Raw genomic sequence first — 55,725 nt, 5'->3', positions numbered from 1 at the left:
TTCAAGATCTTCACCCTCGCCGCCGCCCTCGACAAGGGCTACAGCGTCGGCACCACCCTCCCGGCACCGAACAGCACCACCGTCAGCGGCTACACCGACTGCAAGGGCAACCACTTCGAACCCTGGACGCTCAGCAACGCCGAGACCTCCAAGCAGAAGTCGGCCAATCTCAACACCGGCACGTGGGAGTCGATCAATACCTTCTACGCCTACCTCGAACAGCGCGTCGGGCTGTGCGAGGCGTCGAAGATGGCCGGCAACTTCGGCATGAAGCAGGCGAACGGCCAGCCGCTGCAGCAGGTGCCCTCCCAGGTGCTGGGCACCAACAACATCGACGTCACGCACATGGCCGCCGCCTACGCCGGCTTCGCCGCCCGCGGCCAGTACTGCACGCCGATCGCCATCACCGACGTCACCGACTCCACCGGCAAGAAGATCAACGTCCCCAAGTCCAAGTGCAGCAAGGCGGTCGACTCCAGCGTCGCCGACGAGGTCACCCGCATCCTGCAGGGCGTGATCACGAACGGCACCGGCCGCGGCATGGCCATCGGCCGTCCCGCCGCGGGCAAGACCGGCACCTGTGAAGCCCACTCGTGCGCGCTGTTCGCGGGCTACACGCCCGACCTGTCCGCGGTCGTCTGGTACGGCGACCCCGCCGCGCCGTTCGGCAACCCGAGCCCCGGCGTCTACGGCTCGAACGTCGGCCCGATCTGGCGGGCGTCGATGCGGGGCGCGCTGCAGGGCACCAAGCCCTCGTCGTTCCACACGTCCGTCAACGACTTCAGCGACCTGGGTCAGGCACGCATCCCGAACGTCCGCGGCCTGTCGGTCCAGGAGGCGACCCGCCAGATCGAGGCGGCCGGCTTCAGCGTGCAGGTCTCGCCGCGCGCCATCGACTCGAACCAGCGCAAGGGCACGGTCGCCTACACCTCGCCGAGCGCCGGCGTGAAGGCCGACAAGGACACCTCGGTCGTCATCTTCGTCAGCAACGGCAACGGCCCGCACAACAGGCCGAGCAAGGGAAAGCGGGGCCGCGGCGGCGGCATCTGGCCGTTCAACTAGCTATCGCCTGGCGTTCGAGGTTCGCGGCCATCCGGCTGAGCGTGCGGACGGTGGCGACGTAGTCCTGCTCGGTCAGCCCGTCGAGCACGGCGCGTCGCGTCTCGCCGGCGCGCTCGGCCACGGCGGCGTGGGCGGCTCGCCCGCGTTCGGTCAGCGCGTACCGGCCGTCCTCGCCGGCGATCCAGCCGCGTCCGGCGAGATCGCCGACGACCCCTTCGAGGGTGATGACCCCTTCGCCCCAGAAGGGGCGCAACGCGTCGCGAAGGGCGTCGGCGGTCAGTGGAGCGTCCCGGAGGGCGTTCATCGCCTGCCAGTGGCGCCGGGACAGCGCGTGCCCCGCCAGCGTACGGTCGGAGGCGGATTCGATGAGCCCGTCGAGATGCTTGAGCCAGTAGCCGATCGGCCGGTCCGCAGGTTCCATGTCGACAGTTACATATACTTTGACAACTACATGTCGAGTGTTATCTATCGGGAGGGCCGGTGCCGGTGAGCGAACCCGTCGAGATGGTCGAGCGGGCCATGGTCCTCCTCCGCCGGCGGATGACGCGGCGGAGCCTCGCCGGCGAAGCGCAGGTCAACGACGCGACCTTCGGCGTGCTCGACGCCGTCGAGGCCGCCGAGCGCGCGGGGACGCCCATCGGCGTCTCGGAAGTCGCGGCCGCGTTGAGCGTCGACCAGCCCCGCGCCAGCAAGCTGGTCGCGGCGGCGGTGGAGGCGGGGCTCATCCGGCGTGAGGCCGACCAGGCCGACGGCCGGCGTACGCTCCTCGTCCGTACGGAGGCGGGCCGTGACCTGTCCGAGCGGGTCCACGACCACCGCCGCGCGAAGTTCGCGGCGGCGATGGCCGACTGGTCACCGGCCGACCGCGCCGACTTCGCCCGCCTGCTGACGCGCTTCATCGACGCGTTCGGATGAGGCGTCCCGCTGCGTCATCCCGCTGCGTCATCCCGTTGCGTCATTCCGCGAGCTGGCGCTTGACCTCACCGGACACGCGACGGCCGTCGGCCCGGCCCGCGACCTTCGGCGTGACGGCCTTCATCACCTGACCCATCGCCCGCGGCCCGGCCGCACCGGTCTCGGCGATCGCGTCGGCGACGAGCGCGGTCAGCTCCTCGTCGGACAGCTGCGCGGGCAGGTAATCCTCGAGCACGACGCCCTCCGCGCGCTCTGCCTCCGCCTGCTCCGTACGGCCCGCGCCGTCGAACGCCTCGGCCGCCTCGCGGCGCTTCTTCGCCTCACGTTGCAGCACCTTGACGACCTCGTCGTCGGACAGCTCACGCGCCTGCTTGCCCGACACCTCCTCGTTGGTGAGCGCCGTCAACGCCATGCGGAGCGTACGGGTGCGAACCTCGTCACGTGCCTTCATCGCGACCGAAAGGTCGGCCTGGAGCTTCTCCTTCAACATGGTCAACATCTAACCGTGCCGTCGAGGGCCTGCGCTTTCCAATAATTCGGCGTGGCCCGTCTGGCACGATGGGTGTGTGCTCAAGAGATACGCCGTCCCCCTCGGGGCTCTGGGTCTTGGTGTCGCCGGCATCGGCTACGCGTCCGTCATCGAACGCAACTGGTTCCGCCTGCGCCGCTTCGACGTGCCCGTGCTCGCCCCCGGCCAGCGGCCCGTCAAGATCCTGCACATCTCGGACACGCACCTGACCCCGGGCCGTCGCCGCCTCATCAACTGGGTCGCCGCGCTGGACTCCCTGGAGCCGGATCTCGTCGTCAACACCGGAGACTCGATCTCCCACCCGGAGGCCATCGGCCCGTTCCTGTCGCTGCTCGGCCCGCTGCTCGACCGCCCGGGCGTGTTCGTGTACGGATCGAACGACATGTACTCCCCGGTGCCGAAGAACCCGGCCCGCTACCTGTGGCGTACGAGCCGCGCCGACTACGCCAAACGCCGCACCGTGCCCGACCTGCCGTACAAGGAGCTGGGCGCCGCCCTCACCGCGGCCGGCTGGCTCGACCTCAACAACCACGTGGGCAGCCTCAAGGTCGGCGACCTGGAGGTGCAGTTCGGCGGCATCAACGACTCCCACATCGGCAAGGACCGCTACGACGAGATCGCCGGCCCGGTGTCCCAGGGCGCGCTGAGCATCGGCGTCATGCACTCCCCGGAGCCTCGCAACCTCGACCGCTTCGCCGCGGACGGCTACCAGCTGCTGCTGGCGGGCCACACGCACGGCGGGCAGCTGTGCGTCCCGTTCTACGGAGCCCTGGTGACGAACTGCGGCATCGATCGCCCACGCGTCAAGGGCCTGCACCGCCACGCGGGCACCTGGCTCCACGTGTCGGCGGGCCTGGGCACGTCACCGTACGCTCCGGTGCGCTTCTGCTGCCCCCCGGAGGCCTCCCTGCTCACATTGGTCCCGGCATGATCACCGACACCGGGGCGCGGGCAGGGGTGAACGTCCGCTAGAGTAGTTCCGGCGCAGGCGTTGAAAGACGACCTGTGACCACCGGGGTGTAGCGCAGCTTGGTAGCGCGCTTCGTTCGGGACGAAGAGGTCGTGGGTTCAAATCCCGCCACCCCGACGCTAGGTTGAGGCAGTTCAGATGGGGTTCTGGAGATATCTCCGGGATCCCATTTGATCTTTTTAGAGGTCGTGGGGAGCCAAAAGGGGAGCCACTCACCCTCAGGCGGACTGCTTCTTGAATACGGCGTTGATGGTTTCGGCGCCCTTGGTGATCACCGGCTTGAGCTGGTGCCGGTAGACCTCCTCGGTGACCGCGGTTCCCGCGTGGCCGCAGAGATCGGCGATCGTCTCGATGGAGACGCCGCTGTCACTCATGATGCTCACGAAGGAGTGACGGAGTTCTCTCGGCGTCCAGTCTTCGCCGATCCCCGCCTTCTTGGTGATGAGCCGGAACGCGCGGCGCACGTTCGCGGCGTCGAGTGCCTTGCCGGTCGGTGAGCAGAAGACGAGGTTGTCGTCCTGCCACAGGTCGCCAGCGGCGAGGCGTTCGGTCGTCTGACGCTTGCGGTGCTCTCTGAGCGCGTCCGTTGCTTCCTGCGGAAGCTCCAGCGTCCGGCGTGACTTTTCCGTCTTCGTGTCGCCGCCGGCTCGTACCGACCGCCACACGTAGATGGCGAAACGGTCGTAATCGAAGCCGGCCTTGATGACGGGTCGCCATTGGCCGTCCGCCCACGCCACGACGTGATCCCACCGAAGGGCTCGCGCCTCCTCCGTACGGATGCCGGTCATGAGGCTGAGGACCACGTACGCGTGGAGCCGCGACGCCTTGGCCTTATCCAGTACGGCCGTGGCCTGTTCGAAGGTCAGAGCCTTGCTCGGACGTCCCGCCTTACCCTTCGGCGTCGTGACCAGTTCGGCCACGTTCCTGACCACCTTGTCGCGGGCCTGAGCCTGCCGGATGGCACGCTTCAGGATCGCGTGGACACCTGCGAGGCTCCGAGTGGCCAGCTTGTCCGTGAGGCCGTCAAGCCACTCGTCCACGTCATCCGCGCTCAGTTGCTTGAGCCTTCGATCGCCGATGAGCGGTATGACGTGCTTGTCGGCGAGGATGCGGTTGGTCGTGACCGTCTGCGGGTCACGACCCTTGAGCCCTTTCGAGAGCCAGTCGTTGACTGCGTCCGCGACGGTGTAGCCCTCCGCCGTCTTGATGCCGGCCTCGAGGTCCGCCACGGCCTTGACCAGCTTCTCCTTGACGGCCGTCTTCGTCTTCCCCTTCCTCTTGATGCGGGTGCGTTTCCCGTCCGGCCCGAAGCCGAGCGAGATGGCTCCGGTCCAACCTCCGTTCTCTGGATAGATGGTCGCTTCGTGCTTCCCGATGATGATCTTCATTCGATCCCTCCTCTCGGGTGCTCGACGTTGGTCGTGCGTGCCCTGGTCCGCGGTCGAGGCGTACCATCGGGGTCGTTGTGACCAGGGCTGTCGCGGCGGGGTCGTTACTCGTCTCCGTGGCGCTCGATGTACTCATCGATTGCCTTCCTGATGATGTAGGCCAGGTCTCGGTCCTGCTTCGTGGCGATGCTTTGCAGCTTGCGGCGGCGTTCGGCATCGAGTCGCAGGCTGTAGTTCTCGGTGACCATGTCTCCCTTTCTGCGGCGGACTGTACCACGCTGCATTGCACTGCACTACGGCGCTGAGTCGTTCCCTTCGAGTGACTCGATCAGCGTGGCCAAGTGTTGATCGGTGATGCGACGTAAGCTTTCCGATCTTGATGCTGCGTAGTTGTCCGGTCCTGAGTAGGTAGTAGACCTTGTCACGACCGACGTGGAGGATCTCCGCGACTTGTTCGACCGTGTACGCCTGCAGGTGCCTCACCTCCTCCCGTCGCGGTCACGCAGTGTGCTTGCTTCTGGGTTGTCTCATGTCTCGTCTCATGTCCCCTTACGTGCAGGCGCGCGTGAGGGTGAGACATTGAGACGATTACGCTAAGTCGTCGTTTGGAGAGGTGGCGCGGTAGTGTCCGCGGCGCACCTGAGCGACGCGCCCGGCGTTCATGAAGTCGGTGAGGCGTCGGTACAGGGTGGGCCGGCTCATGCCGCTCGCTTTGACCAGGTCGAGAACAGCGCACCCGCCTTCAGGCGCGTCTCGTAGCGCCTGCCATAGCCGATCTTCGGCGGTCACCTGCTGGTCCTGTATGGAGTCATCGGCCAGCTGAGGTGGGTTGAGCACGGGTCTTTGCGCGGCGTACCGGCGGGCGGTGGTCGTCACGTCGCTGTCTTCGATGAGGTAAGCACGTGCGCGTTTCGGCGTCGGGTGTTCGGGTGCGGAGATGAAGAACTTGCCAGGCGCGTCGAGAGTGTGTGCGTGCCAGCCGGCGTTGTACATGCCCTGGCCGAGTATGAGGTCGACGTCGCGTCGTTCTCGTACGCGCAGGGAGATGCGTACGTCCATCTGAGAGCGTGCGGCGCCGTGACCCATGGCCTTTTGCGTGGGGCGTTGTGTGGCGGCGAGGAGGTTGACAGCGACGGCTCGTCCTCTGCGGGCGATCGAGTCGGTGTAGGCGGTGGCGGTGTCCGGGAGTTCGGCGTACTCGTCGATGACGATCACCAGGGCCGACCGACTCTTGGTCGGTTCCCAAACGCGTGCTCCAGCGTGGCTGGACTCAGTGGCTCGGCGGTCCAGTTCGGTGACGGCTTCCTTGAGGACGTTGATGGCCTGTTCTGGCGTGGTCGCCAGGCGGCCCAGAGATGGCGCCCACGGGCGTAGCTCCATGCCGCCTTTGAGGTCGATCCCCCACACGACTACGTCCTCACAGGCGACGAGTGCCGCGATGATGACGTTGAGGACACCGGACTTGCCCGATCCCACCACGCCACCGACGAGCGCGTTACGACGCAGCAGCAGCACGGTCGCGGTGGTGGCGTCCTCGAAGACACCCAGCGGGATCGGCTGAGTGATCGAGCGGGCCTCGGGTGCTTGCCAGGGCACCGGGCGCGAATGTGGATCGGTGTGCAGTACCCGCATGAGGAAGTGGTCGGCACGGTTCCGGTCGGCTTCGATCCGTACGGCTCCGGGCCGGGTGCCGAGGGCTGATTCGATCGCGGCCAGCCTGCCGAGAGCGTCGGCGACGGTGTGCCCTCGGCGTAGCGCGATGCGAGCAGTCCAGCCCCAGGCGTCTACGACAGCGGACATCACACGAGAGCCGTTGAGACCGATGGCGTCGGCGACCTGCGGCCAGGCGGCGAGCGTGCGTTCGACGCGGACGCGTGCGCGTCTGCGGCGGTGTGCCCACCACGGCACGGACAGCAGCGTCCCACCGATGAGCAGGAGTTGCGGCAGCGGCCGGTGTCCTTGGCCGTTTGCCGTCGCGACTGCCAGCCACGCGCCGATGCCGGTTGTCACGGCTGCGGCGTAGAGACGCTCGATGGGGCGCGTCAGACCGAGTCGGGGACCGAGGTGTACGAGCAGTGCTGCGCTGACCATCGTGGTCGCGAGGATGCCGGGCCACCATCCAGGATGCGTCCTGTGCAGGAGCCAGCCGGCGAGCGCGGTGAGGTAGGCGGCGTGGACGGGGGCGAGTTCGGAGCGGTAGCGCCACAACCAGCGGCCGATCAGTACGCCGATCATGTCGGGTAGCTGGTCGTCGGAGGTGATGAGCATCATCGGCTGGATGCCGTTGCGGCTCATCTTCCGGGCCTGGCGTCGCATCTGACGGGCCTTCATCGGTCGGCCCTTTGCGCTTGTAGTTCGTCGCGGAGATAGGCCAACGGGTCGTCTTCGCCGTCGAGGTGGGCGCCGAGCGTGGCACGTGCCGCGGCGAGCAGGTCGGCGTAGTCGAGGCGGGTCCGTGCAAGGGTGTTGGCCAGATCGGTGATGTCGGCGAGGGCGGTGTCGATGGTCCGCCAGTAGTTGGTGCGCGTCGGGAGCGTGGTGGCGAATCCGGCGACGATCTGTCTCGCGGCGTCGTTTCGGGTCGTGACCTCCTGCAGATCAAGCCTGGTGTTGCGTGAGGTGTTGGTCACTAGGCATCCCCTCCTTCGGTCGGGTGCGGGTGGTCAGGCGCCGGTGAGCCATTGCACGACGCCGGTCACGAGTTGGCGGATCTGCGGTGCGGCGCTGGTCGCGGCGAGGAAGAACCCGAACAGCAGGCACAGGACGGCGTGCCAGATGCGTAGGCCCATGAAGCGCCAGGCGATGTACGCGCCGGCGCCAAGGAGGGCGACCAACGGGATGGAAACCGTCATTTGGTTGCATCACCTCCCCTAAAGGCAGTCGTTGCGTGACTTGCGGCGCTGCCACCGAGCGCGTGAACGGCATTTGCGGCAGCGCCGGTTGCCCCATTCGGTCAGGGAGCCACACATGCAGCGCCGTCCAGAGAATCCATCCGGGAGTCGCCTCAAATCGCTCACCTCCGCCCGTTCACGAGTGGCGAGATGGTCGTGTTCGTCTTGCGGATGTGGGCGCCCATGACGGACCGGGCGAAGCCGGCCAGCGGGGTCGGCGGTTCGGCGTCGAGGGCGGTCCACGGGGCCTCGCGCCGCGCGCCGACGAGGATGAGCAGGGCGAGGATGAAGACGAGTACGGCCAGGCCCAGGGCGACGAGTACGGCGGTCATCACTTGGTCACCGCCCGGAAGATGCGGCGGAACGTCCGACGGACACGGCGGGGACGTACGGTGCGGCGCCGCCAGGTGTCGCGTGCGCTGCACTTGCGGCAGAGGCTGTACTTCCGCTCGGCGTGGGCGCCGCACGGGCATCGCCAGGGCAGGGGGTCGATCGGGTTGTAGTAGAGGTTCATGGGTGCTCCTCTCAGAGCCCCGTCTCCTCGTATCTCTTATGAACATGGCTAGGCATGTGGACAAGAGGAGTCGCGTTTTACAGCGGCTCGTGATGCTGCCGATTTTCGGCCGAGGAGGTTGGGCTCAAAGCGAATCGGGGACTTGCTTTACGTCCACAAAGATGCGCTTTTGGGTCGAGACGAGCACCAGCCTGGCTGGACGTGTTGATGACGTCTTACTAGGGTCAAGTAGTCCTGAGACGTCCCGTGATGTTGGTCGGTAGATGACAAACGAACGCTTGCGAGCCGCAATGCTGGAGCGCGGCATAACCCTCGCCGGACTCGCCGAGGCGCTCGGCGTCGATGAGAAGACCATCGAACGCTGGATCACCCAGAACCGGACGCCGTACCGACGTCACCGGTACGCTGCGGCAACCCATCTCGGCGTCGAAGAGACCTACCTGTGGCCGGACGCAATCCCCCGCCAGCAGGTCGCCGCGGCGTCCGAGAGCGAGATAGTCAACCTCTACCCGCACCGCTGGGCGATGCCCAGGGACATATGGGGACGTCTGTTCTCACAGGCTGAGGAAGCGATCGACATCCTCGTCTACGTCGCTCTGTTCCTCGCCGAAGACACCGGCATCCAACGGCTCCTGGAGGAGAAGGCCAGAGCCGGCGCGCGCATCCGCGTACTACTGGGCGAGCCCGATTGCGCGGCTGTCGCTCGGCGTGGAGAGGAAGAGGGCATCGGCGATGCCATCGCCGCCAAGGCCCGGAACGCGATCGCGCTGTACCGGCCACTCCGTCAGATCGACGGCGTGGAGTTCCGCCTACACGACACGATCTTGTACAACTCGATCTACCGCGCTGATGACGAGCTGCTCGTCAACACTCACGTGTACGGCAGCGCGGCGTCGAATGCTCCGGTCTTCCACCTGCGCAGCGTGGCCGGCGGGGACATGGTGGCGCTCTATCGTGAGAGCTTCGAGCGCGTCTGGGACGGCGCCAAGCCCCTCACGGAAGACTGAGACGATGCCAGGTCGGATCGACTATCACGACGACCCGAACGCTCCCAAGCCGAACAGCATGGTCCCTTCGGTCAACGTCATCGTGGTGAACGACGACGGGGACATCTTGCTCATCCGGCGCACCGACAACGACAACTGGGCGCTTCCGGGCGGCGCCATCGACCTCGGCGAGTCAGCCGCGCAGGCCGCTGTCCGCGAGACTCAGGAAGAGACCGGCATCACGCCCGAGATCACCGGTCTGGTGGGCATCTACACCGACCCGCAGCATGTGATCCACTACACGAGCAACGATGAGGTACGCCAAGAGTTCTCGATCGTTCTCACCGGCCGTCCGGTGAGCGGCTGGCCGACACCCAGCAGCGAATCCAGTGAAGTCCGCTGGGTGCCGGCCGCAGAGATCGAGGGGTACACGATGGATCGCGCGATGCGCAGACGGATCGCGCGTTACCTGTCGCCGGACAACGCGCCGGAGATCACGTAGTCACCCATCTGCATGTTCTCAATGGCTCGTACAGCGCCGATGAGGCTCGCAGAGGATTGCCGGATGAAGCGGGTGACGAGATGCTCAGGCCCGTACCGGGTCTGAATCTCGCTAAGCCGACCTTCGACCTCGACCGGACGACCGTCCGGAGTGGTGGTCATGTCGCAGTAGGTCAGCGCATCGGAGAGCAACCGGCTCGCCGGGGTGAACTCCGCGGCCAACTCGCCGGCGAGGCCGCGGTCTTCCGCCTCGTTGATCGCACACGAGTGGTACGCGACCAGGGCGCAAAGGACCGCATCGGCGTGGTGCTCCTCGCGGAGGTAGCGAGCGCCGTCGAGCGGATGGAAGCCGGTCACGACGAGATCCGGTGAGTAACCGATGTCGTGCAGGATGGCGGCGCTTTCGAGGAGATCGGCGTCATCGCCGAGGATCGGAGCCAGCGACCGCGCTTGGCGGGCGACTCCCTGAACGTGCGCCCAACGGCGCGGTAGCGGCGTTTCCAGCAGCGTACGGGCGATCTCGCGCGCCCAGTCGGCTTGTCCCATGCCCTGAAGCTAGACGCGAACGCCTGGACATCCACGGACCCGCAGACGGCGTCTAGGGACGTCTTCGATCGAAACGTCCCTCGCCGTGTGGTGTTCTGATCGCTAGGTATGGCAACGGCTCTGGCTCCGCTCAAGAGAGGCGGGAACCAGAGCCGTTGAGGCCGTACGACTGATGACTCTTCGTTTAGCTGACACGACTGCTGGTGGAGTCACTGATCACTGGTACAACACAACTGATCCCTGCTCCTAACGGAACGCGGACCAGAACGCGTAATGAGGGGCCCTCGCGTCGTGCCTGGCAGCGGCGCGAAGACCTCTTTATACGACGATCAGCGCGATTACACTGTGCGCCCAGGCTCCTGCCCATGTGGGTCGCCCGACCGCGCCGCGCCATCAGCAGGCGGAGACCTGGCCCGTGCAGGCGTGCGCGAACCCGGCATCATCGCATCCGCCCGCTACGGCTCCGCAGCGCCGTCTGCTTCAACAAGATCCGGCGCATCATGCCGTAACTCACGCCGAACTCGTCCGCGACCCGGCGGATCGGCCAGCCCTGGCCATAAAGCCTGGCCGCGTCCTCCTCGAACTGCCGCCGTTCCACGGTGTTCGCCTCCCGCATCGCCAACACCTCACCGCGCCGATAACGACGATGACCACCAGGGGTATGGACAGCGGCCTTGAGGAGCCCGTCCCGCGCCCACCGGGCGATCGTGGTGGTCCGGACGCCCAGCAGTGCCGCCGCCTCACGCGGCGTTAGCAGTTCATCAAAGTCAGAACCAGAAGATGACATGAAGAGGAGCCCATCCAGCAAAGAGAGAAAGCTTCCAGGGGTTCAGAAACGCAGAGTCAGGCACGCAACCGCGTGGGGCGAGGAGGGAGTCTCGGTCCTGAGCGGACCGCTGCCCTGGTCTCGATGAGACCGGTTCAGCGGGGCGCCAGCACGCTCAGGACCGAGACGTCTATGGGAGCCGCGACGTAGTCGCCAGCGGGCGCGGCGCACTATTCAAGAGGTAAGGGGCCTTCTCTCGAACTGATCAGATCGCCTCTGTTATTAGGCATTTGCACCAGACGACCTTTCCCCCAGTCTCCAGCACCTCGCACCCCCACTCCTTGGACAGCATCTGCACGAGCATCAAGCCGCGGCCTGTCTCGTCGCCATCGGAGGCCACACGACGCAATGGCGGAGTCGAACTCGCATCCCACACTTCGATCAGCAGCGTCTGCGCCAGCTCCGAAAGACTGAGGTAGACGGGCCTGACCTTGCCGACCAGAAGGCGCTCATCCGCCGGCCCGTCAAGAACCCCGGTGGCTTTCACCGCGTTCGTCACCAATTCGCTAACGAGTAACTCGACGGTGTCGGCTATGGCGGACAACTGCCACCTCCCCATCACCCAGCGCGCGTACGCGCGGGCCTGGCCAACTGCTGAAGGCAAGGCAGCAATGAGCATGCAGTTCGATCGTGGGGGCTGGTTCATCGTCCGCCTCGCTACTCGGCGACCTGTGGCACGTGGGGCACGGACCGCCACGTGCGAGAGAGCCTTCCGCCCAGGAGCCGACGTCTCCACCGACACCCAGGGACGTCCCGGGATTTCTTGAATCCGCTTGTAGACGTCCGTAGACGACTCGGTTACGTCCTGAGACGTCCCCGCAGGCTTGCCTAGCGTCGGTTACGGAGCAGTGAGCAACAACCGGCCAACCCAGAGGCTGCCGAACGCACTAGGAGGCACAGGTGAACGAGAGGTTGCGTGCAGCTCTCGATTCTTCGGAATTCGACGAAGCATCGATCGCAACACGCCTAGGAGTCGACCCCAAGACTGTGGAACGCTGGATCGCTGGCCGCATCCCGTATCCGCGTTACCGGAGCTCACTCGCCCGCCTACTTAACATCGATGAGCAGGAGCTTTGGCCCCATATAGCACAGCGGCGACCGCTCCCCATGCAGCAATTTGCGGAAATCCAAGCTGCGTATGCACACCGATGGGCCGTACCTCGCAAGGTATGGCTAAGACTCTTCGGCTCGGCCGAACGTGAGATCGACATCTTGGCGTATGCCGCTCTATTCCTCGCCGAAGATGATGGGATCCTCAGAATCCTCGCCGACAGAGCGCGCGCAGGCGTACGCGTACGAATCCTGCTCGGGAAGTCAGACAGCTCGCATGTCGCCGAACGGGGAGCCGAGGAGGGGATCGATAATGCAATCGCGGCAAAGATCCAGAATGCGCTTGCGCTATACGATCCGTTGACCAAGATTGATAACACGGAGATTCGACTTCACTCTACAACACTCTATGCGTCGATCTACCGTGGAGATAACGATCTATTAATAAATGCACACACCTATGGATCCACAGCATCCCACGCTCCAGTTATACATGTCCGCCACACCACACCTGGCGATATGGCCGAAACATACCTGACCAGCTTTGAACAAGTGTGGACCGAGTCTGGAAATAATTTTTAATACCATTTCAGTCGTGCGAAGAACATACTTCGATCGTCGAAAAGGTGGTCCCGCTACAACCGCCGAATCCGAGGACAAGCGGACCCGAAGCGCAGGGCGGGTCACGGCCCGAGCACCGACAGCGGCGCCACCCGATCGCCGCAACCACGAACGGCGAGCATCCGGCCACGGCGATCGTCACGGCTGTCGTCAGGCCCACCGCGGCCGGCAAGGCTCAGATCCGCGTCCGTATTGATCGGCCTAGCCTCTGCTAAGCAACCGTGGAGGTCCAAAGACGGCTCGGCGGAAACTCGTCTAGTCTCGTCTGGTGGACGATTCCCCCTGCTTCTGCATCCTTTGCGCGCCACCCGCTGAGGGACCGGCCTGGGAAGAGCGCGACAACCGGATAGCCAAGAACGTCACCGATGTCGGCTGGCATGTCATGGGGGTCTATGGAAGCGACGCGCCCGCCGACTGGGCGTACTCCATCGGTCTGTGGCACACGCTGCGCAATCCCGAGGTATGTGTCTTCGGCCTGCCTGTAGAAGTCGGGATGCCGGTCGTGAACGCCGCCGGTTCAGGAATCCGCGATGGCCTTCCACTCGAACCGGATCAGCTCAGAGACGATGTCCTTAACAACTACGACGTAGCCGTCCGCCCCGTGCACTCCAGCTGGTACTCGGACTTCTTCGGCGCCGGCATCGACTTCTACCAAGCCCCTCCACTGCCGATGACGCAACTGTTCTGGCCGGACAAGGCCGGCCACTTCCCCTGGGACGAGGGAGCGGAGGACTACTGCCGCACTAGCCAACCGCTTCTGTACATCCCGAAAGAAGACACAGAAGGTCCGTGGTCCCAACTCGCATGAGACCTTCGTTTGCCAACCTGTTAACCAATCGGCATTCCGGGGCCTGAGGGTTAAAAGCAGCCTACGGAGGCATCCGCTCCTCGGGCTCTCGCCCCATCCCATCCCACTCTGGCTAGCGGCTTCAGTGAATGTGTTCGAGGGGACGTGATCCGGGGGGGTGGCTTGCTGGCCGCGGGCGAGGTGTCGGCTCATGGTTTTGATGGCGGCCCGGCGGATCTACATCGCGATCGACGGGCCATGGCTCGACCTCTTCGACCGCGTAGCGGCTTGACCTTGATGTGGCGGCTGTGGGGGGTGATGCGACACGGAGCTGGTCAATCCGGGTGAAGGTTTCACGTCGGATTGATTGGGTGCCTGCGCCCCAAAAGCGGTCGGTCGGTTCGGGCCGGGTCGGCCCCGAAGAGGCCGCATGCCCTGCCCGAGTATCGGCCGGCCGCCGGCGGACCGCGGAGCGGGGCGCCTTTGATGACCTGAAGATAGGTTTCTCTCGACCTTGGTCAGCAGTCTGGCCACCTAGATTAGGTGAAGCAGATTCCGTACACGGCTCCCAGCGTGTCGTGTGTACCCGGCGCCAGTTACAACGAGAAACAACGCCCGGCCTAAGATCCAGTCGCTGAGGGCCCTGCGCGCTCAGTCCGGCCGCGTCCGGCTGTCACTCGGCTCGTCGGGGCGCTGTTCCCATACGTTCCCCAGCCAGGCTGGGACAGCAGAATCGTTGGCGCTCCCGCAGCCTCGCGAGCTCACTCTGCAGTGACGTCGTGCTCCACACCGATCTGGCGGAGCCCCTCCTTGACCACAAGGTCAAGGGTCTGAGACGGGATTCCACTTTCTGCGTCGGCGGTAATCGTGAAGTCGATAGCCACATGGGCACCGTCCGCCGCGAAGGGCAGGACGGCGACCTTCAGGACATCTCGCGCCTTGTCGGCGGGTACACCGCTGACTCTTACGGTGAGATGGGTCGGGCTGGAGGGAATGGCCGGAGGCGTGGGCTTGGCGCCCGGGTCTCCAGTGGAGCCGTCACCGGTGCCGGGAGACTGCTCCCCACCACCCGGGGCAGGGCGTTCGTGGGACGGTTTCTCCGGTTCGGGTACCCTGTGGCTAAGCAAATCTTGGGCTGCGGCAGCGCGTACTAGCCAGGTGCCTTCCTGGAATTCGATCTCGCCTGATTCTACCGAGGTTCCGAACCTGATAACTGAGTCGGAAGCGTCCCAAGCGGAGCCTGAGGCAAGCGCAAATACCTTCTGCTGGACCCCATTGATCAGGCAGTTCCGTAGGACCTCCGCGGAGGCGATCTTTGGCAGTCTCGGGTATCGGTGAAATGCGTTCAGCAGATGAGCGATCTCTACAGCGTCTTGTCCGGCCGGCAGCAGATCGAAGCGTGCCGATAGTACGGCGGCGGGAGCCAACGCGTCGAGCAGCTGATCGGTCGATTGCAGATGATCCGTGACACGACCGGTGATGGTGTCGTTCACTTTGGCAGGACCGAGGTCAATCAGATCGACCACGGTACCTCCGTTACCATTAGTATCGCTTTCCAACACCAGCAGATGCCTGTACGCCATGACCAGCTGGGCGGGCAGACGGCTCTCGTGACTGGTTATTCGGGCGAATAGGTCTTCGCGCTGCTCCTCGTTGAAGCGCTTAAGCCGGTGCTTGTCGTCCTTGAGGTCGCTCATTGCGGCCAGCCTGCGCGCCGTCGCGCGAGCTTTGGAAAGGGCGCCATCATCAGCGGCGATGAGCACAATGGCGTTCTTGTTGGTTCGTCCGCTCGGCCCGCGCCGCGTCAGCACGGTCCGAGCATGGTCTCGGGTTGCGTCGGTGGCCCCCACGCCGATGACGTGCCGGTAGTCCAAAACGCCAAGTACTAGGCGACTCTCGTCAGGTACGGCTGTGCTGTCGTCAACATGGAGCTCGACCCTCCAGGGCCGCCGACCTGGTGCGACCGCCGCGAGAGCCGTATTGAGCAGCTCGGTGATGGACTCCTCTGCAATTGCACCTTCACGTTCGACAATGACCTTGTTCAGATTCGGCTCAGTGGTGAAGCGGTATCTACCGCCCTCATAGCGCATGTACCAAGCAGCGTTCTTAAACGCGTCACGGACGTCCTCGATGATCCCTCGGGAAAGCCCTGGTCGCCCAGCTCCGACAAGCATTTGATGAGCCGATGCGCCGACAACCCGCTCGGGCCCGAAGGAATTGAGGAAGGCAGTGGTAGCCAAGCCGACCGTAAGCCGGTTACTAGAGACCTCACCACCCCGACGCTGATCCTCCTGAACAGCGTGAGAATCATTCCTGATTATGTCGGCGTTGAGCGCCGCCTTGTACGACTCGCCTGCGAACCGAATCACCTCGGCCCGCACGCCCGCGTCGTGGAGAGGAACGTCCCCCGGATGGATGAGCGGCGCTTGGTGCTGAGCCTGAGTAAGGCTCTTAACGGTGTGGGCAAGGGTACGGAGCGCGCCGCGGGTGCGTTGAAAGCCCGAAAGCGATCCCCACCGGTTGGTGAGTATGTCGATTAGTTCAGGGTGAAAGGGGTACGCAGCCTCGATGCGGTCCCGGTATCCACCATCTCGGAAAGTGGCCGGCAGTACGTCGCCCAGTTGCACATAGTACGCTCCGTAGGCGTCCGCTACAGCGCGCCGCGCCTTCGGGTCGCCGACAGTCTCGAACAGCCGAGTATGCAGGATAGGGAAGATGTCATCGCCCTCGACCGGAGTGACGATGCTCTCCGTACGACCCACGACGCGGGACAGCCGATCCTGCATGTCTTCGTCAGCAACCGACGCGTAATCCTCTCGGTTCGAGGCGGTGAGCGTGGCGAGCAGGCAGGCACCAGCCACGCTGGGGACTGCAGTGACCAGCTCCTTGATGACCGTCAAGGTGGTTGCTGCTAGTGAACCTTCGTGGGTGCGCACCGCGAGAGCTTTACTGAGGTATTCAAGAGTCTCGTCCATCAGAATGAGGCACGGCGCGTAGCGCTCCATGAGATCCACAAGTTGGGCGGTGGAAGTACCCCGCCGTCCCTCATCTTGCGATTGGACGATCGCGTAACCATCGGGACCACCTAGCTGCCATGCGAGATGACCGAGGAAGGTGTGCACCACGGTGCCATCCGGCATTGGCTCTGGGTCGACCCGCATCGCAGCGCCGTCCAGCACCACCACCTTTGCCTTGGGAAGCGCGCCGCCCTTGAGAAGTTTGGCCAGATCTCGAGCTAGTTTGGTGTGCGCGACCTCGTCCGGGGAGCCGAACAGGTGGTATGCGGCTAGGAGAGTGTGTGTTTTGCCCCCGCCGAATTCAGTCTGCATGCGGTGAACGGAGGTGGCCGAGATGTCACCGGCGAGCCGGTTGCCGATCTCTACCAATGCCTCCCGCAGGTTGGCGGTGAGGAACGTCTTGGAGGCGAAGAGCGCCGGGTCACGATAGTCCTCGGGTCCTTTACCTCGGGCCACGAGTCCCAGGTCAGCGGCGAACAGCGACTCGTCGAAGGAGCCGTCAGCGATGTCTTGGTGCGGCTTGGCGACGTCCAGCCAGCTCTTCAGTAGAGCCATAAGAGACCTCCGTTCAGAACAATTGGCCCGAGAACGGACCTGTGTGCTTGGCGGCGGCCTCGGACAGGCCTTCGCGATTGCCGGCCAGCCCTAGCAGCATGGTCCGTTCCCGATCACTGTCCGGAAGCGCCTCGGTCACGGCGGCGACCATCGCCCAAAATCCTGGCTCGTTTCCAGCGCCAGTCACGCCCAGGAGTTCAACAAGCTCATTGCGACGCCCCTGTTCGTGGAGTCGGCAAGCGGCGTGCATCACGTCGACGAGATTGGCGGACTCGCCGAGCTGGGTATGTTTGCGATCTCCTGGCCCGAGTAGCCAGTAGGTGACGTCTCCGCCGGAGCCCTGCTTCTTCACCAATCCATGATGTATCAATTCATCAAGGTCCAATTCGAACGCCCGACAAAGCATATATGCCTCGTCAGCGGGAATCGGCGCGCCGTCATAGGCCCAACGCCAGGTCAGGTAGAACAACGACTGGTCGTCCAACCTGGTCAGTGACTCGCCGCCGAGCAACCGTCGCATCGCGTGCCGGGCAACGGCCTGGCGTGCCAGCACCATGAGGTGATCGACCTCAACTTTCTCGCCAGACAGCCGAACGACCTGGGAGTAGCGGGCAAAGACCTCGAAGGCTGGGCCGACTGCGGAGACGAAGTAATCGGCGCCCGTAAGCTGCATCTCCTCGAAGGTAGCCAGACGCTCTTCAAGTCGCGCGTCGAGCTCACGGACCACGTCGTCATAAAAGCCCTCATCGCGCGCCTTGGCCTTTCGGCATACCAGCACCACCGAGGAGCCCAGCACCGCGCCGACGTTAGCGGTCGACCGCCCCTCTCGCTCAGACTGCATCGGCCAGGACGTCGTGACGATCAGCTCCGCACCTCGGAGGCCTTGGAGCAGCCGCTCCCAGGCCTTTACATCGGTGTGCGCAAACACAAGAGCTACGACACCGTCGTCGTTCACCACCCGGGCGACCTCGCTGAGCGCGCTCTGCAGACGCCGCTCGAACTCCTCATGCGAAATGTAGTCCGGAGAGTTCTTATCAGCGCGGTTCTCGATCACTTCCGCCCGTTTGGGCGTAAGTGGCGTCAGGAATAGTTCCGGATAGAGATGGCCTATGCTCCGCTTCAGCCAGACGTAGAAGAAATCCGAAAGGTCGCCATACTGGAACGCGTCATAGTACGGCGGGTCAATTATCACAGCATCGAACTCACCATCACGGAATGGAAGCTCTTGCGCGTTTGCCCGCTGCACCTTTGCTGGATTCCCCGCCGTCGCATTGCAGCAATGCACAAGGGCCTGCCTAATCCAGTCAATGGCCCCGCTCCAATTGCCTGGCCCATTAGCGAGGGGATCAATCTCCGTGAAGTCCCACGACATTCTGACAGACTGTTGAGGGAACGTATGAGTGACAAACTCGCCTGACGGCACCCATGTGACAAAGGTAGAGCCGTAGTCAGCGATTCGGTCGACTGCAAGACCGAGATAGGTGGCCAAGGCCTTAGCTCGGTCTGACGCCATCCCATCATCCAGCATCTGCTGGTGGGCTGCTCGTACTGTCTGGGCGAGAACCGCCAGCACATACTGCTGCCGCGGAGTAAACATCTTGGCCCAGGTGTCGATTCCGTAGGTGAGGTTGGGGTACCGGCGATACTGAGACCTAACGAGGTCTTCATCGGGAACTGCTGTGGTACCTTCTGGATACTCGTCCAGCCCCTCCAGGAGCTTGGCTGCCCGAGCTACCGAATCGAGCTCGGCAGCGGAGGGTTCACGGTAAGAGCGACCACCTTTCCCGCCCTCCATGACCGCATACAGGTACTGGCCGAATCCGTGCTCGCGGGCATAGGCACGCAATTCCTTGTCCGGCCAGGATGTGTCACAGACCGGGCAGGTTACAGTGACACTTGATCCCCGGCTGGTCTTGGTGCCTCGTGCCCAGTCGACGCCGTCCTTGGGTTTCCCCTCGGCTAGGCGCAACTCGATCCGGTCAGTTTTCACTTCATACTCGACGCGAACCTTACGGCGAGTGGAGTCTGCGAGCTTACGTGAGGAGATGATCGGTATCGTCCGTCCACAGCTTTGGTCGGCGCACGGAATGGTCCGAGCCCAGAAGTAGGCTGCCACTCTGCGCGCACTGCCAGCGCTGGGGTAGACCTCGGTCAGGTACTCATCGGCGCGGTCACGGACCCAATCGGCCCAGCGCACGAAATCATCGACGAAGGGTCTGTCGCCGTTTTCATCCTGAGCACCATAAATCGCCGGATATTCCAAGACACAGCGCTGGATAAGGTGGGCGACGGGATTGATGTCGGTGGCGGTTACATCACAGCCGAGCCTTACGGCCTCCAGTGGGATCGCGCCTCCGCCGGCAAAGCAGTCCAGGACTTTCGGTTTCCGGTCCGGCCAGGCCGCTTCCAGGGCAGCACGAAGCGACCTCATGTAGCTGGAGTCACTATTGGCTTTAGCGAAGGGCGCTGCCATTGCGATGGCGTGGAGCAACTGCTTGCGGCGACCGTCTTCACCGGGATCTGGAACGAGGCTGGCGAACACTACCGCCCGCGACATCGCGAGGGGGCGACGCGCCCACCACAGGTGCATGGTGGAGATGTGGCCGTGCCGAAGGTGTTTTTCTCGAGCGGACTCTTTGTTGACTTCGGCGAGTGGGATCTGTTCTTCGATCAGGGTATGGTTCACGAGACCTCTGCGGCGTCGATCACTGGCTGGGGGGCGACCCCGAAACGCACATCCAGATGGGGCTGGATGCTGTCGATCAGGGCCTTGGCCGGGTTCTGCACCCGATAGAGCCGCGGGTTGCTCGTGGCACAGTCTAGGACGACGTACAGCCAATAGTCATCGCTGAGCTCAACCGCCTTGGCGTATTCTGACCAGGTGAGCTCGACACCGCCTATGCCAGCACGGCCCTTAACCTCGATACAGCGTCGGCTGATACCCCGAACCGACAACAGGTCGAATCCAACGTTGTCTGCTTCGACGGATTTAACGAGGATGGCGCCGCTTGCGTTCTCGTGGTCAATCGAGACTTGGACGGCGATGTGCTCGACCTCCGCGTTGCTCAGTCCGGCACGATCGCCATCGCTGCGGCGCTCGACGGTGGCAGGGTGCGGAGTGATCAGGCAACTTGCCAATATGCGCACCGGACCGCGACGGACATTGCGGCCGCGTAGGGCCTCACCAAGGCGCAGGCTACGGCGCTCTTGCGTCTGGGCCTTGGCCAGCTCTGCCTTGCGAAGCCGTCCCTCAGCACCGGGTAGTCGCCGTGCCACCTCGTCATCGATTTCGAGAATCTCCTGGTCCTGCCTCGCTAGAACCGCGCGGAATGACCTTTCGAGGAAGTCCTCTTGGACGTTGGCGACTTGCTCTCGTTCGGCCTTGGCCTGCCGGTAGCGGTCCTCGAAGACGTTCTTCCGGGCCCAGCCCACGAGCTGATCGACATCATCGAGCTCCGTAGGCTCTACGACTGGAACTCTGTACTCCGCGGGGACGAGGTCGTACAGGAAACGGCGGGAGGCGTCCCACCCCGCTGGCTGCTCGGTGATGGTGGCCAGCGAGCGGTGGACCACGTCTCCGTTGCCGTCCACTGCGTCTCCGGTGAGAACGTGCAGCAGCGCGGGTGAGTCCAGATCAGGGTCATGGAAGACCGCGCCGCGAACGAGATCAGCCTCGGTTCGCTCGATGATGTAGTCGACCAGAGCATCGAAGAGCGAATGCCCTGGGCCGCACAGTTCGGCTGGCGGCGCACCCTGCTCAATGTCCGCCGTAGCTGGTCGCATGGCCACGGTTTTGTCGAAGGTCAAACGCCGGTATTCCGGCGCGATCAGGCGGGTGGCATCGCCGACCCGCGAACGCGCTACAAGGATGTCGGGCGTGCGTGTAACTCGCAGCGTGCCCGGGTCGAGCCGATCGGCCACCTGGCCACCCGCGTACACGATGGCATCGCGGAAGAAACGTTCCAGGTAGTGCGGAGGGAGGCGGCGTTCCTCGGCTCGGTTCGCACGGTCCCGCTCGGCTTGCCAGTCGATGTGCGCGGTCGCCAGCGCGCGGTCGAGAAGTTCTTGGGCTCGCTTGACTGTGTCGGCGTCGAACTCATCGGGATCCGCGCCGAAGGTATCGGCAGCCTCGTCCGGGGTGAGGCTGCCAGCAATGACGCTTTCCAGTAGATCCCGCAATCGATAATCGGCGAAAACCTCGCCGATGACATCGAAGACAGGGTCACCCAGCGACTCACTCATTCGCTTGAGCTTTCGAAGCAAAGTCTCCAGAACCTTGCCCTCACGCGTGTTGGTAGCCACCAGGTTGAAGATGTGAACATCTTCGGTCTGGCCAATCCGGTGGATACGCCCCATCCGCTGCTCCAGCCGATTAGGATTCCACGGGATGTCGTAGTTGACCATGAGGTGACAGAATTGCAAGTTGATGCCCTCGCCTGCCGCCTCGGTAGCGACCATGATCTGGGCACGCTCCCGGAAGTACCGCTCCGCCTCGATCCTTTCGGCAAGCTTGAGTCCACCGTGGATGACTGCGACCTCGAAGTCTCCCGACAGCCTGTCGACCAGGCAATCCAGGGTGTCCTTATGCTCGGTGAAGATCAGCAGCTTCTTAGTCTGGTCATCACGCAAGCCCTGTTTGGCGACCAGGTCTAGGAGCTCGGTGAGCTTTCGCTCGCTTCCCTGTTGCTCGACCTCTTGGGCCTGAGCGAACAGCGGACCGAGTGCCTCGAGTTCCATCTCCAGCTCTGCCTCGGTCTCCGGCAGCCACTCCTCAAGTGCTCTCTCCTCGCGCCTCCAGATCTCCTCCTCGCTGAGGTCAGAGACGTCGTCACCAGAGGCGAGGGCCGATTCACGGAAATCGCGACGCCGGCGCAGGTACTCGGCCGGGTCGTCCAGTGCTTTCTCCAGCCGATCAATTCGCCGTTCCAGCGTGCGGCGGATCGCCCGTACCGACGACGCGAGCCGACGCTGCATGGTGGTCAGAGCGAACCCAGCGGTAGAGCGGGCACCCTCCCCCCGAATCTCTGCGAGCTCTTTGGAGACGAAGTTGGTGACGGCCTCATACAACGCCCACTCAGCACCTGAAAGTTCATAACCAACCGTATGCGGGTGGCGGCGCTTGAACAGCTTCTCGCCTCGTAGGTCGACCATCTGCTCTTTGGAAGTCTTGGAGTAGTGCCGCGGATTGAGCTCTATGTTTTGGGGACAGCGGTCGCCGTAGGCATCGGCATCCAGGAGGCGCAGCAAGCCCCAAAGGGACTCGTTCCGACCCGAGTGGGGCGTCGCCGTCAGCAGTATCAGGCGATGCGCCTTGGTCGCGATCTGTTCAGCGGCCTTGTATCGATCGGACTTCTTCGACACCAGCCCCTTGCGGTCGACCTGGAGAGTGAACCCATGAGCCTCGTCGATGATCGCCAAGTCCCACTCTTTCTCCGCAGCGGCGAAGGTAGCGGCGACATCTTCGGTTTTCAGGAAGTCCCGCGAAACAATCACGATGTCGTGGACGTCCCAAGGGTTCTGCGTAGGGACGGCGTCGAACACCGCGCGGTCGAACTGGACCGCGTCGACATTGAATCGGTCCGCCAACTCCCGCTGCCACTGCGGACGCAGGTTAGCCGGCGTGACGATCAGGATCCGGTCGGCCGCTCGGCGCAGCTGGAGTTCCTTGATGTAGAGCCCCGCCATGATCGTCTTACCAGCGCCCGGGTCGTCAGCCAGCAAGAATCGAAGCCGCGGCTGCTCAAGGAAGTGCCCGTAGACCGCCTCCAGCTGGTGTGGCAGTGGGGCGATATTGGACACCGCCAATGCGGCCATATCATGCTGGAAGCCGATACTGATCCGACGCGCTTCAACTCCAAGACGGAACCCCACAGGATCGCCATCGAATGCCCGTGCGTCCCCGGAATCGATGACCTGGACCAGCGAAAGCTCATCTTCGGCCAGCGTGATCTCATCGAGACGGCCGGCCGCACTTCGGTACACGAAATCCCAGAAGGGCCCAGGCTTCACCTGAAGCAGGGTCACTGGCGAAGTATGTCCAGGAAACATCACTCGCGCGTCGGGTCGCAGCAACCTTGGATCATGTGCATCCGACGACCCCACTGGCCCCCCTCTCCCTGACCTACAACCCCCACAAGTCTCGCGACACCACTTCGTCGACTGAAGGCCATATAGATCACAATGTGATGAAGCTGCCGCCACCTGCGCGAATACATGGAAACACCCGCTATATATGACGAGCGGCAGCCTCACACGGTTTACGGCCTACAGTAGGGACTACCGCTAGCGACATGCGGCACTGACGACCCAACGGTGAATCCTCCAGCGCCGGCCATGCATCGGTCGCACCGCGGAGCTGTCGTAGTCATTTCCACGTCAATAGCGACAGGATTTGAATGAGACGCAGTTCGGTTACATCGGCGGACGGTCACACGGCCCCTCCCGAGCGTGGGACCGAGCCGGGGAGTGTCTACTTGCGAACCGACTCAAGCCTCCCCTTACTCCTTTAGGGCGATGGCGATCCGGTCCCTTACCGGTCCTGACCGACCATGCACTTGGGCATAGGCCCAAAGCAGGACGTCCAAGCTGTGGCCGGCCCCACTCTGCTACCTGCCTTGCCGTCAGTGGCTAGGTGGTCCGCGACGCAAGTTTCTCGAGGATTGGTGGTCGGTGGCCGAGGTAGAGGTCCCAGGCGCGGTCGAGGGTTTCTGGGGCTGCCCGGCATCCCGCGTAGCGGGGCGCCCTTGATAGGCGAAGAGCGAGTCTTCACCGGCTCGATCACGCCGTTGGCTACGCTGGAGTAAATCCCTCACGCCAACGCGGGCGGAGTGAGCACCGATGCCTACGCTGAGCCGCTCGTGCAGCCCAGGCGGCGCAGCTGGTAGATGCCGCGTGGCATCAGCCGAAGACGAATTCAAGAAGTCCCTGCACCCAGGTCGGTAGTGCGCAGGGACTTCCGCCCCCGCTCACGCGGGTTGCTCGATGATCCGCTTCACTTTGCGGCGGTCAATGTTGAGTTCGCGTGCGATGGCTCTTTGGCTGTCGCCCGCATCGTGCCGCGCTTGTACCACTTGCTCCAATGTCGGTGTCTCGGCTGGATCGGGTGGTACGTCGGGTTCAGCCGTCGTCGCAGCGTGGTTCTCAGGTCGGTCTGCGACCGGTTTCACAGTGGTGCGGTGCTCGGCTCTGATGAGAGCCATGAGCAGTTCGTAAGAGCCGACCAGCGCCACGGCGGGCCATGCGCTGACCAGGGCACCGACCGGTCCATGCCCCAGGCCGTGCGCCAGGTTGGCACCGATGGTGGCGACGATCCCCACGCCGAGGCTCAACTTGGCCAACGCTGGTACCGCCTGGCGCCGGCGGTTCGCGTCGAGCATCACCATCGAGGCGGCCCAGATAAGGCCGTCCACGGTCAGCGGTACCGGACGCGCCGGGGGACCGGCCTCGCCGTGTGCGACCACCAACTCGTACGCGTGGCGGTAGGAGATGACGGCGGCGAACACGGCAACGGCCATCACCGTCGGAACCGTGGTGATGCGGATGAGCCGCGACTTCAGCAGCGCGTCCAGCACTTCCCCGTACAAACCCGCACCGAGTAGACAGGCTCTGCGGCCGACCTCGTCGACCCGCACGCCCCATTCTGGTCAAATCAGATCGGCCCAGGTCCAAGCTGCGGCAACGCTTCCGTCCGGCTCTCGTCCGAATGTGAATCGCTCGCGATTCGTACCGAACAGGATGAAGTTGGGAAAACCTCCGGCCGCCGGCAGTCGTTGGACGATCATCGCCACTTGCTCTACTGCACCCACCTCACGCAGCGCTTCCAGCAGCCAATCCACGCCATGCGGGTCTCCAAGGGCGACATGAGCCGCGGCGCGTCGCGCCAGCGCCGTCACGTGTTCCTCCGCCTCCACAGCGTGCAGGCTCAGCAGCAGCTTGCCCACGTGGTAAGGATTGTCGAGTGGAACGTTGGCGGCGGGTTCACGCGCCAGCAACACCGCCACCTGCTCTACTGCACCCACCTCACGCAGTGCATCCAGCAGCCGACGCACGCTATGCGGGTCCTCAAGCGCGACGTGAGCCGCGGCGCGTCGCGCCAGCGCCGTTACCTGTTCCTCCGCCTCCACAGCGTGCAGGCTCAGCAGCAGCTCGCCCACGCGGAACGGGTTATCGAGTGAAACGTTGGCGGCGGGATCACGCGTCAGCAATACCGCCACCTGCTCTACTGCACCCACCTCACGCAGCTCAACTAGCAGCTGGCCCACGCGGAACGGGATATCGAGTGAAACGTTGGCGGCGGGATCACGCGCCAGCAACACCGCCACCTGCTCCTTCGCCTCTACCCTGCGCAGGGCCCTCAGCAGCCGTCCGACGTGGAGAGGGTTATCGAGCGCCACTCGAGCGGCGGCCCATTCGGCGGCCTGGCGGTCGGCGGAGCCGAGCTCCTCCACAAGCCGGACGAGTTTCACGGCAGCGGCACCGTCGCCAAGGGCCGTGGCGTTCTTATAGAGCTGGGCTGCGTCGCGAGAAAGGCCCCGTCCCCAGGCGGCATCACCGAGCGCACGCAGATCGGTTGCGTCGGCGTGGGCGGCCAGGGCCGTCCAGAAGCCGATCGGTGGAATGTGCTCGGCGCGGTGCAAGCGGCCGTGTTGGTCGAGGTAGTCCGCGAGCCGATACTGCTGCCCCGGCATCGGTTCGGGGCCCTGCCGAGAGAGGGAACCCGCCGATGTAGGGCGTCGATTGCGAGCTGGCCCAGGCTTAATCGGGGTGAGGATGCCGGGAATGCCGTTGCACGGCGTCGCGACGTAGTCCAGAGCGCTTTGCAGCCAGTCATCTGCGGTCTGGTCCCACTGGGCGTCGGTCAGGTAGCTCGGAGCGGCTGCGGCCAGCAGGGCCAAGGGCAGGTGGGGTCCGCAACCGAGCCGACGGGCGTCCATCGCGGCATGGATAAACGCCGCGGTTGCCGGGCTCGCCTTGTCGTAGCGGTCCATCAAGACAGGGACCCCAGCCAGGTACTGGGTGATCTGGCCGTCCCGGGCATCATCGGCGGCTTCGGCGAGCCGCGGGTCCTGGCCCGTTTGTGCGGACAGCGCGCGCAGGTCCTCAGGGGTGAAGGCGTCCGGGACGGTGATCGCCTGCCCAGCCAACAGCTCCCGGGCCTGGGCATGGACGTCTGGTTTGGCGGGGGTCGTCAGGGCGGTCCAGTACTCTGGCCACAACGTGGCCAGGATCAACACCGGGCCTCGGCCGACATCGCGGAGTAGGTCCCGCAGGCTGGCGGCGAGGCGTTCTCCCAAGCCGTTGGTGCCGGTGTCGAGGTAGAACTGGGCTTCGTTCAACCAGATCACCGTGTAAGCGCCGACCTGGTCCAGAGCAGCGAGCGCAGCCTCGGCCGGGGTCGGGTGGATCGGATGCCACAGCCGCCACGGTTCGGGACGCTCCCGTAGTGGGCCGAGGGCTTCCCAGCAGGCCCGGGTCTTCCCGGTCGAGGACCCGCCCACCAGTACCGCGATACGGCTCTCGCCCGCAACGACCTCACGCACGACCTGCGCCAAGCGCGCGTCGTGTTCACGCGGAACATAGGCCGGGAGCACGCCTAGGCCCACGGGTGGGTTCTGGAGCTCGACCGGCCGGTGGACCTCCAGCGCGAACGGGTCAGCCAGTTGAGCCAGGAATAGCCCGACCGGGCTGGCCGACGGGGACGGCGGCTGGGCCTGGGCACCGATGGTGATGTCGCCGTGGACCGTGCCGACCTGCACGGCGTTGGTGAGGTGATCGCCGTTGATCGTGTTGCTTGTCTGCCCTCGATCGGCTGCCGTCTGCTGGGCGGCGGTCAGGACGTCGAGGTTGCAATGGATCCGGTCAAGCTTGAGATGCGCCCCCGCCAACGCGGCGCCGACATCGTCGAACCGTTCTCCCAGACCGGCTAGCCCGGTGGCGAGTTCGGTCTGCAGGACCCGATCGCCGTGCTCGATAGCGGCACGCGATGCGGTCTGCGATGCGCCGATAGCATCGAAGATCAACGCGAGTTGTCCCTGCAGAACCACGGCCCGACTGTCGCCGGCCTCCAGCACCTGTTCGAATCGCTCGGCCAGCCACTCCTCGATCTCGGCCAGGCTCGGCTCATGCCCGCGGAGATACTCGACGCCGTCCTGCAAGATCTCGGTGATCACATTCGCACCCACCGACGCGGTCGCCGCCCCGGTAACCAGCAGCGCCGAGTCGGTGTTCCCAGAGATGAGCAGTGGCGCATACGCGCCCGTCGCCATCATCACCATCAACGCCCGCGGCGACCACCGATGCGTCCCCGGCCCAGCCAGCCATCGGCGCGTCCGCGCCCACACCCCGTCCCGCATCGCTTTGACCGCAGCATCCCCATCACGATCGACACGCGGGACGCTGGCTGAGTCGGGAGGTGCGCCAGGTTGCTCGGAGGGGTCAATGTCCACCGACCATCACATACCACCCGTCCGGACCGCAGCTCCGAAACTGGCCACTTGGATCAGATCAAAACCCCATCCTGCGACACGCCGAAACTCTACCTCTCGCCGTCAGAGCGCTGTAGGAGGCCGTTGCCGACGGCAACGCAGCCGACATAGACGCGGTGTGCCCGCTGGGTCAGCCGAGAGACGGGTGCATGAAGTCCCTAGGCCTAGGTAGGAAGTGCGCAGGGATTTCCACTCACGCGGCTTGCTCGATGATCCGCTTCACTTTGCGACGGTCGATGTTGAGTTCGCGTGCGATGGCTCTTTGGCTGTTACCCGCGTCGTGCCGTGCTCGTACCACTTGCTCCAGCGTCGGCGCCTCAACTGGCTCGGGCGGTACGTCGGTTTCAGCGGTTGGCACAGTGTGGCTCTCGGGTTGGTCTACGACCGGTTTAGCAATGATATGGTGCTCGACTCTGATGAGGGCCATGAGCAGTTCGTACGAGCCGACGAGTGCCACGGCGGGCCAGGCGCTGACCAGGGCGCCGACCGGTCCATGTCCCAGCCCGTGTACCAGGTTGGCACCGATGGTGGCGACGATGCCGACGCCGAGGCTCCACTTGGCCAGTGCTGGTACCGGCTGGTGCCGGCGGTTGGCGTCGAGCATCACCATCGAGGCGGCCCAGATGACGCCGTCCACGGTCAGCGGGACCAGCCGTGCCGTGAGACCAGCCTCGCCGTGTGCGACCACTAACTCGTACGCGTGGCGATAGGAGATGACGGCGGCGATCACGGCGACGGCCATCACCGCCAAGGCCGTCGTGACGCGGATGAGCCTGTCGATCACCAGGCCTCCTCGCCACGCGCCCGCGACCACTCCTCGGCGCTGACGGCGCGTAACTCGCTGGAGTCGCGGAAGCAAAGCGGATAGAGGAGGTTCTCCGGCGCATCCCCGTGGGGGATATTCGGGTCAGGTTCGGCCAAATCGGCGGCCTCTACGACGACGCACCACTCGTCCTCGCCGCACCGGCTCACGATCGAACCGGGCAGCCACGCCCACGCACTCCGGTCACGCTCCTCGGCGCCGAGCGGCGGGTACCAGGCCAGCACGGTGCATCCTTCGGGGAACCGCGGCGCGTTCTCGATGTTCTCGCTTGTCATGGGGACTCCTCTCCCGCCCGGGGAGGGAGCCGCAGGGGAGCCAATCAGGGGAGCCAATGACTTCCGGCCACCCTCGACCCACCGCGACTCCCTCAGGGCGAAGTCGCAGGTGAGGAGCTCCCCCTTCGACTTAGCTCGACCTAGATCTACTCATCTGAGTTGCTTCGGGACGAAGAGGTCGTGGGTTCAAATCCCGCCACCCCGACCGGCTCAAAGCCCCCTTCCAATCATGGAAGGGGGCTTTTTGGTGTCCGTACAGCAGCGGAGTACGGCAACGCCTACGAATCGAATTGTCGGCCAAGCCGCTTGAGGGTCTTCTCGTGGGGGGCCTTGCCGTATCCCGGCCAGCCGGCCGGTACGTCTTACTTCGGTGCCTGGAAGCCGCCGGTCTTCTGCTCGAGCAGTTCGGCCAGCCGCAGCGGGGTGCGGTCCTCGAACATCGGACCGATGAGCTGCACTCCGACCGGCAGGCCCTCGGGGGACCGGCCCGCGGGTATGGCGGTGGCGGGCAGGCCGGGCATGGTGGCCAGGCCGGCCCAGACGAGCTGGTCGAAGTACGGGTACTCGGCGCCGTCGATGTCGATGTGCCGTTCCAACGGGTTGGGGTTGTGGTCGTGCGGGAACGCGGGTGTCGGCGTGATCGGGCACACCACGGCGTCGAACTCGGCGAACAGTTGCCGCCAGCCGTGGCGGTGGACCTCGCGGCGGTTGTTCGCCTCCATCCAGTCGCCGTGGCTGAACAGCATGGCGCGCAGCCGCTCGGCGTCGAGACTCTGGTCGTCCGCGCTCAGGCCGGCGACGCGGGTCCGCAGCCGCTCGTGCGATTCAATGGGAAAACGCGCGACGGAGCCCGAAATCAGCAACTGCATGTAGAGCGTCGCGGCTTCGGTCAGATCGGGCAGCAGCGGACTGTGCCGTTCGACGCGGGCTCCCCCGTCGACGAGCGCGGCGGCCACCCGGTTCACGCCCGCCCGTACGGCGGACCCGGTCGGAATGAGCGGATGCTCGTCGAGGACCAAGACCCGGAAGTCGCGGAGCCGCTCGTGGCGGGCGGGCGGCAGTGCCAGACGGTGCGCCACGCCGAGCGTCAGCGGGTCCGGTCCGGCCATGACGTCGAGCAGGAGCGTGAGGTCGCGGGCGGCGCGCGCCATCGGACCGACGACGGCGAGGTCGAGGTCGACCGGCAATGCCGGCGCAGACGGCGGGACCATACCGCGGTTGGCCGCCAGTCCGAGCGTCGGCTTGTGCGCGTAGACGCCGCAGAAATGCGCGGGGGTGCGCAGCGATCCGGCGATGTCGGAGCCGATGGACAGCGCGCCGAACCCGGACGCCAGGGCCGCCGCCGACCCGCCGGAGGATCCGCCCGACGTTCGACCGCTATCCCACGGGTTGGTGGTGGTGCCGTAGATCTCGTTGAAGCTCTGTATATCTTGCAGCCCCAACGGCACATTGGTCTTGCCGAGCACCACCGCGCCCGCGGCCTTGAGCCGCGACACCTGTACCGCGTCCTCGGCCGGCATATAGTTCCGGTGCGGCGGCATGCCCCAGGTCGTGGGCAGCCCGGCGATGTTGTACGACTCCTTGACCGTCACCGGAACGCCGAGCAGCGGCCGGTCCTCACCACGTGCGCGTGCCTGGTCGGCACGGTGTGCGGCGGTCCGCGCACGGTCGAAGTCCGGCACGCAGATCGCGTTGATCACCTCATCGTCGCGCTCGATGCGGGCGATCGCCTGGTCGGTCAGTTCCACTGATGTCACCGCACCGGCGCGCATTGCGGCAACGAGTTCTTCGGCCGTCTGAAAGCTCCATTCCATGAATGCGAAGCTATCGGCCTGCCAATGAGGGCACGAAATTCCGGTTCGCGCAACGGAAAGACCGAACGGACCACCTTCACCGGCGAATTCGCGCAATCGCTCCATCACTGAAAGTGACCAAAAGCAGGTCACAGCGTCGACAGTGAGCCGACTTCACCCGCGCAGGCCATGAAATGCCGCATCGCGCAACAGGATGTATGTCTCAATTCTTGTCCGCTGACCGCTGGTATTACCGGTCGCCCATTGAGCTTTACCCAACACATGGCTTGCCGACGGGCGATTGTCGTCAGGTTTCTGAACGTCCACTCATGCCGCCGATCGCGCACTCGGGGTTCTCGAGCACAGCTCGAGGAGCCGGGCGTCGTGTAGATCCACAAGTGGCGTCCCGAGTCGACGCCCATCGGCCTGGTCAGGGGACCATCGCGCGCGCGATCCACGGTTGACGGCATTCCGGACATACCGCTACCTTCGCCGGTGTGGACCCTAAGTCCAAAACCTCGAACGAGGCCACCGGCTCGGCGAAGGCGCTCGTCAAGGGCATCGCGCTCATCGATCTCCTTGCCGCCGCCCCGCAGGGTCTCAGGCTCACCGACGTCGTCCGCGAGGCCGAACTGCCCAAGGGCACGGTCCTGCGACTGCTCGACACGCTGCTGGACGCGGATCTGATCCGTGAGATGGACGGCGTCTACCGGCTCGGGCCGAGATGTGCGGCGTGGGGCACGGCGTTCCTCGACGGTCTCGAACTCCGGTCCCTGGCCAGAGACCTGCTGGAGAGACTGGTCGAGATCAGTGGTGAGACCGCGCACCTCGGCGTCGTCGACGGGACGCGAACCCTGTACATCGACAAGATCGACAGTCCGCACTCGCTGCGAATGTTCTCCCGGGTCGGGCTGCGCAGCCGGCTCTACTGCACGGGCCTGGGCAAGGCGCTGCTGGCCTTCTCCGGTGATGCGCTGGTCGACGAGGTGATCGCGGAGGGGCTGGCCCGGCTCACCGAGAACACCATCACCGACGTCGAGGAGTTGCGTGCCGAGATGGCGCGTATTCGCAGGTCGGGCTATTCGATCGACGACGTGGAGAACGAGGAGGGCGTCCGCTGCACCGGGGCGCCCGTGTTCGACCACAACGGGGAGGTCGTGGCGGCGATCAGCGTCGCCGGGCCCATCCACCGGATGACCCGGGAACGGCTCGCCGACCTGGCACCGAAGGTCGCCGAGGCGGGACTTGAGCTGTCGAGCCGGATCGGATTCGCCGGGCGGCCGGGACGTTGAGCCCCGCGGCCCGGCCTCAGGACGGCCGGAAGGAGAACACCATGGCCCAGACGGACAACGGCGACGAGAGCTGGCGCGGCAAGGTCGGCGCGCTGGAGTCGGACGAGATCACCGCGTTCCTGGCCGAACCTCATATCGCGCGGCTGGCGTGCCTCGACGACGAGGGATGGCCGTACGTCGTGCCGTGCTGGCACGAGTGGGACGGCTCCTCCTGGTGGGTGGTCCCGCGTGCCAAGTCGGTGTGGGCCCGGTACCTCAAGCGCGATCCCCGATGCGCGATCACGATCGACGAGGCCGGTACCCAGCGCAAGGTGGTCGCCCAGTGCACCGCACTGCTGGTCGAGGAGCCGAATGTGGGTGGCGCCTGGGTGCCGATCGCCGAACGCATGTCGTCGCGTTACCTGGGCGGCAACGGGGCCGCCTACCTCGATCCCACCCGTGACCGGCCCCGCTGGCTGTTCCGGCTGCACCCGCGCCGGCTGACCACCTGGCAGGGCAACGACTGGGCGCCGAAGTACTGAGGTGCCCGGCGTGCCGCCCGCATAGCGTCCTGACGTCCCGCCCGGGGGTGTCCTCACCGCCGGGCGATGACGCATGCCCTCGTACGGGTCGGCGGACGCCATCGAGACCCGCGTTCATCAGGCGAAACGTTACGGTTAACCCTTGACTGCTTTTAGATGACGCCCCTAATGTGGCGCGAAGTTTGGACTAGAGGTCCACTTCCCCCCGGAGTGCGTCATGGCAGGCAGCAGATTCCCCTCGTCCGTCGTCGAGTTGACGTCGGAACTCGTCTCCGCCGCGAGTCCGAACCCGCCCGGTGACGAGACGGCGGTGGCGGCGGTCATCGCCCGTGCGCTCGCGGACCGCGGCCTCCCGAAGCCGGTGACGATCAGTCGCGCCGCGCATCGTCCGAACGTCGCGGTGACCCTCGACTTCGGGCCCGGCGGCCGGCACCTGTGCCTGTGCGGGCACATGGACACCAAGCCGGTCGGGGACGCGGAGTGGCGCGTCGACCCGATGCGCGCGACCATCGACGGCGATCGCCTGTACGGTCTCGGCTCCGCCGACATGAAGGGCGCGCTCGCCGCGATGATCGAAGCGGCGGCCGCGCTGGTGTCGTCCGGCCCGCGCGCCGGACGACTGACCCTGCTGTTCACCGCCGACGAGGAGGACGGCGCGTCGTACGGCGCGCGGTTCCTGGCCGACGGCGCGCTGGCCGAGGCGGGGGTGCCCAGGCCGGACGCGGTGGTGATCGGGGAGCCGGGCGGCCTGGACGCCGATTGGGACCTGCTGCATCTCGCGAGCCGCGGTATCGCCCGGCTGCGCCTCACCGTGACCGGTGACCAGGGACATTCGAGCCTCGCCGCGCGGACCGGCGCGGTGAACGCCTCCGTGGAGGCGGCTCGCCTGCTCGCCGCGTTCGCGGACCGGTTCGATCCCCGGGTGCCTGCTCGTGAGGGCGCACCACACGGGTGGGAGGCGACGGTCAACGCAGGTCTGCGCATCGGCGGAGGCGTCGGGTACGGCGTCATCCCGGGAGAGGTCCACTTCGACGCCGAGGTACGGCTGTTGCCCGGAATGAGCCGGGCCGACTTCGAGGCGGATCTCGAGTCGTTCCTCGACGCCGAACGGCTGGCGAACCCGCGGCTGCGGGCGCGGGCGGCCTTCGACGAACCGCCGTGCGACTGGCTCGACGGCACCGAGGTCGTCGCCGACCACCCGGTCGCGGAGGCCACCCGTACGGCACTGGCCGAGGTACTGGGGACCGCACCGGCGGACAGCGTCTTCCCCGGGACCACGGACGCCGCCTGGCTCCAGGGCCTGGCGGGCCTGCCGACGCTGCCCGCCGTCGGACCCGGCCTGCTGGCCCGCTGCCACGGCGCCGACGAGTGGGTCTCCATCACCGCGGTCGAGCAGGCCGTACGGATCTACCGGGAGATCGTCATGAACTACTGCGCTCCGGCGGCCGGCTCCGGGGAGGCCAGCCGATGACGGCGGCCACGCAGAGCGTCACGGACCGCTCGTCATTCGCGGGGGCACGGATGAGGATCGTGACCTCGCTCGGCGGGATCGTGATCGTGCTGGTCGCGGCGGCGATTCTCACGCCGTCCTTCTACGGTTCGGCCAACCTGAACGATCTGTTCCGTCAGATCGGCTTCATCGGCGTCGCCGCGATCGGCCAGACGTTCGTCCTGCTGGTCGCCGGCATCGATCTGTCCGTGGGGGCGATGCTCGGTCTCGCGATGGTCGTGTCGGCGCAGCTCACCGGTGGTCACAACGACGCCCTGGCGGTCGCGGTGCTCGCCGCGCTGGGACTCGGACTGCTGGGCGGAGCCCTGAACGCCGGCCTCGTGGTGGGCCGCCGGGTGCCGCCCTTCGTGGCCACCTTCGCCACCTTCACCCTGATCGAGGGCGGCATCAGCGCCTGGACCAAGGGCTCACCGAGCGGCCAGGTGCCGCCCGGGCTCAGCTGGGTGGGGGCCAAGAGCATCGCCGGCGTCCCCACCCCGATCCTGATCTTCGTCGTGCTGCTGGCCGTGGCCGCGTTCGTGCTCGGCCGCACCTCGTACGGGAGGCGGGTCTACGCGACCGGCGCGAATCCCGCCGCGTCCCGGCTCTCCGGTGTGCCGGTCCGCGCCGTGGTCACCTCCACGTACCTCATCAGTGCCGTCCTCGCGCTGATCGCCGGCCTCATGACCTCCGGTTACACCGGATATGTCGACAACTACCTGTCGCACAACCTGAACCTGGACTCGATCGCCGCCGCCGTCGTGGGCGGCACCGCGCTGACCGGCGGGAAGGGCGGAGTCGGCCGGACGACGATCGGCGTCGTGCTGATCGCCGTGCTCATCGACTTCCTGGGGCTGCTCGGCGTCGGAAACGCCGGCCAGCTCCTGATCGAGGGTGCCGTCATCCTCGGCGCGGTCTGGTTGCAGGGCCGCGGCCGGTCCGCGGCGCAAACAGGCTGAGCCTCGGCTCGCGTGCCCCGGGCACCGTCCCCCAGCAAGGAGATCGCATGAAAGCCCACCGAAACCCCGCTCTTTCACGGTTCGCCGTGCTCGCCTCGACCGCCGCTCTCGTCCTCGCTGCCAGCGCGTGCAGCACCTCCCGGCAGGTCGGTGGCTCCAACTCGGCCGCGGCGCAGGACTGCGGCGGGAAGTCCACCGCCCAGAAACAGATCGACGCCGTCTGGCAGAAGGCGGGAGCCAACCTGGGGCTGTCGGGCCTGCGGCCCGCGGAGACGAACGTCTGTCAGGTCGACACGAGCAAGTACAAGAAGAACGGCCCGTACACCATCGCCTATGCGTCGCAGGGTCCGACCAACTCCTGGGCGATGGAGGCCGACTACTTCATCAAGAACGAGGCCGCGAAACAGCACGCGAAACTGCTGTACGCCTCGGCCAACGGCGACGCCGGCACCCAGGTGAACAACATTCAGGACCTGCTCGCGCAGAAGCCGGACGCGCTGATCGTGCAGCCGATGGGCTCCTCCGTCGTGGGTCAGGTGCGGCAGGCCGCGCAGCGCGACATACCGGTCGTCGTCTGCACCGGGCGCCTGCCCGACGGCACGCCGGGTGTGGTCTCGACGGTCGGCCGGTCCTATGAGCTGCAGGGCACGCTGCTGGCCACCTGGCTGGCGAAGAAGATCAACGGTAAGGGCAGGATCGCGATCCTGTCCGGCATCCCGGGCGTGCCGACCACCGAGTACGAGTACCAGGCGGCGAAGAAGGTCTTCGCGGGTTACCCCGGCATCCAGGTGGTCACCCGCCAGTACACGCACTGGTCGCCGACCGAGGCCAAGAAGGTCGCCGCGCAGCTCGCGGTCCGCTACCCGAACCTGGACGGGATCTGGACGGACAGCGGCGTCAGTGAGACCGGCGTCATCCAGGCCTACCAGGCGGCGCACCAGAAGATCCCGCCGATGACCGGCGACTCCTCGAACGCCTTCCTCCGCGCGGCCTCGACCGCCTCGGGGGTGCAGTTCGCGCAGTCGGCCTACCCGCCCGAGCAGACCAGGACCTGCCTCGACACGGCCGTCTCGGTCCTGCAGGGCAAGAAGGTGGCCAATGTCGTCGAGGTGAACTCGGCCGTCTACACCAACGCCGAGCTCGCCAAGTACTACCGCAAGGACTGCACGGACAACCTGTGGATCCCCACCGAGCTGACGATGGCCGAGGCGAAGAAGCTCAAGGTCTGCTGAGCCGGCCGCGGTCCCTGAGCCGGACCGCCCACGATCGAGGAGGTGAGCGGCATGCCTGAACGGGCGCCGCTGCTGGAGGCGCGCGGGATCACCAAGTCGTTCCCCGGCGTGAAGGCGTTGCAGGGCGCCGACCTGACCTGCGAGGAGGGGAGCGTACAGGCGGTCGTCGGCGAGAACGGCGCCGGGAAGTCGACCCTGATGAGCATCATCACCGGGGTACGGCGTCCCGATGAGGGCCGCCTGTCGTGGCGCGGCGAACCCCTGGAGCTCGACAGCCCCGCCGAGGCGCTCTCGGTGGGCATCGCGGCGGTGTACCAGGAGCTCACCATCCTCCCGTACCTGTCGGTCGCCGACAACGTCCTGCTCGGTCAGGAGATCGCCCGGCGCGGTGTCCTCGACCGGGCCGCGTCGCGGCGCCGGGTCACCGAGGTGCTGACCGAGCTCGGGCTCGGCGACCTCCGCCCCGACGTGCTCGCGGGCGAGCTCTCGGTGGCCCAACGACAGCTGCTCGAGATCGCTCGGGCCCTGGTGCGCCAGGCGCGGCTTCTCATCCTGGACGAACCGTCCGCGGTGCTCTCCGGCGACGAACTGGAACGGCTGTTCGCCGTGGTGCGGCGGCTTACGGCTCAGGGCGTGTCGATCATCTACATCTCTCACCGGCTCGACGAGATCGAGGAGATCGCCGACCGGGTGACGGTGATGCGGGACGGTGCGGTGGTCTCCAGCGGACCCGCGAGGGAGTACGACCGGGCCCGCATCGTGCGGGAGATGGTCGGCCGGGACGTCGACCAGACGTTCCCGGAGGCGGCCGCACCTTCGGAAGACGTCGTTCTCGACGTCCGCGGGCTGGTCCTTCCCGGCACCGAGCCGGAGGGGATCAGCTTCTCCGTCAGAGCGGGCGAGGTGGTCGGGCTCGCCGGGCTGATCGGCTCGGGACGCAGCCGCATCCTCCGTGCGCTGGCCGGGCTGGAACCGGTTCACGGCGGAGAGGTCCGGATCAACGGCCGTCGCCTGGGCCGAGGCGGGGTGCGCGCCGCGATCCGGCAGGGAGTCGTGCTCGTCCCCGAGGAACGCAAGGTCGACGGCCTCGTCCTCGACCTGCCGATCTCCGCGAACGTCACGCTTCCCGTGCTCTCCCGCATCGGGCGTGGCGGGGTGCTGGGCCGTGCGGCCGAGCGGGCGATGGCCGAACGCGCGGTCGAGCGGCTGCGGATCCGGACCTCGAGCGTCGACCGGCCCGTCGGTGAGCTGTCCGGTGGCAACCAGCAGAAGGTCGTCCTCGCCAAGTGGCTGGAGACCGATCCGAAGGTCCTGCTGCTCGACGAGCCGACCCGCGGCATCGACGTCGGCGGCAAGGCCGAGATCTACTGGGCGATCCAGTCGCTGCGGGAGGCCGGCCTGGCGACCGTCCTGGTCTCCTCGGAGCTGCCGGAGCTGCTCGGTCTGTCCGATCGGGTGCTCGTCTGCCGCGACGGTGCGCTGACCGCCGAGCTGGCCGGGGAGCAGGCCGACGAGGAGACGGTCATGTCCCATGCGTTCGGCGAGCTGGAAGCGGACACGAGCCGATGATCCGCGACGTACACGGGAGCGAGGACTCATGACCGAGCGAAGCGAGGGAATCGAAAACACGCCCCTGTGGTCACGCCCTCCGACGAAGGAGGACTCATGACCGAGCGAAGCGAGGGAATCGAAAACACGCCCCTGTGGTCACGCCCTCCGACGAAGGAGGACTCATGACCGAGCGAAGCGAGGGAATCGAAAACGCGGCCCTGTGGTCACGCCCTCCGACGAAGGAGGACTCATGACCGTACAGGCACTCGGTCGCCCGCACGAAGCACGCAGGCGGCTCGCGTCGATAGGGTCGAACGGCACCGTCGTCTGGCTCGTGTGCCTCCTGCTGGCGATCTTTCTCGCCGTTCGCAACCCGGGGGTCTTCCTCGGCCAGGAGAACATCGCCAACCTGCTGTCGCAGACGGTCGTGCTCGCCTTGGTGGCGATGGGCGAGATGCTCGTCATCCTCACCGGGGGCATCGACCTGTCGGTCGGCTCCATGGCGACACTCACGGCGGTGCTGACCGCCGGGCTGATCGACGGCTACCCGATCCGCGTGACCCCGGTCCTCATCGGCGTCCTCCTGATCGGCGTGCTGACCGGCGTCTTCCACGGGTTCCTGGTCACCAGGGCGCGGATGGTGCCCTTCGTGGTCACCATCAGCACGTTCTACCTCTTGGAGGGCATCGCCTACGCGTACTCCTCCACCCCGGTCGGCGCGATCCCCGACGATCTGGCCCGCTTCGCCGTGCTGAACGTCGGCCCGATCCCCGTGATCTTCATCATCGTGCTGGTGATAGCGCTCGCCCTCGCCTGGGGGCTGTCGCGTACCCGTCTCGGCCGGCACATCTACGCCACCGGAGGCGACCCGGCCATCGCCCGCAGCGCGGGAATCAACGTCACGCGGGTCACCATCACGTGCTACGCGATCTGTTCCGCGCTCGCCGCGCTGGCCGGCTTCATGCTCGCGAGCAAGGCGACCGTCGGAACCCCGTCGGCGGGCACCGGCCTGGAACTCTCGGCCATCACCGCGGTCGTGCTCGGCGGGACCTCGATGTTCGGGGGCCGCGGAAAGATCGTCGGAGTCGCGGGCGGGGTGCTGCTGCTCGCCCTGGTGGAGAACACCTTCACGCTGCTGCACGTCTCGAGCTTCTACCAGGACCTCGTGCGCGGTGCGGTGATCGTCGCGGCGGTCGCGGTGTTCACCCGCAAGGACTGAGCGCTTCCCACCACGATGCCAAGAGGACGGACAGTGTCATCTCCCTTCACCGCTGCGGACCCCGCCCCCCGGCCGGGCCCTGGACCGGAGCCGGACCCCGCAGGTCCGCAGCCCTCGCGGGGACGCGTCGTCGGAATCGGTGAAGCGCTGATCCGTCTCACCACCCCCGGGCATCTCCGGCTCGAGCAGGCCGGCACGCTGGAGGTCTCGGTGGGCGGAGCCGAGCTCAACGCCCTCATCGCGCTCGCGCAACTGGGTTACTCCACCGAGTTCGTCACCCGGCTCCCGGACAATCCCCTCGGGCGGCGGGTGGCCGAACACGCGCGGCGGTTCGGCGTCGGCGTCTCAGCGGCCTGGGAGACGGACGGACGTCAGGGGTTGTACTTCGTCGAGCCCGGCGCCCAACCCCGGGCCACCGAGGTGCTCTACGACCGCGCCGGGTCGGCCGCGTGCGGCCTCGCCCCCGGCCAGGTCGACTGGGCCGCGACTCTTGCCGACGCGCGGGCGCTGCACTCCACCGGCATCACCTGTGCCCTCGGGCAGGGCCCCGAGGACGCGCTCGCCGAGGCGTTCTCCCACGCTCGGGAGGCCGGCGTCACCACGAGCTTCGACCTGAACCACCGTTCCCGGTTGTGGTCGCCGGATCGGGCCGCGGCGGCGTTCCGGCGCATGGCACCGCTCGCCGACGTCATCTTCGCCTCGGCCCACGACCTGGCGCTCGTGCTGGGCCGCACCGGCGAGCCGGACCGCCTGGCGCAGGAGTTCCGCGCCCTGGCGGGCGGCCCGGTCGTGGTGCTGCGCGACAGCACGCGTCCCGCCCCCGACCGGGTCAGAGTCCAGGTGACGGTCGTGGCGGACACGGCGGTGACGGGAGCGCCGGCCGAGGCGGAGGTCGTCGACGCGTTCGGCGCGGGCGACGTGGCCGCCGCCGCGTACCTCGCGGCCGCACTCGCCGGGACGGACGCGGCCATGGCCGCCGGCGTGGCCGCGCGAGCCTGCGCCCACATGCACACCGTTCCCGGTGACGGCTGGGTGCTGCGGGCCGGCGAACTGGACCCGGACTACGGCGACGGCCGCCGGATCCTGCGATGACACGGTCTCGAACCGAGGAGGAAACACCAGTGGACACCAGCCGTCCGACGGCGCTCGCCGAGACCGAGGATCGCATCCGGGCCGGCCGAATCGTGGCGGTGCTGCGGCTGCGGGACCACCGGCATGCGGTCGAGGTGGCCGAGACGCTGGCCGAGGCCGGCGTGACCGCGCTGGAATTCACCCTCGACCATCCGGACTCCCTGGCAGCGGTGGAACGGGTGGCCGCCAGAATGCCCGGCACGATCGCCGTCGGGGCGGGAACCGTACTGAGCCCGACGCAGGTCACGGCCGCGCGGGACGCGGGCGCGCGGTTCGTCGTGTGCCCCCATACCGACCCCTTGATCATCACCACCGCGATCGGTTGCCGGCTGGCTCCGCTCCCCGGGGTGACGACCCCGACGGAACTGCTCGCCGCGCAACAGGCCGGGGCGCGTCTCCTCAAACTCTTCCCGGCGGGCCCGCTCGGCATCGGCTACCTGAAGGCGCTGCGAGGACCGTTCGAGCACGCGGAACTGGTCCCGACCGGCGGGGTGGAGATCGACGCGATCGGCGACTGGCTGGCGGCCGGCGCGACCGCCGTCGGCGTGGGATCGTCGCTGGTGGACCGTACGGGCGCACTCGACGGGCTGGCCGACCGCGCCCGGCGCGCCGTCGCGGCCGCACACGGCGGTGCCTCGTGATCATTGATGCCCATCTGCACGTGTTCGCCGCGCACTCGCCGCGCCGTCCCCGGACGGTGGACGAGCTGGCGCCGGCCGAGCGCACCGCGCCGATCGAGGACCTGACCTCCGTCATGGCCACGGCGGGTGTCGACCGCGCCGTGCTGGTGCCGCTCGGCCCCGAGGACGACTATGTGACCGAGTGCCGGCGCGCCCGTCCCGGCACCTTCGTCACGGTCGCGGTGGCGGACGACGAGACGACCGGACGGCGGCCGGGGCTCGACCCGGTGGCGAGGCTGCGTGAGCGGACCGAGACCGCGGGCTTCGCGGCCCTGCGCATGAACTGGCTCGGCGAACCGCGGCTGCCCCTCACCGAGTCACCGGCGTTCGGCGTCCTCCGCGAGCTCGCCCGTACCGGAACGGTGCTGTGGTTCTACGCCCCGCCCGAGCAGCTGCCGCTGCTGGCCGAGGCGGTGAGGGCGTTGCCCGATCTGCCCGTCGTGCTGAATCATCTGGGCTTCTGTCCCGAGAACATGACCGTCGACCCGCATGGCCGGCCCCGGTTCGACACCGTCCTGCCTCCGCCGACGCTGCCCGCCGTACTGCGCCTCGCCCGCCATCCGCAGGTCCGGGTCATGTTCTCCGGGCAGTACGCGTTCTCGCACCGCGCGTACCCGTACCGGGACCTGGACCCGCTCGTCGGCGAAGTCTTCGAGGCGTACGGGGCGGACCGCCTCATGTGGGCCTCGGACTACCCGTGGACACGGGACGTGCCCGGCTACGCGTCGCTGCCGGCCCTGGTGGAGCACCAGCTTCCAGGGCTCACGGCAACGGAGCGAGCGGCGGTGCTCGGTGGCACCGCGAAGAACCTGTTCGCCGACATTTGGGGGAAATGACATGTCCGTACCGGCAGCGACCGCCGCGACGATGCCACGATCCGGCATTCGTGAGGTCATGGACCTCGCCTGGGCGACACCGGACTGCATCCACCTGGAGGTGGGAGAGCCCAGCTTCCCGACTCCGGCGCACATCGTCGAGGCCGTCGCCGATGCGGTCCGCACCGGCTGGACGAAGTACGTCCCGAACGCGGGCATCGGCGAGTTGCGCACCGCACTGGCCGAGAAGATCGCCGTCCACAACGGGTTCACGGTGTCCCCGGACCAGGTGATCGTGACCAGCGGCGGCATCGGCGCGTTGTTCACCGCGATGCTCGCGGCCGGGGAACCCGGTCAGGGGGTTTTGATCCCGGACCCCGGATGGCCCAACTTCGCGATGATCGCCCAGCTCCACGGACTTCGGGCGCAGCCGTACCACCTGCGCGCCGAGGATGGCTTCCTGCCGACCGTGGAAGCCCTCGCCGCCGCCGCGGACGCGGGCACGCGCGTACTGATCCTCAACTCGCCGTCCAACCCGCTCGGCACGATCACCCCGGCCGGCCGCCTGCGGGACATCCTGCGGTTCGCCGCGGAGCGGGACCTTTGGGTGATCTCCGATGAGTGCTACGACGCCATCACGTTCGACGACACGTGGACCAGCACGGCCGCGGTCGGCGAGCAGGATCGCGTCATCACGGTCGGCACCTTCTCCAAGACCTATGCGATGACCGGGATGCGGGTCGGCTACGCCGTCGTCCCGCCGGTGCTGTCACCGGTGCTGGCCAAGCTCCAGGAACCGACCGTGGCCTGCGTGAACGCCGCCGCCCAGCGCGGCGCGCTCGCCGCGCTGCGCGGACCGCAGGACGAGGTGCGACGGATGCGCGACGCCTACCGCGAACGCCGCGACGCGCTCGCCGCGCTGCTCGACCGGCTCGGCGTGCGCTACATCCGGCCGGCCGGCGCCTTCTACATGTGGGTGGAGATCGCCGACCGCGCCGACGACGCGCACACGTTCGCGATGGAACTCCTCCGCAAGCGGGCCGTCGCGGTCGCGCCCGGCACGGCGTTCGGCGCTTCCGGCGAAGGCTGGGTCCGCCTGTCCCTGGCCACCGACCTCGACACCCTGCTGGAGGGCGCTCGCCGTCTCGCCGACTTCACACTCGGCTGAGGCGAGTTGTTCACCGCCTGACCGGCCGGCCGCATGCGACAGAATCGGGGCCATGCGGATGCTGCTGACCTCGAACGGACTGGCCAACGACACACGGCGACAGGCGTTTGCGGAGTTGCTGGGCAAGCCCTGCGCCGAGGCCCGGGTCGCCGCGATCGTGACCGCCTCGCCGGCTCGATGATCTTCAGCCGGCACTTCGACGAGCGGGCGGCCGACCTGCTCGGTGACCTGGCCGACCTCCACCTCCTCGGCGAGGAGCGGATCAAGCCGGCCTGCCCGCTGTTCGACTGGTACGTCAAGCCGCACCTCGACTCCCCGTCCTTCCCCAGCCGCGACGAGGCATGGGCGGACCGGCTGGCGGCGAGCGTGGACTTCCCGCTCTACCTGCTCGACGACGACTCGGCGATCCGGGTCCGCGGCGAGGAGGTGGACGTCGTCTCGACCGGACGCTGGCGGCTGGTCGGGGGATGACGGCGCCGAGCCTGCCGCGAAAATCGGAGGACACCGGCGGTCGCCTACGGTCAGGATGGCGGCATGACGATGCACCCCGACCAGCTCCACGTCGACGCGCAGACCGTCCGCCGGCTGGTCGAGGCACAGTTCCCCCAGTGGCGCGGACTGCCGGTCACCGAGTTGCGCACGCCTGGGACCGTGAACGCGATCTTCCGGATCGGCCACGACCTGGCCGCCCGCTTCCCGCTGGTCGGTGACGACCCGGCGCAGGCCCGCGCGTCGCTGGTGGCCGAGGCCGAGGCCGCGCGTGAGCTGGCCGACGCCGCCGCCGTGCCCACCCCGGAGCCGGTGGCGATCGGCGAGCCGGGCCCGGGCTATCCGCTGCCGTGGAGCGTCCAGACCTGGCTGTCCGGCCACGACGCGACGGTCGAGGACCCCGCAGGGTCGAACGCGTTCGCCCATGACCTGGCCGGGCTCATCGCCGGGTTGCGCGCCGACGATACCCGTGGGCGACGCTTCGGCGGCACCGGTCGCGGCGGGCACCTCCCGGACCACGACCAGTGGCTCGAGACATGCTTCCGGCGAAGCGAGGACCTGCTCGACGTACCCCTCCTCCGGCGGATCTGGGCGGAGCTTCGGACGCTGCCCGAGGTCGACGAGGACGCGATGTGCCACGGCGACCTCATCCCGCCCAACGTCCTCGTCGAAGACGGCCGTCTCGTCGGCGTCGTGGACGGCGGCGGCTTCGGCCCGGCGGACCCGGCGCTCGACCTCGTGGCGGCCTGGCACCTCCTCGACGAGACCCAGCGCGGCATCCTCCGCCGCGAGCTCGGATGCGGCGACGTCCAGTGGCGGCGCGGGATGGCCTGGGCGTTCCAGCAGGCGATGGGGCTGGTCTGGTACTACCTCGACTCCAACCCGACGATGAGCCGGTGGGGCAGGCGCACCCTGGACCGCATCGTCGATGCCTGGACCGCGTCCCGTGGGAAGGCGGAACTGGAGCCGACCGGCACGTGAGCTCGCTGGTCCCGGGAAAATCGTCGTGCTGGGGTGATCCGGTGCTCCCTCCGGCCCGTCCAAGGGACAACAGGGAGGACACCCATGGGCAGAAGAACCCGCACGGCCGTCAGCTTGATCTGGGCGCTCGTGCCGCTGATCACTCTCGGCATCGGCACGACGCTGGTCTTCGTGTTTCCGGCGATTCGCCTGCGCAAGGCCATCCACTGGCTGGCGGTGGTCGGCTACCTGGCGCTGACGGTCACGTGTTTCGCCACTACGAACTCGCCCGACTCCTCGGTGAGGAGAACCGTCTTCACCGCGGCGATCGTCGTCCTGTGGCTCGGCGGCACGGCGCACGCGTTCGCCATCCGTTCGCGGGCCTTCGCCGCACGGCCGCCCCTGGCCCCTCGAACGCCCCTGAATCCCAGCTACGAAGGCGCCGTCAGAATCGCCACCGGGCGGCGGGAGCTTCGCGCCGCGGCGCGCGAGACCGCGCGTGACCCGGTCATGGCATGGGAGCTGCGCATCGGGCGGCCGGATCTGCCCCGCGGGTTCGACGACGGTGGCCTGATCGACGTCAACCATGTGCCGCCGTACGTGCTGGCGCAGCTGCCGCGCATGAACACCGAACTGGTTGACCGCATCGTACGGGCACGCGAGCAGTGCGGCGGGTTCACCTCCGTAGAGGAGCTGTCGGCGCTGGCGGAGCTGCCACCCACGCTGACCGAGACACTCGGCGAGTACGCCATCTTCCTGCCGTAAGGACCTCCCCGCCCCGCGCGCCGCGCGAAATGGATTCAGTAATCCGCACGGGCGAACGGACACTGCTCCATGGCGAGTCGTATCACCTCGTAATCGGCAGCGATCCGAGCCTGTCCTACGGGCACCGGGTCGACATCAACGCCGCCGGTGACGGGGGTTTCGGCGTCCGGGCGGCCGAGTGGACGGCCGCCGGAGTGCGCATTCGATTCACTACCGGGCATGAACTATTCGTCCCCGCGACCATGTTCATCGGCGGACGGTGAGCAGAAAGGGTCAGCAGTGGCCCGGACCCGGACGCGAATGCCCAATCGCGGTTTTTGTGGTTAGTTATACGGTTCAGGGCCTGTTGCGGGCATCCTCAAGGCGCTCAAGAAACGTCCCATTCGGGAGGTAGAAGCGCAGGAGGCGGTGCGCCGGCACCGCCACACAGGCGCCCGGCCGGAACGGGGCTCACAGGCCGAGTCTCACCACCTGCGCGGGAACGCCGTGGGCGAGCAGCGCCGTCAGCGGCGTGGCGAGGTCGCGGGGGGAGAACAGGTCGGGGCCGCGGTACGCGGCGATGTCCTGCGGCCGCCACCATCGAAGGCCGCTGATGTTCTCGGCGGCGAGTTCGTCGTCGGACAGCGTGCCACGGGGATCGAACGACTCGGTGCGGACGAGGAAGTAGTCGTTCACCACGCCGTCGTGGCCCGCGACGTACCCAGGCGACTCGACCCGCTGCCGCCACACGTGCGGCGGGTCGGCGCCGAGGACGAGGCCGACCTCTTCGAGCAGCTCGCGGCGCAGGGCGGCGAGGGTCGGTTCGCCTGGCTCGACGCCCCCGCCCGGGGCCACCCACACGACGGCCGGAGCCGGGTCCGGAACGGCGCATCGGCACAGCAGGACGCGGTCGTCTTCGTCCAGGATGATGGCGCGCACCGAGTGCCGCAGGTTCGGCGACGACATCCGGAAAGGCTAGCCGTCCCACTCGTCCGGGCTTTTGCGCTTTGCTGCCAAGAGTTACTTTTCTCGGCGTGAGGTTGCTTGTGGGGGAACGCATCTCCCTGCGGCCGGTGGCCGCCGAGGATGGGGAGGAGTTCGTCGCGCTGGCACGGGACAGCGCGAACATGCACCGTGGGCTGATCTTCGCACCCACGGAGGCGGCGGAGTTCGCCGAGTATCTCGACCGGTTCGACGGGGTCAACGCGGTCGGGTTCGTCGTACGGGTGAACGCCACCCGGCAGCTCGCCGGGCTGGTCAACATCAACCAGATCGAGCGGAAGGCGCCTGATCCGCGGGGCTCGCTCGGCTACGGGGGCTTCGCGGCGACCTCCGGGCACGGGTACGTGGCGGAGGCGGTACGGCTGGCCGTCCCGTACGCGTTCGAGGAGCTCGGGCTCGCCCGGCTCGACGCGTACATCCAGCCGGCGAACGCGCCCTCGCGCCGGGTGGTCGAGGAGGCCGGCTTCCGCCCGGTGTCCTGGGACCGGAAGATCATCCACGTGGGCGGGAAGTCGCGGGAGCACGAACGGTGGACCCGGACCAACGGTAACGGCGGTACATGACCCATGACGTCATCCCGGCAGGAGACACCCGGCGCCCCGGAGTGGCCGGACACCCTCGACGTACGGGCCCTGCTGGGCAGAGGCTGGCGGCCCACGCCGTTCCGAGAGTTCATCCTCAAGGTGCACAGCCGCTGCAACCTGTCGTGTGACTACTGCTACATGTACGAGATGGCCGACCAGAGCTGGCGCCGTCAGCCGCGGAAGATGGCCAAGCCGACCATCGACCAGGTCGCCATGCGGATCGCCGAGCACGCGCGGGCGAAGCTGCTCGACCGCGTCGACGTCACCCTGCACGGCGGCGAACCCCTCCTCGCCGGCGTCGACCACCTGCGGTACACCGTGGAGGCGGTGCTCACCGCCTGTGCGCCGGACGTGCGGGTGCGGTTCAACGTCCAGACCAACGGCATCCTGCTCGACCCGCCGGTCCTCGAGCTCTTCCGTGAGTACGGCGTGCAGGTCGGGGTCAGCCTCGACGGCGACGAGGAGGGGCACGACCGGCACCGCAGGTGGGCGAACGGCCAGGGCAGCTTCTCGGCCGTACGCGCGGGCGTGGAGCGGCTGCGCGCCGCGCCGTACCGGCACCTGTTCAACGGCCTGCTCAGCACGGTGGACATCCAGAACGACCCGGTGCGCACGTACGAGGCGATGCTGGAGTTCGAGCCGCCCGCCATCAACTTCCTGCTCCCGCACGGCAACTGGGACACGCCGCCGCCCGCACGGCCGCCCGACGACTCGACTCCGTACGGGGACTGGCTCGTCGCCATCTTCGACCGCTGGTACCGGTCGCCGGAGAAGGCGACGCAGGTACGCCTCTTCGAAGAGATCATGATGCTGCTGTTCGGCCGGCCGTCGACGGGTGAGGCGGTCGGCCTGTCTCCCGTCGCCATCGTCGTGGTGGAGACCAACGGTGAGATCGAGCAGGTCGACACGCTGAAGTCGGCGTTCGAGGGAGCGACCGGCACGGCGCTGCACGTGTCACGCGACCCGTTCGAGGCCGCGTTGCTGCTCCCGTCGATCGCGGCCCGGCAGATCCGCGGCCTGGCGCTGGCCGAGGAGTGCCAGGAGTGCCGGCTGCACCAGGTCTGCGGCGCGGGCCACTACACGCACCGCTACCGGAGCGGCCGCGGCTTCCGCAACCCCACGGTGTACTGCCACGACCTCCAGCGGCTGATCACCCACATCCACGCCGAGGTGTCGCGGGACCTGGAGGCGCTCAGAGGTTAGATCGGGGGCGGGTCGAAGTCGGCGTCCAGGTGCCGGCCTTCGAGGAAGACCTGGGCGTCCGGGTGGTTCAGCCCGACGGTCCGCTGGTAGCCGGCCCGGGTCTGCTCGCTCAGCTCCTGGGCGCGTTCGGTCTGCCCGGCCGCCATCAGGTCGACCGACAGGTTCGCGGAGCCGGTCAGGGTGAGCGGGTGATCCTCGCCGAACAGGCGGTGAAGGCGCCGCAGCGTGTCCTCGCCGAGCTCGCACGCCGCCTCGATCTCTCCGAGGGCGGCCAGGTCGCTGGCGAGGTTGACGGCCACGGTGAGCGAGTAGTGGTGGTCGAGGCCGAGCCTGGCCTCCAGGCCCGCGAGCGCCCGTTCGTTCAGCTTCCGCGCCTCCTGCGGGTTGCCCTGGACGCGGCGGAGGACGGCCAGGTTGCTCAGGCACGAGAGGCTGAACGGATGGTCGGCGCTGAAGACCTTGGCGTACCGGGCGGCCGAGTCGGCGACGAGGCCCGTGGCCTCGTCGAGCCGGCCGACGGTGCGCCACAGGTTGGACAGGCACATCGCGGCCGCGAGAGTGTCGGGAGAGTCGAGGCCGAACAGCCGGGTGCAGCGGTCCTGCACCTGGACGGCCATCTCCTCGGCCCGCTCGAGTTCGCCGTACCTGCGCAGCGCGATCGACAGGTCCTTGCCCGTACGGAGTGTCCAGTTGTGCTCGGCGCCCAGCGCGTCCAGGCCGATGGCGTAGGCGTCGTCGCCGAGGTCGCACGCCTCGGAGTAGTCGCCGGTCAGCCGTACCGCGCGGGCCAGCCCGTTCAGCGCGTTGAGCAGGCTGGCCATGATGGTGCGGCTCTCCTGCCGCTTCCAGCCGATGAACGACCGGTGGTGCAGTTCCCGCGATCGCGCGTAGTCGCTGATCAGGCCGTAGTCGATGGCGAGGTTGTTGACGGCGCGGAGCGTGCCCGCGTCGTCGGGACCGTACTTCTCCTCGTAGCGGCGCAGCGCCTCGCGGTCGCGGTCGAGCGCGGTGCGGAAGTCGCCTGCGGCGCGCAGGTCGGCGGCCGACCCGCGCAGCGCCAGGAGGGTGACGTCGTTGTCGGAGCCCAGCACCTTCTCCGCGGCGGTGAGGATCTCGACGTTGAGCGCGGACGCCTCCTCGTAGTTCCCGAGTTCGCGAAGGGTGTTGGTCTGCGCGAGCTGGACCTCGATGACGTCGCGGTGCTGCGGCCCGGACTCGGCGCTCCACCGCTCGATGAAGTCGTCGGCCAGGGTCTGGGCGGAGTGGTAGTCGCCGGAGCTGAACAGGTAGCGCAGCATCCGGATGGCGAACTCCCGTACCTCGCGCGCCGGGCAGTCGGACACCTTCGCGGGCGCCAGGTGACCCAAAAGGTCGCCGTACCTCGGCCAGCTCGTGTCGTCGTCGGGGTCGCCGGCGTTGTACGCGGCCAGCAGCAGGTGGACCTCGTGCTGGATCCGCTCCTGCTCCTCGGGGGACAGCTCGTCCTGGACCAGCTTCTGGACCAGCCGGTGCACCTGGATGGTGCGGCCGGGGATGTCGAGCCGGGCCAGGGCGTACCGGCCGAGCTCGCCGACCGCTCGGCCCAGCCGGATCGGGTCGGAGATCAGGGCGGCGACCTCGGGCCGCAGCCCCGGCGGCGCCTTTCCGATGGCCTCGCGCGGGATGGGCTCGGAGCCGAAGAAGGCGCAGATCCGCAGCAGGTCGACGGCCTCCGGGAGGCTCTCGCTGAGGTTGGCCACCGACACGCTCCACGCGGCGGTCATGGGCACCGGGTACTCCGCCGGCCGGCCCTGGGAGAGCAGCTGGCTGGTGCGGTCGGCGAGCTGTTCGAGGTACTCCGAGGCGCTCATGCCGCGTTCGAACAGCAGCGCTCCGGCCTGCTCCAGCGCCAGCGGCAGGTCCCCCAGCTGCTCCGCCAGGCGCGCGGCGTCCTCGGCGGTGATCGCGCCGCGCACCCGCTTGGTGAGGAACTCCACGCTCTCCTCGCGGCGGAACACGTCGACCGGGACGGCGTCGAAGAGGCTCTCCCAGCGGTGGTTGCGCGAGGTGATGAGCACGTGCCCGGAGTCGCGCGGAATGCTGTCGAGCAGGTCTTCGGGCTGGTCGGCGTTGTCGAACACCAGCAGCCACTTGTCGTAGGGCTCACCGCGGCGCAGGGCGTCGAGCACCTCACGGGCCGCGTCCTCGATGCCGCTCACCGCGGCGGGCGGCAGCCCGAGGTGGGGGGCGAGCTCGGCCAGGGCGGTCTTGACCATGAAGGGCTGGTCGGAGGGGATCCACCAGACGACGTCATAGGTGTGCCGGTAGCGGTAGATGTACTCGACCGCCGTGAGCGTCTTGCCGACCCCGCCGAGGCCGTGCAGCGCGTGGGGTTGCGGGACCACGGCGGTGACCTGGCTGGCGATCCCCTCGCGGAGGGCGGCGAGCAACTCCTCGCGGCCGGTGAAGTTCTTGTTGCGCTGGGGAACGTTCCCCCAGACCGGGGGAACGCGCATGTCCTGCGTCGCGCCGGTCTTCTCTGGCCCCGCCACTCGGTTCACCTCCGCGTCACCCGGTCTCCCCGATGATTAGCAAGACTATGTCCGAAACGGCGCATTCATCTACGCAACGAGAGAATCTTCCCGCCCCTGTGTGTCATACGACGCATACGACTGCGGGCGGCCCGGAAAGACAGTTAGCGCCGCTTGAAGGAAAATGCAGGAAATCGAGTTATATTGTGGGGACAATCCGGACCGGGCAGCGGACTCACCGGGGAGGCATCATGCCACCGCTCACCATCGACCTGCGGGGAGTCACCTCCGACCTCCTGCGATCCGCCGACAACCCGGTGCTCGCGAGCGCCGTCCTGGAGGCGATCCACCCGTCCCGCGAGGCGGCCGACGGGGCGGGATTCGACAACAAGCTCTGACGCGGGGCTTTCCAGCGGGCCCGGCGACTTCCACATTCGGCCAGACTTCCGCCTTGACTTCGTTGGCTTCGCGGCACCGGGCGGGTGTAGGTGTCGTCGTCATCACCCCGCCAAGCACGACCCGTTGGTCATCCCGGTAATGACGTGATCATGCTATGAGCACGCGTTCCCCTTTCGTCGGCTCACGTCCGTTCGACACGGCGGATGAGGCGATCTTCCACGGCAGGGCCCGCGAGGCGGCGGCCCTGGCGAAACTCTGGCGCGATCACCGGGTGACGATCCTCCACGGCCCCGCCGGCGTGGGGAAGACCTCCCTGCTGCGCGCCGGCGTACTGCCCGAACTCGACGCGAGCACGGACTCACGCGTGCTGCCCATCGGGCGGCTGGCGTTCCTGGCCGACTTCCCGCTGGCCGCGCTGCCCGACATCAACCCCTTCACGTTCGCGCTGCTCGCGTCCTGGTATCCCGAGGACTCGCCCATGCGCATCGCGGGCTCCTCGATCCGCGGTCTCGTGCGCAAGAACGCCGGCGTCGACCGGCACGGCGACGCGATCCCCGTACTCGCCGCGATCGACCAGACCGACCTGCTCTTCCTCGGCAACCACGAGCGAGACGACCATCGCCGGCGGTTCGCCGACGAACTCGTCGAGGCCACGGCGGCCCGGCACGACCTCCATCTGCTCATCGCCGTCCGCACGGAGCACCTCGACGACCTCCAAGCGCTCCTCATACGCGCGGGCATGCCGGTCCGGCACCTCACCCGGTTCCCGCTGCGCGCCTTCAGCCCCTCCGCCGCCCGTCAGGTGGTCAGCGGACCGCTGAGCGACACCGGCCACCCGCTCGCGGCGAGCGCCGAGCGGCTCGTCGACGAGCTGGGCGCCGGCGACACCGCCATCGATCCGGCACTCCTGCAGATCGTGTGCAGCCGCCTGTGGGAGGAGTTCCCTCCGGGGGACGGCGGCGACGACGATGCCGACCGCCTGCCGAAGGCGGTCGACCGCGCGCTCGGCGACCACTGCCTGCGGTCGCTGGCGGCGGTCGCGACGGCGTACGGCGAATGGCCGAGCGCGCTGGCCACGTGGTTCCGCCAGGTCTTCGGCCGCAAGCCGGACGCCGACGGGGTCACCGAGGGGCGACGCCTCACACGCGACCTGCCCAACGCCGTCGTACGCGCGCTGGAGGACGTGCGCCTGCTGGTCGCCGACCGGCACGCGGGCCGGCGCCGCTACCGCCTGCCGCAGGCGCGGCTCCGCCCCGTCGTCCGGCGTCTCGACGCGGAGGCGGCGGCGTCGGTACGGCACGAGCGGCCCCGGCTCGACGCGGCGGAGACGGCGTTCGCGGCCGGCGACCTCGACCTGGCCCGGCGTCTCGCCACGGCGGTGGCCCGCGAGGCCGGCGCCGACCGGCCGGTGCGCGGGGCGGCCGAGTGCCTGCTGGGCACCATCGCGTACGGCCAGGGACGGATGGAAAGGGCCGCCGAGCACTACGAGACCGCGATCACCGTGTTCGGCTCGCTGGGCGACACCGCGCACGTCGGCATGCTCCTGGCCGCGGTGGGCCGGTTGAAGATCGGCAGTGAGACGACGGAGGCCGTGAGCCGGCTGCGGGCCGCCCTCACCCAGCTGCCCGGTGACACGTTCGTCAAGACGGCGCTGGCCCACGCCCTGTGGCACGCCGGCCGCGCCCAGGCCGCCATCGCGATCCTCGACGACGCGCTCAGCCAGAACGGCGCGACCCCGGAGGCGATCCGTCTCCGCGGCGAGATGCTGGCCGACCTCAACCGCGCCGAGCCCGCGCTGCGCGACCTGGACCGGGTCAACTACGGCGACCGTCCCTCCAGCCGGGCCGCCTGGTTCCTGGCCAAGAAGACCTGTGCGGACGCCGAGGTCTCCCGGGCCAAGGAGCTCGAACTCGTGGACGGCGCCGGCGACAGCGGCCCGGTGCTGCTCCGCGTCGCCCGGGTCCTGCGGCTGGAGGGGGACGCCGACACCGCGGCCGGGCTGGCCGAGCGCGCGGTCAAGGCCCGGCGGCCTCCGCTCCCCGAGCACCTTCGCAAGGAGGCGGAGCGCCTCATGGCGCGTTGAAACAATTCTCCCGGGCACCATCCGGCCGCGCGGACGGCACTCGGGAAACACGTGCCAGACGTTCCATTTGTCTTTGCGGGAATCCGGTTGGTCATGAGGTGAAGCGCTTCCGGCACTGGTACGGTGCGTAGCCGGGTATCTAGGTGACGAGCGTGGCGCCTACCCTGGAGCGCCATTTCTTGCGTGCATCAAAAATGTGATATCGGCAGATGCCCGTTTTGTCCGGCAACGCGCTGGAATAAGCGGTTGCCGTCGTTCGACGGTGCTCTCGTCAGCGGAAAGAACGGCCGATGAGAGCGGTCGCTCCGGAGGAACTCAGCGCCGATGAGATGGCGTGACTTCACACTGCTGTGGAGTGCATCAGCGGCCTCCCAGTTCGGGGGGATGTGCGCCGCGACCGCCAACCCTCTGCTGGCGCTCGTCCTGACCCACTCTCCGGTGTTCGCCGGGTACGTCGGCGCGGCGAGCACCATTCCCGCCCTGTTGATGCACCTGCCCGCGGGCTGGTTCGTAGACCGTTTCAACCGGCGGCTGCTGATGTTCATCGGCCAGCTCGGACGGCTCGCGGCCTGTGCCATGGTCGTCTACGCGCTCGGCTTCGACGCCCATCCCAAGCCGGTGCTCGTCGTGGCCGCGCTCTGCGAAGGATCCTTTCTCGTGCTCTACAGCGCCGCCGAGGTCACCGCGGTGCAGCGCGTCGTGAACCCCGCCGAGCTGCCGTCGGCCCTCGCGATGAACGAGGCGCGCGGCCACCTGGCCTTCATGGCGGGCAAACCCCTCGGCGGCTTCCTCTTCGGCCAGCGCGAGTCCTATCCCTATTACGTCAACCTGCTGGCCTCCCTGTGGTCACTCGTCGCCCTTCTCATGATGGACAAGACGGACTACCAGCCGCAGGGGACCGCCCGGCCCGAGCACGCCCGTTCCCGGATCTCGCTGGTCGACGGCCTGAGGATGGTGATCCTCAACTCGTTCCTGCGCACGGTCGTCGTCGTGTGCTCGGTGGGCAACTTCCTGTTCCAGACCGTCCTGCTGCTCCTCGTCGTCCTGGCCGAACAGCAGCACCTGTCCAGCGCGCGGATCGGAGTGCTGCTCGCCACCTCCGGCGTCGGCGGGCTGATCGGATCGGTCGTCGCGCCCAGCGCGGGCAAACACGTCCGCGACGAGCGGAACATCATCAAGGTGTGCGTCGTGGCGTGGGCCGCGCTGACCTTCATCGTCGCCGTGTCCGCCCAGCCGGTCGTCGGGCTGATCGCCTGGGGCGGCCTGAGCGTCACGGGCGGCTTCCTCAACGTCGCCATCGTCAACCACCAGACCGGGCAGGTGCCGGAGCATCTGCTCGGACGGGTGATCGGCATCAACCGGTTCCTCACCAGCGGCGCGGTCCCCCTGGGCGCGCTCAGCGCCGGCTACATCGTGGCCGAGCTCCAGCCCCGGGCGGCCGCGTGGTTCGTCTTCGGCGCGATCGTGCTGACGGCGCTCGCGGTGCCGTTGCTGATCCGGCCGGGCCGCTGGCTGCCCGCTCGGGCGGTGGCACGGATCAAGAAGCGCCTGGCCCTGGAAGAGGTCCGCGAACCCGTCGCGGTTCCATGACCTTTCTGCGTCATCTGACCTTGACGGGTTCGCGGCGGTTCGTGCTACATGGTCTCGGGGGATCGTGAGCGGACAGGGGACCGAGGCGACGGCGCATGCCCAGACGATACGGCGGGTGGACACCCAATGGCCTGTGCTCGCTGTTCGTGTGCGACGTCGCCTCCTTCGGCCACCGTTCGCGCACCGACCTCGACCGCCACAAGATCCGTACGGCGCTCTACGAGGGCCTGCGCAGGAGCTTCGACGACTCCGACGTGCCGTACGACGGGTGTTACCGGGAGGACCGCGGCGACGGCGCGCTCGTCGTGGTCCCGCCGTCCGTCGACACGGCGCTGCTGCTGACCTCGGTGACCGCACGGCTGCGCGCCGAGGTGCGGCGGCACAACGACGTCTCCATCGAGCCCGCCCGGATGCGGCTCCGGCTGGCCGTGCACACCGGCATCGCGCGCTCCGACGCCGAAGGCCTGGTCGGCACCGCCGTCAACCACGCGTTCCGGATCCTGGAGGCGCCCCACCTCAAGGAGATCCTGCGGCTGACCGGCGCCGAGCTCGCGCTGATCACTTCCGAACGCGTCCACGACGACGTCATCCGGCATGGCCTGGGGCTGGTGAACCCGGCCGAGTACCACCGGATCGAGCTGCGGGTGAAGGAGACCGTCACCAGCGCGTGGATCACGGTGCCGGGGCTGGCGGCGCCCGTCCGCCCGGTGCCGGCGGCACCGCCCACGATCACCGACGCGGGCGTCGTCGTGTCCGCCGTGCCCACGACGCCGGACCCGCCGCAGCTGCCTCCGCCTCCCGCGGCGATCACGATCGCCGACGGATCGCCCGTCCTCGACGACGTCGTCGACCGCGCGCTGGGCGTCCGGCAGCTCCGCAGCCGCCACCTGCGCGACCAGATCGTCGCCGAGCTCCCGCTGGCCCTGGCGACGGTGATCAAACCCCGGCGGTCCGGCGACGACCGTACGGACCTGACCGCGATCATCTGTTCCTGTGAGGAGCATCCGAACGGGCTGAGCGACCTGCTCCGCGTCGTCCGGCAGTTCGCGGGCGACTCGGTCGAGGTGGACGACCTCAGAAAGTCGATCGACGAGCTGGGGCAAGCGTAGAGTGCCGGGCCCCTATCCCCGGCTCCCCGGCGACCCGGACCGGATCGAGGAGTACCAGCTGATCGCCCGGCTGGGCGAGGGCGGCCAGGGCGTCGTCTACCTGGCGACGACCAAGGACGGCCGCAAGGTCGCGATCAAACTGCTGCATCCGTGGTTCAGCGGCACGGTACGCGGGCGGCGCCTGTTCGCCCGGGAGATCGAGGCCGCCGGGCGGGTGAAGAACTACGCGGCACGGGTCCTCGACTCCGGCGAGCTCCTGGGCCGGCCGTACATCGTCAGCGAGTACATCGCCGGGGAGTCCGTCCTGGAGCGGGTGCACCGGGACGGGCCGTACGGCTCCGGTGAGCTGCTGACACTCGCCACCGGCACCGCCTCCGCGCTCGCCGCGATCCACGCCGCGGGCCTGGTGCACTGCGACTTCAAGCCGGGCAACATCCTGACCGGCCCCGACGGCGCGCGCGT

The 55,725-nt window shown here is 67.4% G+C and carries 51 protein-coding genes, 1 tRNA gene and 1 pseudogene (1 of these 53 only partly in view); 30 read left to right on the top strand and 23 right to left on the bottom strand.

Annotation, left to right across the window (positions count from 1 at the left end; all coding sequences use genetic code 11):
- A partial coding sequence (locus tag ABEA10_RS40835) for a penicillin-binding transpeptidase domain-containing protein (protein ID WP_345473389.1) occupies positions 1–1,062 on the top strand: 1,062 nt, incomplete at its 5' end.
- Here the strand turns inward: ABEA10_RS40835 and ABEA10_RS40830 are convergent.
- Positions 1,055–1,483 carry a MarR family transcriptional regulator gene (locus ABEA10_RS40830; protein WP_345473387.1) on the bottom strand — a complete coding sequence of 143 codons (429 nt, stop codon included), beginning with the start codon at positions 1,481–1,483 and terminating at the stop codon, positions 1,055–1,057. The genes ABEA10_RS40835 and ABEA10_RS40830 overlap by 8 nt on opposite strands.
- 65 nt (positions 1,484–1,548) lie before the next feature.
- Here ABEA10_RS40830 and ABEA10_RS40825 point away from each other — a divergent pair, with 65 nt between their 5' ends.
- Positions 1,549–1,977 (top strand): MarR family winged helix-turn-helix transcriptional regulator, encoded by a 429-nt coding sequence (locus ABEA10_RS40825; protein WP_345473385.1) that lies wholly within the window; start codon positions 1,549–1,551, stop codon positions 1,975–1,977.
- A gap of 40 nt (positions 1,978–2,017) precedes the next feature.
- Here the strand turns inward: ABEA10_RS40825 and ABEA10_RS40820 are convergent, their stop codons facing one another.
- Positions 2,018–2,473 carry a GatB/YqeY domain-containing protein gene (locus ABEA10_RS40820; protein WP_345473384.1) on the bottom strand — a complete coding sequence of 152 codons (456 nt, stop codon included), beginning with the start codon at positions 2,471–2,473 and terminating at the stop codon, positions 2,018–2,020.
- Positions 2,474–2,543: 70 nt separating this feature from the next.
- On the opposite strand from ABEA10_RS40820, the gene ABEA10_RS40815 reads away from it, so the two are divergent.
- A complete protein-coding gene (locus tag ABEA10_RS40815) occupies positions 2,544–3,437 on the top strand; it encodes a metallophosphoesterase (RefSeq protein WP_345473383.1) in 894 nt (297 codons plus the stop codon).
- An 82-nt stretch (positions 3,438–3,519) separates the two neighbouring features.
- Positions 3,520–3,593, top strand: a tRNA-Pro gene (locus tag ABEA10_RS40810).
- Between the two features lie 101 nt (positions 3,594–3,694).
- On the opposite strand, the gene ABEA10_RS40805 is transcribed toward ABEA10_RS40810, so the two are convergent.
- From ABEA10_RS40805 to ABEA10_RS40775, 8 genes and pseudogenes are all read right to left on the bottom strand, one after another.
- Positions 3,695–4,864, bottom strand: coding sequence for a site-specific integrase (locus tag ABEA10_RS40805; protein WP_345473381.1), 1,170 nt, complete (start codon positions 4,862–4,864; stop codon positions 3,695–3,697).
- A gap of 104 nt (positions 4,865–4,968) precedes the next feature.
- The gene (locus tag ABEA10_RS40800) at positions 4,969–5,112 is read right to left on the bottom strand and encodes a CopG family ribbon-helix-helix protein (RefSeq protein ID WP_345473379.1); all 144 of its coding nucleotides are present in this window, start codon (positions 5,110–5,112) and stop codon (positions 4,969–4,971) included.
- Between the two features lie 127 nt (positions 5,113–5,239).
- Positions 5,240–5,347: pseudogene (locus tag ABEA10_RS51430) on the bottom strand (helix-turn-helix domain-containing protein); the annotation flags it as partial.
- A 105-nt stretch (positions 5,348–5,452) separates the two neighbouring features.
- Positions 5,453–7,195 carry an FtsK/SpoIIIE domain-containing protein gene (locus ABEA10_RS40795; RefSeq protein WP_345473377.1) on the bottom strand — a complete coding sequence of 581 codons (1,743 nt, stop codon included), beginning with the start codon at positions 7,193–7,195 and terminating at the stop codon, positions 5,453–5,455.
- Entirely contained in the window at positions 7,192–7,494 is a 303-nt protein-coding gene (locus tag ABEA10_RS40790; RefSeq protein WP_345473375.1) for a hypothetical protein, read from the bottom strand. The genes ABEA10_RS40795 and ABEA10_RS40790 overlap by 4 nt, the downstream gene beginning before the upstream one ends.
- Positions 7,495–7,527: 33 nt before the next feature.
- Positions 7,528–7,716: a hypothetical protein gene (locus tag ABEA10_RS40785; protein ID WP_345473373.1), complete on the bottom strand. Its 189-nt coding sequence runs from the start codon at positions 7,714–7,716 to the stop codon at positions 7,528–7,530.
- Positions 7,717–7,877: 161 nt separating this feature from the next.
- Positions 7,878–8,087, bottom strand: coding sequence for a hypothetical protein (locus ABEA10_RS40780; RefSeq protein WP_345473372.1), 210 nt, complete (start codon positions 8,085–8,087; stop codon positions 7,878–7,880).
- Positions 8,087–8,269 carry a hypothetical protein gene (locus ABEA10_RS40775; protein ID WP_345473370.1) on the bottom strand — a complete coding sequence of 61 codons (183 nt, stop codon included), beginning with the start codon at positions 8,267–8,269 and terminating at the stop codon, positions 8,087–8,089. The genes ABEA10_RS40780 and ABEA10_RS40775 overlap by 1 nt, the downstream gene beginning before the upstream one ends.
- 263 nt (positions 8,270–8,532) lie before the next feature.
- Between ABEA10_RS40775 and ABEA10_RS40770 the strand changes: the two genes are divergently transcribed.
- On the top strand, positions 8,533–9,276 hold the full coding sequence (locus tag ABEA10_RS40770) for a DUF5919 domain-containing protein (RefSeq protein WP_345473368.1): 744 nt from the start codon (positions 8,533–8,535) through the stop codon (positions 9,274–9,276).
- A 4-nt stretch (positions 9,277–9,280) separates the two neighbouring features.
- Positions 9,281–9,757: an NUDIX hydrolase gene (locus ABEA10_RS40765; RefSeq protein ID WP_345473366.1), complete on the top strand. Its 477-nt coding sequence runs from the start codon at positions 9,281–9,283 to the stop codon at positions 9,755–9,757.
- On the opposite strand, the gene ABEA10_RS40760 is transcribed toward ABEA10_RS40765, so the two are convergent.
- From ABEA10_RS40760 to ABEA10_RS40750, 3 genes are all read right to left on the bottom strand, one after another.
- The gene (locus ABEA10_RS40760; protein WP_345473364.1) at positions 9,721–10,302 is read right to left on the bottom strand and encodes an HD domain-containing protein; all 582 of its coding nucleotides are present in this window, start codon (positions 10,300–10,302) and stop codon (positions 9,721–9,723) included. The genes ABEA10_RS40765 and ABEA10_RS40760 overlap by 37 nt on opposite strands.
- Before the next feature lie 439 nt (positions 10,303–10,741).
- Positions 10,742–11,110, bottom strand: coding sequence for a helix-turn-helix domain-containing protein (locus ABEA10_RS40755; RefSeq protein ID WP_345473363.1), 369 nt, complete (start codon positions 11,108–11,110; stop codon positions 10,742–10,744).
- A gap of 223 nt (positions 11,111–11,333) precedes the next feature.
- A complete protein-coding gene (locus ABEA10_RS40750) occupies positions 11,334–11,747 on the bottom strand; it encodes an ATP-binding protein (protein ID WP_345473362.1) in 414 nt (137 codons plus the stop codon).
- Between the two features lie 281 nt (positions 11,748–12,028).
- Here ABEA10_RS40750 and ABEA10_RS40745 point away from each other — a divergent pair, with 281 nt between their 5' ends.
- Complete coding sequence (locus tag ABEA10_RS40745; RefSeq protein WP_345473361.1) at positions 12,029–12,760, top strand: phospholipase D-like domain-containing protein; 732 nt, start codon at positions 12,029–12,031, stop codon at positions 12,758–12,760.
- 307 nt (positions 12,761–13,067) lie between these two features.
- A complete protein-coding gene (locus ABEA10_RS40740; RefSeq protein ID WP_345473359.1) occupies positions 13,068–13,607 on the top strand; it encodes a DUF4262 domain-containing protein in 540 nt (179 codons plus the stop codon).
- Between the two features lie 740 nt (positions 13,608–14,347).
- Here ABEA10_RS40740 and ABEA10_RS40735 read toward each other — a convergent pair.
- From ABEA10_RS40735 to ABEA10_RS40700, 8 genes are all read right to left on the bottom strand, one after another.
- Positions 14,348–17,158 (bottom strand): ATP-binding protein, encoded by a 2,811-nt coding sequence (locus tag ABEA10_RS40735; protein WP_345473357.1) that lies wholly within the window; start codon positions 17,156–17,158, stop codon positions 14,348–14,350.
- Between the two features lie 13 nt (positions 17,159–17,171).
- Complete coding sequence (locus ABEA10_RS40730) at positions 17,172–19,844, bottom strand: DUF1156 domain-containing protein (protein WP_345473354.1); 2,673 nt, start codon at positions 19,842–19,844, stop codon at positions 17,172–17,174.
- A complete protein-coding gene (locus tag ABEA10_RS40725; protein WP_345473351.1) occupies positions 19,841–23,182 on the bottom strand; it encodes a helicase-related protein in 3,342 nt (1,113 codons plus the stop codon). Before ABEA10_RS40725 ends, ABEA10_RS40730 begins: the two co-directional genes overlap by 4 nt.
- Before the next feature lie 941 nt (positions 23,183–24,123).
- A complete protein-coding gene (locus ABEA10_RS40720; RefSeq protein ID WP_345473350.1) occupies positions 24,124–24,789 on the bottom strand; it encodes a DUF2637 domain-containing protein in 666 nt (221 codons plus the stop codon).
- A gap of 12 nt (positions 24,790–24,801) precedes the next feature.
- Positions 24,802–27,432, bottom strand: a complete 2,631-nt coding sequence (locus ABEA10_RS40715; protein WP_345473348.1) for a hypothetical protein — start codon at positions 27,430–27,432, stop codon at positions 24,802–24,804.
- Positions 27,433–27,835: 403 nt separating this feature from the next.
- A complete protein-coding gene (locus ABEA10_RS40710) occupies positions 27,836–28,426 on the bottom strand; it encodes a DUF2637 domain-containing protein (RefSeq protein WP_345473346.1) in 591 nt (196 codons plus the stop codon).
- Entirely contained in the window at positions 28,423–28,740 is a 318-nt protein-coding gene (locus ABEA10_RS40705) for a hypothetical protein (protein WP_345473344.1), read from the bottom strand. Before ABEA10_RS40705 ends, ABEA10_RS40710 begins: the two co-directional genes overlap by 4 nt.
- 362 nt (positions 28,741–29,102) lie before the next feature.
- A complete protein-coding gene (locus ABEA10_RS40700; RefSeq protein WP_345473341.1) occupies positions 29,103–30,554 on the bottom strand; it encodes an amidase in 1,452 nt (483 codons plus the stop codon).
- A gap of 476 nt (positions 30,555–31,030) precedes the next feature.
- On the opposite strand from ABEA10_RS40700, the gene ABEA10_RS40695 reads away from it, so the two are divergent.
- From ABEA10_RS40695 to ABEA10_RS40625, 15 genes are all read left to right on the top strand, one after another.
- Positions 31,031–31,825, top strand: a complete 795-nt coding sequence (locus tag ABEA10_RS40695) for an IclR family transcriptional regulator (RefSeq protein ID WP_345473339.1) — start codon at positions 31,031–31,033, stop codon at positions 31,823–31,825.
- A 41-nt stretch (positions 31,826–31,866) separates the two neighbouring features.
- Positions 31,867–32,346, top strand: coding sequence for a pyridoxamine 5'-phosphate oxidase family protein (locus ABEA10_RS40690; RefSeq protein WP_329248259.1), 480 nt, complete (start codon positions 31,867–31,869; stop codon positions 32,344–32,346).
- A gap of 217 nt (positions 32,347–32,563) precedes the next feature.
- Positions 32,564–33,817 (top strand): M20 family metallopeptidase, encoded by a 1,254-nt coding sequence (locus ABEA10_RS40685; protein WP_345473335.1) that lies wholly within the window; start codon positions 32,564–32,566, stop codon positions 33,815–33,817.
- A 50-nt stretch (positions 33,818–33,867) separates the two neighbouring features.
- Positions 33,868–34,794, top strand: coding sequence for an ABC transporter permease (locus tag ABEA10_RS40680; protein ID WP_345473333.1), 927 nt, complete (start codon positions 33,868–33,870; stop codon positions 34,792–34,794).
- Positions 34,795–34,841: 47 nt separating this feature from the next.
- Positions 34,842–36,026: a substrate-binding domain-containing protein gene (locus ABEA10_RS40675; RefSeq protein ID WP_345473331.1), complete on the top strand. Its 1,185-nt coding sequence runs from the start codon at positions 34,842–34,844 to the stop codon at positions 36,024–36,026.
- Positions 36,027–36,077: 51 nt separating this feature from the next.
- Entirely contained in the window at positions 36,078–37,595 is a 1,518-nt protein-coding gene (locus tag ABEA10_RS40670; RefSeq protein WP_345473329.1) for a sugar ABC transporter ATP-binding protein, read from the top strand.
- Positions 37,596–37,827: 232 nt separating this feature from the next.
- Complete coding sequence (locus tag ABEA10_RS40665) at positions 37,828–38,796, top strand: ABC transporter permease (protein ID WP_345473327.1); 969 nt, start codon at positions 37,828–37,830, stop codon at positions 38,794–38,796.
- Positions 38,797–38,829: 33 nt separating this feature from the next.
- Entirely contained in the window at positions 38,830–39,888 is a 1,059-nt protein-coding gene (locus ABEA10_RS40660; protein WP_345473325.1) for a sugar kinase, read from the top strand.
- A gap of 29 nt (positions 39,889–39,917) precedes the next feature.
- Positions 39,918–40,568 (top strand): bifunctional 4-hydroxy-2-oxoglutarate aldolase/2-dehydro-3-deoxy-phosphogluconate aldolase, encoded by a 651-nt coding sequence (locus tag ABEA10_RS40655; RefSeq protein ID WP_345473323.1) that lies wholly within the window; start codon positions 39,918–39,920, stop codon positions 40,566–40,568.
- Positions 40,565–41,443: an amidohydrolase family protein gene (locus ABEA10_RS40650; protein WP_345473321.1), complete on the top strand. Its 879-nt coding sequence runs from the start codon at positions 40,565–40,567 to the stop codon at positions 41,441–41,443. The genes ABEA10_RS40655 and ABEA10_RS40650 overlap by 4 nt, the downstream gene beginning before the upstream one ends.
- 1 nt (position 41,444) lies before the next feature.
- On the top strand, positions 41,445–42,590 hold the full coding sequence (locus tag ABEA10_RS40645) for a pyridoxal phosphate-dependent aminotransferase (RefSeq protein ID WP_345473319.1): 1,146 nt from the start codon (positions 41,445–41,447) through the stop codon (positions 42,588–42,590).
- A gap of 52 nt (positions 42,591–42,642) precedes the next feature.
- Positions 42,643–42,771, top strand: coding sequence for a hypothetical protein (locus ABEA10_RS40640; protein ID WP_345473317.1), 129 nt, complete (start codon positions 42,643–42,645; stop codon positions 42,769–42,771).
- Positions 42,768–43,061 carry a Type 1 glutamine amidotransferase-like domain-containing protein gene (locus tag ABEA10_RS40635; RefSeq protein ID WP_345473315.1) on the top strand — a complete coding sequence of 98 codons (294 nt, stop codon included), beginning with the start codon at positions 42,768–42,770 and terminating at the stop codon, positions 43,059–43,061. The genes ABEA10_RS40640 and ABEA10_RS40635 overlap by 4 nt, the downstream gene beginning before the upstream one ends.
- A 63-nt stretch (positions 43,062–43,124) precedes the next feature.
- Positions 43,125–44,060 (top strand): phosphotransferase, encoded by a 936-nt coding sequence (locus ABEA10_RS40630; RefSeq protein WP_345473313.1) that lies wholly within the window; start codon positions 43,125–43,127, stop codon positions 44,058–44,060.
- A gap of 84 nt (positions 44,061–44,144) precedes the next feature.
- The gene (locus ABEA10_RS40625; protein WP_345473311.1) at positions 44,145–44,804 is read left to right on the top strand and encodes a ComEA family DNA-binding protein; all 660 of its coding nucleotides are present in this window, start codon (positions 44,145–44,147) and stop codon (positions 44,802–44,804) included.
- 450 nt (positions 44,805–45,254) lie between these two features.
- On the opposite strand, the gene ABEA10_RS40620 is transcribed toward ABEA10_RS40625, so the two are convergent.
- The gene (locus tag ABEA10_RS40620; RefSeq protein ID WP_345473309.1) at positions 45,255–45,749 is read right to left on the bottom strand and encodes an NUDIX hydrolase; all 495 of its coding nucleotides are present in this window, start codon (positions 45,747–45,749) and stop codon (positions 45,255–45,257) included.
- A gap of 68 nt (positions 45,750–45,817) precedes the next feature.
- Here ABEA10_RS40620 and ABEA10_RS40615 point away from each other — a divergent pair, with 68 nt between their 5' ends.
- Together ABEA10_RS40615 and ABEA10_RS40610 are read left to right on the top strand one after the other, a co-directional pair.
- Positions 45,818–46,348 carry a GNAT family N-acetyltransferase gene (locus tag ABEA10_RS40615; RefSeq protein WP_345473308.1) on the top strand — a complete coding sequence of 177 codons (531 nt, stop codon included), beginning with the start codon at positions 45,818–45,820 and terminating at the stop codon, positions 46,346–46,348.
- Positions 46,349–46,351: 3 nt separating this feature from the next.
- Complete coding sequence (locus tag ABEA10_RS40610; protein ID WP_345473306.1) at positions 46,352–47,572, top strand: FxsB family cyclophane-forming radical SAM/SPASM peptide maturase; 1,221 nt, start codon at positions 46,352–46,354, stop codon at positions 47,570–47,572.
- On the opposite strand, the gene fxsT is transcribed toward ABEA10_RS40610, so the two are convergent.
- Positions 47,569–50,103 (bottom strand): FxSxx-COOH system tetratricopeptide repeat protein, encoded by a 2,535-nt coding sequence (gene fxsT, locus ABEA10_RS40605; RefSeq protein ID WP_345473304.1) that lies wholly within the window; start codon positions 50,101–50,103, stop codon positions 47,569–47,571. The genes ABEA10_RS40610 and fxsT overlap by 4 nt on opposite strands.
- A 230-nt stretch (positions 50,104–50,333) precedes the next feature.
- On the opposite strand from fxsT, the gene ABEA10_RS40600 reads away from it, so the two are divergent.
- The 5 genes from ABEA10_RS40600 to ABEA10_RS40580 form a co-directional block, all read left to right on the top strand.
- Positions 50,334–50,480, top strand: a complete 147-nt coding sequence (locus ABEA10_RS40600; RefSeq protein WP_345473302.1) for a hypothetical protein — start codon at positions 50,334–50,336, stop codon at positions 50,478–50,480.
- Between the two features lie 155 nt (positions 50,481–50,635).
- Positions 50,636–52,564, top strand: a complete 1,929-nt coding sequence (locus ABEA10_RS40595; protein WP_345473300.1) for an nSTAND1 domain-containing NTPase — start codon at positions 50,636–50,638, stop codon at positions 52,562–52,564.
- A gap of 324 nt (positions 52,565–52,888) precedes the next feature.
- Positions 52,889–54,154, top strand: a complete 1,266-nt coding sequence (locus ABEA10_RS40590; RefSeq protein ID WP_345473298.1) for an MFS transporter — start codon at positions 52,889–52,891, stop codon at positions 54,152–54,154.
- A 95-nt stretch (positions 54,155–54,249) separates the two neighbouring features.
- Positions 54,250–55,263, top strand: a complete 1,014-nt coding sequence (locus ABEA10_RS40585; protein ID WP_345473296.1) for an effector-associated domain 2-containing protein — start codon at positions 54,250–54,252, stop codon at positions 55,261–55,263.
- A 1-nt stretch (position 55,264) separates the two neighbouring features.
- Positions 55,265–55,725, top strand: partial view of a protein kinase domain-containing protein gene (locus tag ABEA10_RS40580; protein WP_345473293.1) — the beginning only. 1,327 nt of this gene lie beyond the right edge of the window; the window shows 461 of its 1,788 coding nt (coding positions 1–461); it begins with the start codon at positions 55,265–55,267; the stop codon falls past the right edge of the window.

Origin of the sequence: Actinoallomurus oryzae, assembly GCF_039541955.1 — a bacterium.
GTDB lineage: Bacteria > Actinomycetota > Actinomycetes > Streptosporangiales > Streptosporangiaceae > Actinoallomurus > Actinoallomurus oryzae.
Note: the sequence above shows the minus strand (reverse complement) of the source record. Positions and strands in the feature narration are given on the sequence as shown.

Coding starts and splice junctions, on each gene's coding strand:
- ABEA10_RS40735 (WP_345473357.1), bottom strand. CDS start 17,158: ATGGCTCTACTGAAGAGCTGGCTGGACGTCGCCAAGCCGCACCAAGAC.
- ABEA10_RS40715 (WP_345473348.1), bottom strand. CDS start 27,432: ATGGTGATGATGGCGACGGGCGCGTATGCGCCACTGCTCATCTCTGGG.
- ABEA10_RS40805 (WP_345473381.1), bottom strand. CDS start 4,864: ATGAAGATCATCATCGGGAAGCACGAAGCGACCATCTATCCAGAGAAC.
- ABEA10_RS40630 (WP_345473313.1), top strand. CDS start 43,125: ATGACGATGCACCCCGACCAGCTCCACGTCGACGCGCAGACCGTCCGC.
- ABEA10_RS40595 (WP_345473300.1), top strand. CDS start 50,636: ATGAGCACGCGTTCCCCTTTCGTCGGCTCACGTCCGTTCGACACGGCG.
- ABEA10_RS40585 (WP_345473296.1), top strand. CDS start 54,250: ATGCCCAGACGATACGGCGGGTGGACACCCAATGGCCTGTGCTCGCTG.
- ABEA10_RS40645 (WP_345473319.1), top strand. CDS start 41,445: ATGTCCGTACCGGCAGCGACCGCCGCGACGATGCCACGATCCGGCATT.
- ABEA10_RS40760 (WP_345473364.1), bottom strand. CDS start 10,302: ATGGGACAAGCCGACTGGGCGCGCGAGATCGCCCGTACGCTGCTGGAA.
- ABEA10_RS40795 (WP_345473377.1), bottom strand. CDS start 7,195: ATGAAGGCCCGTCAGATGCGACGCCAGGCCCGGAAGATGAGCCGCAAC.
- ABEA10_RS40770 (WP_345473368.1), top strand. CDS start 8,533: ATGACAAACGAACGCTTGCGAGCCGCAATGCTGGAGCGCGGCATAACC.
- ABEA10_RS40590 (WP_345473298.1), top strand. CDS start 52,889: ATGAGATGGCGTGACTTCACACTGCTGTGGAGTGCATCAGCGGCCTCC.
- ABEA10_RS40635 (WP_345473315.1), top strand. CDS start 42,768: ATGATCTTCAGCCGGCACTTCGACGAGCGGGCGGCCGACCTGCTCGGT.
- ABEA10_RS40830 (WP_345473387.1), bottom strand. CDS start 1,483: ATGGAACCTGCGGACCGGCCGATCGGCTACTGGCTCAAGCATCTCGAC.
- ABEA10_RS40750 (WP_345473362.1), bottom strand. CDS start 11,747: ATGCTCATTGCTGCCTTGCCTTCAGCAGTTGGCCAGGCCCGCGCGTAC.
- ABEA10_RS40765 (WP_345473366.1), top strand. CDS start 9,281: ATGCCAGGTCGGATCGACTATCACGACGACCCGAACGCTCCCAAGCCG.
- ABEA10_RS40700 (WP_345473341.1), bottom strand. CDS start 30,554: ATGGAATGGAGCTTTCAGACGGCCGAAGAACTCGTTGCCGCAATGCGC.
- ABEA10_RS40800 (WP_345473379.1), bottom strand. CDS start 5,112: ATGGTCACCGAGAACTACAGCCTGCGACTCGATGCCGAACGCCGCCGC.
- ABEA10_RS40625 (WP_345473311.1), top strand. CDS start 44,145: ATGGGCAGAAGAACCCGCACGGCCGTCAGCTTGATCTGGGCGCTCGTG.
- ABEA10_RS40665 (WP_345473327.1), top strand. CDS start 37,828: ATGACCGTACAGGCACTCGGTCGCCCGCACGAAGCACGCAGGCGGCTC.
- ABEA10_RS40675 (WP_345473331.1), top strand. CDS start 34,842: ATGAAAGCCCACCGAAACCCCGCTCTTTCACGGTTCGCCGTGCTCGCC.
- ABEA10_RS40610 (WP_345473306.1), top strand. CDS start 46,352: ATGACGTCATCCCGGCAGGAGACACCCGGCGCCCCGGAGTGGCCGGAC.
- ABEA10_RS40785 (WP_345473373.1), bottom strand. CDS start 7,716: ATGACGGTTTCCATCCCGTTGGTCGCCCTCCTTGGCGCCGGCGCGTAC.
- ABEA10_RS40640 (WP_345473317.1), top strand. CDS start 42,643: ATGCGGATGCTGCTGACCTCGAACGGACTGGCCAACGACACACGGCGA.
- ABEA10_RS40690 (WP_329248259.1), top strand. CDS start 31,867: ATGGCCCAGACGGACAACGGCGACGAGAGCTGGCGCGGCAAGGTCGGC.
- ABEA10_RS40670 (WP_345473329.1), top strand. CDS start 36,078: ATGCCTGAACGGGCGCCGCTGCTGGAGGCGCGCGGGATCACCAAGTCG.
- ABEA10_RS40705 (WP_345473344.1), bottom strand. CDS start 28,740: ATGACAAGCGAGAACATCGAGAACGCGCCGCGGTTCCCCGAAGGATGC.
- ABEA10_RS40620 (WP_345473309.1), bottom strand. CDS start 45,749: ATGTCGTCGCCGAACCTGCGGCACTCGGTGCGCGCCATCATCCTGGAC.
- ABEA10_RS40685 (WP_345473335.1), top strand. CDS start 32,564: ATGGCAGGCAGCAGATTCCCCTCGTCCGTCGTCGAGTTGACGTCGGAA.
- ABEA10_RS40775 (WP_345473370.1), bottom strand. CDS start 8,269: ATGAACCTCTACTACAACCCGATCGACCCCCTGCCCTGGCGATGCCCG.
- ABEA10_RS40680 (WP_345473333.1), top strand. CDS start 33,868: ATGAGGATCGTGACCTCGCTCGGCGGGATCGTGATCGTGCTGGTCGCG.
- ABEA10_RS40780 (WP_345473372.1), bottom strand. CDS start 8,087: ATGACCGCCGTACTCGTCGCCCTGGGCCTGGCCGTACTCGTCTTCATC.
- ABEA10_RS40600 (WP_345473302.1), top strand. CDS start 50,334: ATGCCACCGCTCACCATCGACCTGCGGGGAGTCACCTCCGACCTCCTG.